Below are 57,671 nucleotides of genomic sequence, written 5' to 3' on the forward strand. Positions count from 1 at the left end.
TGACAATGGGGTCCACCTTATAATTTCATCATATTACAATCGACTGTTTATGGAATTATGAGTATTACTTGGCAAACAAGTTACGTCCACAAATTATTTCATCAGTTGAAGCCAAAGTTGCCTCATAGATCATTTTGTTACGCTTATTCATCAAGGACTTCCCCAATAACATCGGTTGAATACTCTAATTGTAACCCAAGGCTTCACTAATCGCTAAATCACTATCGTATCACCAGAGTGTAAAATTGGAAGTCTCCTAGCGCCACTAATTTAGATGACCTAAATTATAGGGATTTACCATGCCATTCATAACCTGTTTACTTTATGATAATATCTTCATTAAGCATCTGAAACACAGGAGGAATAATATGGATATACAACACATGGTCTATTTTGTTGAAGTTGTAAAACAAGGAAGTATGACTAAAGCATCGGAAAAACTATTTATCGCCCAACCTACTATCAGTAAAACGATTAAAAACTTAGAGGATGAATTGCAATTAATTTTATTTGATCGAAGCAAAAAAAGTTTAAAACTAACAGATGCAGGTAAAATCTTTTTTGAACAATGTAATGAAATTGTAAATTTATACAAAGACTTACCAGTTGTGATGGATAATTTACTTGGGGTTAAAACTGGACATCTCAAAATTGGTCTTTCTCCAATTATGAATGTTAAGAAACTCATAAAAATTTTAGCCGATTTTCATAATTGCTATCCCAATATCACTTATGAGCTTATCGAAAATGGTGGAAAAACAATAGAGCAAAGTATTCAAATTGATGAACTCGATGTTGGAATTACTGCTTTACCTGTTGATGATCGTCTTTTTCAATCCTTTCCATTTTACGAAGAAGAATTAAAACTTGTTGTAAATAAAAATCACCCTTTAGCAGATAAAGAAAAAGTGTCTTTAATACAACTAGAAAATGAAGGCTTTATATTATTTAACGAAAATTTTTATCTGAACGACATAATAACTGACTCTTGTAAACGCGCGGGCTTTATACCTCATATTGTTTCGAAAATTTCTCAGTGGAATTCTATTGAACAAATGATTATTGCACAAATTGGTATTGGTATCCTTCCTAAAAGTATTATTGAAATGCTAAGTGACGATGTTCGAAGCGTTAGTATCGAGTCGCCATCTATTGTATGGCAACTTGGTGTGATATGGAAAAACAATAAATACATGAATTTTGTCACTAAAGAATGGCTTCACTTTATGCAAAAACAGCTGGATTCAAAATAGAAGATATCGCTTACATAGATAAACGTAATATCTATTATGACAAACCACTATTTTTGTAATAACATGTTCCGTCTTATAATGAGTATGTAAACAAAACGAGGGAGGAAGAATTAAGGATTTTTTAGAAGCAAAAGACAATAAGGAATGAAGCCGAATGTTATTTAAGTTTTTTAGAATTCTGTCACAGATTTCCATAATATTTTTAATCACCGCGTTAGGTAATAAGATACAAAGTGTGTTACACATACCAATTGCCGGAAGTATTGTAGGGTTAGCGACTTTCTTTTTATTACTTCAATTCAAAGTGATACCTGAAAGATGGGTTCAAGAAGGGGCTAATATATTATTAGGTACAATGGTTCTCTTTTTCATTCCCTCTATAGTTGGAGGTATGAACATCATTGAACAAATCAACCTTAATTACTTAATATTTATCGCTTTAATCATATTAGGTACATGTATTGTTGCGTTAGCATCTGGTTATTTGGCCGAAAAAATGGTGCAAAAATGGACACCTAACGAAAAGCATGATTCACCATGATTTTAACGGGCTTTATGATGGTTATTTTAACAATATGTATGTATGTCATTGCACGCTATATCCAGAACAAATTCAACTATTCCATACTGAACCCGGCACTGATTGCATCACTGGCAATCATCTTCATTTTAATTATATGCGGCCTTGATTATAAAGATTATATGATTGGCGGCCAATGGATTTCCAAATTTTTAGACTGTACCGTTGTATGTCTAGCTTACCCATTATATAAATATCGACATATGATAATGCGTAATCTTAAAGTCATAATGACCAGTGTGGTATTTGGTATTTTACTTAATTTTATCATTATCTATTTCGTTATGAATTTATTTGGATTTTCAAAACAAATGATTGTTACATTGCTGCCGCGTTCCATTACGACAGCAGTTGGAATTCAAGTATCCCACCAAATGGGAGGATTAGAAACACTTAGCATTATCTTTATTATAGCAACCGGATTAATAGGGAGCATATTAGGTTCTTCTTTAATAAAGATAGGTAACTTCCAAAGCTCAATTGCCAAAGGATTAACTTATGGTAATGCATCCCACGCCTTTGGTACCGCAAAAGCACTTGAACTGGATTTAGAGTCTGGTGCTTTTAGTTCAATTGGTATGATACTCACTGCCGTTTTAAGCTCAATATTTTTGCCTTTTATCATCACATTATTCTATTAATTCCTTGTTGAAGTAATTTTAAATAACGGTAGTGCACGTTAATCCCTTGATGCATAATTGAATACGCAAATTGGCACACTAAATCAAGAAAAATAAAGGAGTAAATGTATGTATGCCTAAAAAAATCAAAGCAAATCACGCATTAATCTCAGCCTTGAAAGCATGGGATATTGATCATGTATACGGAATTCCAGGAGATTCCATTGATGCGGTCGTTGATGGATTAAAAGTTGTAGAAGATGAAATTGATTTTTATCATGTTAGACATGAAGAAGTAGCAAGTCTGGCCGCCTCCAGTTTCACAAAACTGACTGGTAAAATCGGTGTGGCATTAAGTATCGGGGGCCCTGGAGCTATCCACTTAATAAATGGAATGTATGATGCAAAACTGGACAACATCCCTCAATTAATATTAGCTGGTCAATCTGACAGTGATGTTCTCGGTACAAAAGCATTTCAAGAAACAAATCTTACGGAATTGTTCAAAGATGTTGCTGTCTATAATAAACAGATTAAGGAACCGGAAACTATCTTTGAAACAGTAAATGAAGCAATTCGTACTGCATATGCCAAAAAGGGTGTAGCTGTGCTTGTATTACCAAATGATTTATTAACTCAAAAAATTGACGACCATACAGATAAAAAAATAGATAAGGAGCCACCTGCACCAAAGAAACCATCAGTTGAGTCTATTCAAGATGCAGCAAAACTGATTGAAAATAGTAAAAAACCTGTTATGTTAATTGGTTTAGGTACCAAACATGCAAAAAAAGAATTACGCATATTTATTGAAAAAGCAAAAATCCCATCGATTATTACCTTGCCTTCGAAGGGAATTTTACCGGATGATCATCCTTATAATCTAGGAAACCTTGGTAAGATAGGCACAAAACCTTCCTATCAAGCCATGCAAGATGCTGACTTGCTCATTCTTGCAGGAACCAATTATCCGTACGTCTATTATCTACCTGAGAAGGATATTAACTGTATTCAAATTGATAACGACCCTGATCTTATTGGTCACCGTTTCAATGTTGACGTCGGTGTCATTGGTGATAGTAAATTAGCATTAACTGCTTTAAATGAAACGATCAAACCAATTGAGGAACGCCCATTTTTACAAGAAATGCTAAAAAATAAAGAAAAATGGGATGGATGGATGAAAAAAGACAGGGAAAGTAACGATAGTCCCATTCGTCCAGAACGGTTAATGGACGCGATTAATAAAACAACTAATGATAAAACAATATTCTCTATAGATGTAGGAACCTCAACAGTATGGTCGACACGTTATTTAAACATTGGAGTGGATAATAAATTCTTTTTATCCAGTTGGTTAGGAACCATGGGATGTGCATTACCTGGGGCTATCGCTGGGAAAATTGCTTATCCCAATCGTCAAGTTGTCGGAATCACTGGTGATGGTGCCTTTGAAATGGTCATGCAAGATTTCGCAACAGCTGTACAATATCAATTGCCTATAACCATATTCGTATTAAATAATCAACAGTTATCTTTTATTAAATATGAACAGCAAGCCGCCGGAGAATTAGAATATGGGATTGACTTTAGTGATATAGATCTCGCCAAATTCGCTGAGAGCTGTGGTGGTATAGGATATACATTAAAAGATCCTAAAGATATTGATACAGTCGTCCAAACTGCAATGCAACAAACGAAACCAACCGTCGTTAATGTATACGTTGATCCAAATGCTGCGCCATTACCAGGTAAAATCGTACCTGAAGAAGCGAAGAACTATGCTAAATGGGCTTATCGTTCGGTAACAGAGGATAAGAAATTAGACTTTGACGAAATACCCCCAATATCTACAGCGATTAAACGTTTCTTATAATAATAAAAAGCTAGTATCATTAAGATGGTATGTAATATTCTAATGCATTAAATGGCAGACTATATTTATCAGTTAATCATATAAGAAGGATGAGAACAATGAACAACAGACAAAATACAACAGAAGTAATCCTAGTTGGTGCTGGAATCATGAGTGCAACTTTGGGAACACTTCTGAAAAAATTAGAACCGGACTGGCATATTACAATGTTTGAGAAGCTCGACAAGGCAGGAAAAGAAAGTTCCAATGAATGGAATAATGCGGGTACAGGACACGCAGCCCTATGTGAACTGAACTATACGACCGAAAAACAGGATGGATCTATGGATATAAGCAAGGCGGTCGAAATTAATGAACAATTCCAGGTTTCAAAGCAATTTTGGTCTCATCTGGTGGATGGAAATGTAATTCGTAATCCACAGGAGTTTATTCAGCCATTGCCCCATATGAGTTTTGTCCATGGGGAAGATAATGTAAAACTTTTAGAGAAACGATTTGAAGCACTTTCCAACCATCCATTGTTTCAAGAGATGGAGTTTTCTGACGACCCAGAAAGAATAAAAGAATGGATTCCTTTGATAATGGAAGGCCGTGCACCAGAAGAGTATATAGCAGCAACAAAAGTCGCTTCTGGAACAGATGTTAATTTTGGAGCACTGACACGCAAATTGTTCGACAACTTAGAGAATCAAAATAATGTGGATATCCATTATAATCATTCAGTAGATGATATCAAACGTATGGAAAACGGGTCATGGGAAGTGAAAGTGCACAATTTCGAAGACGATATGCTTGAATACCATACTGCGAATTTCGTTTTTATCGGCGCTGGTGGAGGTGCCTTACCTTTACTGCAAAAAACGGAGATTCCCGAAAGCAAGCATATCGGCGGATTCCCGATAAGTGGTGAATTCTTGGTTTGTAGCAATCCGGAGGTTGTAGATCAACATCATGTAAAAGTATACGGCAAAGAACCTGTGGGCACTCCGCCTATGACTGTGCCGCATATTGATCGACGATACATCCAAGGCAAAAAAACATTACTATTCGGACCGTTTGCTGGTTTTTCGCCTAAATTTCTAAAGACCGGCTCATATATGGATTTATTGGGCTCTATTAAACCAAATAATGTCATCACCATGCTGGCAGCAGGCGCTAAGAATATTCCATTGACCAAATATCTCGTCCAACAGCTGATGTTGTCAAAAGAACAACGTATTGAAGCGTTGCGAGATTTTGTTCCGAATGCTAAAAGTGAAGACTGGGATCTCGTGGTAGCTGGACAACGCGTACAGGTGATTAAGGATACGGAGGCTGATGGCAAAGGTACAGTTCAATTTGGTACGGAAGTGATCCATTCAAAAGACGGTTCAATGGCTGCATTGTTGGGCGCTTCGCCAGGTGCATCGACTTCCGTTTCGATTATGTTGGATGCCATCAAAAAATGTTTCCCACAATATTTAAAAGAGTGGGAGCCGAAAATTAAAGAAATGATTCCTTCTTACGGTGAGTCACTGGCGGAGAATCCAGAACTACTTCATGCGGTTTATGCTTCAAGCTCACTAACACTTGGTTTAGTGGATAAGAAGAATGAAAAGTAACCACTGTATAATTGAAAAACTTGTATGTAAAAGAAAGCACAATTTGCCTTTTTGACAGATTTATGCTTTCTTACTTTTTCTGCTGGGAAAGTCCTGTTATTTCCCTGGATTCCTTTACTGTGCCAACGTAGCTTAGTTTATATGCACCTTTCATTCTAATTATGCGAGCATTTACCATTGTTCCTTAACTAGCTGAAAGAATCTATTCCACGAACTGGTTCGGATTTGGAACTGCCACACTACTACTTTGCCAACTTAATTATATCAGATATTTCATAAACCATCTGACCTCACTTTATTTATCAAACTTCGTTCCTTTTAATAAATCTGCAAATGGGTTATTAATTGGTTCAGCTTCTTTATCTTTTTGCTCTGTTTCAACAGATGCAACAACACCTTGCTCATGCCCTTGAATATTGTGTTTATCCAATATTTCTTGCACCGTTTCTTTTGAATCATCTTTGACGTTCGCTTTGCCTTTATAACTTCCCTTTTCGGATGAAAATGTCGCTTCAACCTCATAAAAAGGTTTAGAAACAAAGTTTTCAATCTCTTTTTGACGCTGATAAATTAGGTAAACTAAGGTGGACCCCATTGTCAAGACACATATTTTATAAAAATAAGGTGGGGGGTGAGTTATCATTGTTTTCCCTTTCCCATCTTACTAACTAGCTCTTTCTTGTGTCAGGTTCTGTCAAGGGCGTATTTTCCCTTGACAGGTTCTGGCACAGGAAAGATAATTGCCCAAGATGGAAAGGATAACGGTACGGGCTACCCGAAATAAATAGATGCCGGTGTTTGATAATCTAATGATTGATGAGGCCGTTCATGATTATAAAGGTTCATATAATCCCTTATATTGCTTCTTGCCGCTCTTGGTGACCCATAGTCCTTTAAATAGACTTCTTCGTACTTAAGGCTTCTCCAAAAGCGTTCAATCATGATATTATCCAATGCCCGCCCCCTTGAGTCCATACTAATTTGTACGGATGGATGCTCTTTTAAAAGATTAATGTATTTTGGGCTGGTAAAATGACTGCCTTGATCACTGTTAAATATTTCAGGTGTACCGTGCGTGAATGCGTGTTGTACGGCATCCAGGACAAAGTCAATTGCCAACGTCTGATCCAGTTCCCAACTGATAATGTAACGGGAATACCAGTCGATAATGGCCGTTAGATACATCCAGCTATTATGCAAGCGAATGTATGTAATATCAATGCTCCAAACCTGGTTGGGCCGAGTAATATTCACTCCTTTCAGCAGATATGGATAAATACGGTGCTGTAGATTGCGTTTACTCAAATTAGGACCCGGATAAATGGCTTGTATACCCATTTCACGCATGTGACGCCGCACTCTTTTACGGTTGATATTCACTCCTTTTTTCTTTAGTATTTCAGCAATCCTGCGTGAACCAAAATACGGATATTTGGTATAAATCTCATCAATCCAATGTTTCATGGCAACCTCTTCCGGTGACGGTTGAACAGGCTTATAGTAAAGGCTTGAACGATTGATTCCGAGTAGTTTAGCCTGCTGGGAGATAGGCAGTTCCGGATCTACCCAGTCCACCATCTCCATCCGTTCCCGTCTAGTCGTGGTATATGCCAGATTTTTTTTTGATCCACGACAATTGCGTGGTTAACTTTCCGACTTCTGCATAGAGATTTTCAAGCTTTTCTTCATAGTCGGCTTTCATTTTTTCCTGGTCCTCATTCTGCTTGTTAAAGAGCTTCGGCATTTCTTGCAGGAATTGTGTTTTCCACTTATGAAGTTGGTTCACATGGATTCCGTTTTCCGAAGCAATTTGGCTCATTGGTTTTTCTTCCTTCAAGATTTCCAACACGATTTGTGATTTGAATTCTGGTGTATATCTTTTGCGTTTCATATACCTACCTTAACATCTCCTTTTTTCGTGTCTAAAATCTTGGGTCCATTATAATGAATTTCTTAATTGAGGGCGATAACCTAGCTTCTTTAGAAATATTAAAAAAAACTCATCGTGAAAAAATAGACTTAATTTATATAGATCCACCATACAATACAGGTAATAAGGATTTTACTTATGATGATGATATAGTTGATAAAGATGATGGTTTTAAGCATAGTAAATGGATCTCATTTATGGAAAGACGACTAAAAATAGCTAATAACTTAATTTCGAAAGATGGCGTAATGGTTATAAGTATTGGATATCAAGAGGTACATAATTTAGTACTTTTGTGTGAAGAAGTTTTTAGAGATAAACAAGTAGTAAGTGTAACTGTTCAGACTTCTGGTGGGAAACCTTCAGGAGGGTTTAATTATCTTCAAGAGTATCTGATTTTTGTCACTCCAGTAGATTTTGAACCAAATCCCGTTAAATTTGCAGGAGGAAATGATAGGAGCCCTTTTGAAGGATTAACATTAAGCACTTTTGATAAAACCCAACGACCAAATCAAACATATCCCATATTTATAGATGAACAAACACATAACATAGTAGGAACCGGCCTTTCTCTTGCAGAAAGAGTGAAAAATGGTAGTTTTACTGAGGAATTAAAAGATTTTTCCTTCGATTACAGTGAAGCTCCTCCTGGAACAGTAGCTTTATGGCCGGTCAGTAGTAAAGGTGCGGAATGTGTATGGAGGCTAATTTCTGATCGCCTAATGGAAGATTGGCAAAAAGGATATATTAAAGTTAGTAAAAATAGAGTAAAAAAACATCCTAATAAATTCAGTGTTCAATATTTACCCGATGGTGTAATTAACAAAATTGAGAACGGTTCATTAGAAGTTATAGGAACTGAAAAAGAGGCACCTACATTGATATTCGGAGAAAATAAAACAGTTGGATCTGGTATTCCTACAATATGGTTAGAAAAAGACTTCTTTACTAACAGGGGAACAAATTACTTAAAAGAAATATTTGGAGACAAACGATTTACTTATCCAAAACCTCTAGAATTCATCATAGAAGTGTTAAGAGCAACCTCTAACCCAAACAGCACAATTTTAGATTTCTTTGCCGGCTCAGGTACTACTGGACAAGCAGTTATGGAATTAAATAAAACTGATGAAGGGGGAAGGAATTTTATTCTTTGTACAAATAACCAGAACAATATTTGTAAAGAGGTTACTTATGAAAGATTAAAGAAAGTGAATGAAATCAATAAATACAACATGAGTCTTAAATACTTTGAGGTAAATTTCCTCCCAGTCAGGAATAGGTTTTACTATGAATACGCGCATGAACTTCTTAATAGTATTCGCGAATTGGTAGAGTTAGAGAATGCTATAAATTTCAGTGATGATAAGGAAAATTCTATTATCTTAACAGATAAAGAATTAGATGAATTTATTAAGGAAAGTGAATTATTAAAATTAACTAAAACAATTTACCTTGGAAATGATGTTTTACCAGATCGTGAGCAAGAAGATATCTTAAAGCAAAATGATGTTGCGGTAAACATAATTCCAGACTATTATTATAAGGATAACTGGGGGTAAGAGAGAATGTTGGTTAGTTTTCAACTTAAGGCAGTTGGTGAATTGATGGAAAGTATAGAAGATGAAAGCAAAGAAGTTATTTTTAAGAGTCCGACTGGATCTGGCAAGACGATAATGCTTTCACACTTTATGAGCGAATTTGGAAAGGGTAATTTTGGAAATGTCTTTGTATGGCTAACTCCAGGTCGAGGCAATCTTGAAGAACAAAGTAAAGAGAAAATGGATAAGTATATTCCTAACAGTCAAACTAAGCTTTTGAGTGATGTAATGGCAGATGGATTTAAAGAGAATGATTCTTGCTTTATTAATTGGGAAAAATTAACCAAAACAGGTAATACAGCATTAAGAGAAGGTGAAAAAGCGAACTTTCAAGAACATATAAATCGAGCACATAGTGATGGCCTTGAATTTATAATAATTGTTGATGAGTCACATCAAAACAACACCGTAAAAGCTAATGATATTTTAGAACTGTTTAATCCTAAGAAGATTATCCGTACCTCTGCTACTCCAAATAAAACTACTAAATCAACGGTTGTTGAAGTTAGTGAAGAGGATGTAATTGCAGAAGGCTTAATAAAGAAAATGCTTATAATCAATGAAGGTTTTGGTCGTTCAGTTAACATAGATAGTCAAGTTAATTATCTTCTTGATAGGGCGTTAGACAAACAAAAAGAACTAAAATCTGCTCTTCAAGAAGAAGGGTCTATAGTTAATCCCCTGATCATTGTTCAACTTCCAAATAATAGCGAATGGATGCAGGGTGAAGTAGAACGATACTTATCAACAAAAGATATAACCTACGAAAATGGTTTGCTAGGTGTTTGGTTAAGTGAACGGAAACAAAATCTTGAAAACATCGAAAGGCTTGATGCTCAACCTATTATAGTAATTATTAAGCAAGCAATAGCAACTGGCTGGGACTGTCCTAGATCGCAGATATTAGTAAAGTTAAGAGAAAATACTAGTGAGACATTTGAAATACAAACTATAGGAAGAATAAGAAGAATGCCTGAATTAAAGCATTATGGTAGTGATATTTTAGATTCCTGTTACCTATATACTTTCGATGAAAAATTCACAGAAGGTGTTAAGTTCCATTTTGGAAAAGGTGCGTTAGATGCAGTTAGACTATTTTTGAAAAAGGATTATCGGAAAGTGAGTTTGACGAGTGAACAAAAGTCGGTTCTGGGAATTTCAACAGACCCTAAACAAGCTCTTGACACAATGGCTCTTTATTATCAAAAGGCATATGGAGCATCTACTAGAAAACAAGAAAACCAAACTCGATTACGGACACGGGGATACGCCTTTTCAAATAATATTGTTAAAAAAACGTATACCGGAGAAGTACATACTTTAACAGCAAAGGAATTTGAAAAATTGGATAGTGTGGATATGATTGAACAACTAAATACACACAAGCATGGGCGAGAGTATCATAATAGAGTAGGGTCTTTGGGGGTTAAATTGAGTTTACCTTACGAGCATATGAATACTATTATACGACGACTGTTCGATAAAAATGTGAATTATCAACATAAAATACTGAACTTAGATACTAGGGATGTTTACGCTTTTGTTATAAATAACTTTAACAAATTAAAAGAGGATTTTCGCATTGCTATGTCAAGTCCGGAATATCAAAACCACCTTTCTTTACCAACGATTGCTGAGAAAGAGTTTCGTCTACCAAGAGAAATTCTATTTACTTATGATGGGAGCAATAGGTTACAGCAAGAATATGAAAGTAATGTTTATAAAGGTTACTTATCTTCAGCTGAATTCCGATCAGATTCAGAAAAATCGTTCGAAAAGTACTGTGAGGATTCAAATAATGTTGACTGGATTTATAAAAATGGGGATAAAGGAAATGAGTATTTTTCCATTGTGTATTTAGATAACTCTGGAAACCAAAGGACGTTTTACCCTGATTATGTTATTTCATCAAACGGAGAAATGTGGGTAATAGAAACCAAAGGTGGATTTAATAGAAGTGGTGAATCGGAAGATATAGATCAGTTTTCTCCTAAAAAATTTGAAATTTTGAAGAGATATTTGAATAAACATGATTTAAAAGGTGGTTTTGTAAGAAAAGACAAAAGTAATAATGAGTTATTTATTTGTATGGACAGTTACCATGACGATATCTCAAGTGAAGAATGGATGTTGTTAGATGAAGCCTTGGAAAAACACTCTTGATACATTGGAAGATATGAAAAACGCTAATTAGCTAAAGATATACTTGAAAGTTAATCTTAAGTTCGTAAAATAGTTTTAACTGCTCTAAAGTGCATATTGATCGTTACACATTACACATTTCAAAACCAGCATCTGGAAGTACATATGTTCTAATTATAGAAGCGATTGCAGTATCACCCAGAAAAGGACAATGCTGATGATTACGGGGCTGGAAGTACATGAATGGCATGATGTAAGAGCTGTCATAAACCCATTATAGATAAAGGATTTGGCTCTTATATATGTCTGAATCCAAAAAGCCTCTAATTGGTTCACTAAAACTTATGGGAGTTTTATTCTGCCATAAACATTTTATAGTAAATACAAAAAGCTATTTTATTAACCTTTTAATGAAACTTTAATATTTATTAGTAAAAAGGAGCATTCATAATGAGATTAAAATCTGTGAGTATCCAAAATTATAGAACATTTGAGAATGTCACAATTAACTTTTCTGATTATGGTGTCATGGTTGGTGCCAATAATTCGGGTAAAACTAGTGTTTTTTCTCTACTAGATAAAATTTTAAATCCCTTTAAAAGTCTTTATTATAGTGATTTTGAAGTCAGTGACTTCAGGAATTTAGACGAATCATTAGTAGTAGATATGGTATTTGATTATTTAAGTGAGGCACATTTAAGCGAGTTTAAATTTTACCTTAAACGAATTGAACTTGAAGAATCTCAGCCAGAAGAGGAAGGTATACAAATTCATTTAAGGTATATGTGTAAATATGATACATCAACTGAGAGTTTTTCAAAAAAAATATTCATCATGGCAGAAGATGAAGAAATCCGTCTCAGCGAAAAACAAAGGAAACTATTTCCTTTTATATATAGGGGAGCCCAAAAAGACAATAGAACAGAATTAAAAATGGGAAGAAATACTTTTCTTAATCGTTTGGTAGGCACTATAGATATAGATAGTAAAGCCAAGGAATCAATTCAAAAATTAATTGAAAAAGCTTCAGATATACTTTCTGATGAATTAAAGGAGGTTTCTAAATTAATAGAAAAAAATTCAAAGCATGTTATAGATTATCCTGTGAACAATGAGGGAGAGGAAGAGGAAGAGGAAGAGGAAGAGGAAGAGCACAATATACGTTTTAATCTTTTGAATTTAGAATCAGATAAGCTTTTAAGTAATCTCGAAATATATATATTTGAAGCTTTTAAATCAGATTTCGAAGCTCTTACCAAACAGGGCTTAGGATATCAAAATGCCATTGTACTTGCAATTTTTAAGAGCTTTGCAACATCTGCAATAAAAGGGAATACGATTTTAGCATTAGAAGAACCAGAATTGTTTCTTCCACCTCATTCACAGCGAGCATTGGCTAGAGATTTTAAGCATTTATCTGTAGATAACCAGATACTTATAGCTACACATTCCCCTTCTTTCATGTTGAATACAAACCCTAGGGATATTATTATTTTGAGAAAGTCATTTAGTGGTAGTACAACAGTATCTCAATTTAATCAAGATGCTACACCAAAGGAGCTAGAATGGTTTAGCAAGAGAGTGAATGCTATAAATGGAGAGGCATTTTTTTCAAATGTAGTATGTTTGGTAGAGGGTGAAACTGAAGAAGGGGCTCTAAATGAGTTATCTTATAAATTGGATACAGAAAACTCTAGTTTTTCATTTGATAAATATGGGGTTACTGTTTTAAATTGTGGAGGAAAAACTAAAATAAAAGAATTTAATCGCCTTGTAAAATATTTTTCATTACCAACTGTAGCTTTGATAGATTTTGATGCTGATAAAAATAACTCCGAATTTGATAGGGATGAAGGCGAAATAGATACTTTAAAAGGAATGGTTGACGAATTAATTCAATTTCCCAGGGAACCAGAGTGGGGTGATTTTGAAGGGGTTCTAACTAAAAAAGCTCCTATTATAAATTTGTTAAGAATATTAGACGATCTAGAAATAAAAAAGCTTTTCTGTGGACAGCTGGTGAAATTAAACAAAGTCTTAAGTTTTGGAGAAGACACTAGTTTTATAAGACAGGTATCATCACAGGAAAACATTAATATATATGATCTTGTAGAAGTTAAAGAACATATTAAAGGTATAGACCCGTCTTATGTAATGACATGGTTTCGAGCTGCGATTAAAGAAACCTTGAAAAAGGAAAAATCAGCAATTACAGGTAAAGTAGTTGCCTCTAATTTAAGTGGAGCTGATATTCCAGATGATTTTGCTAGGGTAATAAGAACTTGTATTTATATATCTAAGAATCGCCTTAAGCAGGAACAGGAGAATATCAATGAATGACTTGAAAATTCAAGAAATCCTTGATTGGGAGTCTTCAGCAATGGTTTCAGCTGGTCCCGGAACAGGAAAAACTAAATTACTAATTAGAAAACTTGAAAAGTTTGAACAGGAAGGAAGACTTGACCCTTACGGTCAAAAAGTATTAGTTTTAACATTTAATAAAAAGGCTTCTTTAGAATTACAAACACGGATAGAGATGGCTGACATTGATGATCCAAGTTTTATTGAAGTTTTTACTTATCATGGGCTAGGACATAGGATTTTAAGTACTTATGGTCCTTTAATTGGTTTACCAAGTTCCTTAGTATTATTTCCACCTGATGAGAACAAAACAATAATCAAGGATTTAGAGACATATTATGAAGCCTATTCATTTAATTTATTCTATCAAAAATACGTTTCGATTTACGAAGAGGAAGAAAAAGAACGCTTTGTACAAAAACACGCACCTGGGTATGGAAAAGCTTTAGATATTTATTTACAACATAAAGTTGATAACGGTTACATAAATTATTCTGATTTAATATCAAAATGTATTGATTTATTGAAAAACAAAGAATGGTTAAGGAGAATTTTCCAAAACGCATATCCATTTATTTTAGTGGACGAATTTCAGGACACTGATCAAGTACAGTTCGAACTGCTTTCTTTAATTGGGAAAGGATCTAACGTACTTTCTGTAGCTGATGAAGATCAGGTTATTTATGAATTTAGAGGAGCGGAAGATCAAAATATTCAAAGGTTTATCGATGTATTTAATGCTAAAACATTTAATCTCTCTTATAACTATAGATCCACAAATAATATTGTCCAAGTTGCTAACTCATTAATAAGTTATAATGAGAATAGAAAGTCTAAAACCCCAATGCATACAAACAATAATGATGGCGAAAAAATTAAACTATACTTGAGTGAGGATGTTGATGAAGAAGTAAAAAAAATAAAAAGCTTGGTTTTACATTGGATTGAAGAAGGGGAAGGTAATTCTGCAGTTCTTCTAAGAGAAAGAGCCAACATGTGTAGTCAGATTATCTCTCGCGTTTCAAAATCCCTAGAGGAAGCTAATATTCAATATTATAGATTAAAACAAAATATGATAATTAATGATAAAGTTGTTAAGTGGGTTATTTCAGCATTATCTTTCAAAGAAGATCCTAGTCTATATTCGCTTGCAGGTTTTGTTATATATCTACCTGGTATAGGTGAAAAAAGTGTACAAAAAATATATGATTATATTGAAACTCACGGAGATAACTCATATAAGGATGTGGATATCTCAATATTTTTCACTAGGAAACAGTCGAATACTGTTAATAAAATATTAGATAAACTATTTGATTTAGAGGATATATTAGACGTATTTGATTATGATTGCGAAAAAGTTTATGAAGGTAAAGAAAGTGATTTCAAAAATAAAAAGAGCTTTTATAGAAATATACGTTCACTATTATGGAAAGAATCAAAGGGATCTTCTAAAGCATTGGTAAGAAATTATGAGTATATGCTTGATATCAGTAATTTATTAAAATTAGCCAAAAATGAAGTGTTTATTGGCACAATACACCAAGTTAAAGGATTACAATTTGATAACGTCATTATTGCGGGGGTAGCTGGTGGTTACTTTCCTAAAATAGGAAGAGGGTTAGAGAATTCAATTCAAGAAGAGCGACGTTTGTTTTATGTAGGCATTACTCGTGCACAAAAAAACTTATGTATTGCAGCGTCAAGGCAATGGTATAATCCTATTGAACAGAATGCTGAGAGGTTGAGTATATCTCCCTTTTTACGTGAACTTGACAAAGAACATGTAACTATCGAATAACATTTTGCTTAGATACTTCAATTAACATGTATTACTTTAATACAACATCCATGAATTATTCGACCACCACCTTAACAAAAGGAAGCACTGGAAGATCTTCTTATATTAAAAAGGTTTATGTGAGGTTTTAAAACCTCACATAAACCTCACAAATTTCAATGAAAACACGAAAATGAGCGAAGACAAGTTCGTGTTTTTGGGTTTCTAATAATACATAGGGATAAAAATAATGTATTAACGAAACGCTAAATAAACTTATCAAGTACGGGCGGCATGATGTAACCATGCTTTAGCGTCCATTAATGTAATGATTATTGCTGCTTTCACGGCTTGAAACTTAAATCTTTACAGAGTCTGCATAATATATGCATTGCAAATGAAAAAGAAAGCCAATCAGGTGGGGTGGATTGGCTTTCTTTCATGTAATTCATCTGTTCATGGAATCATTCATCGTTGGCAATTTAATAGTTTGATTCGGATATATTAAATTTGGGTTCTGAATCTGATCTCGGTTAGCTTGGTATATAGCTCGTACCTCCTCTGTAATCTGCTTATTGGTTTGTTCCCCGGAGTAATTTTCTTTTGAGATGGTCCATAGGTTGTCACCTGCTTTTACTGTATACGACGATTCTTTCGGTTTACCTCGGTTTTTCACCAGCTCAGTGGTAATTTCTAAAGCCTTGCCGGTGTCAATACTGCTATCGCCAAAAGTGTAGACTGTGGTGTATTCTGACGGAATAGTACCATCAGTAATCGCTTTAGCAAAATTACTAACTTCACCGTTATAGACCTTCTCGAAAACACCATCGTCTGTCGTAATGTTGGAATTTAATAGATACGTAGCCATATGTTTTTGGCTTCTGTTGGATAAATGGTATTCGTCATAAGTATAGAAATCATCAGGGTTCCAGCCCGCTGCTTTAGGGTTATAATATTTGCTGTTGGTTGAGTAATTGCCATAACCACCATAGATGTCTTCTGCATTGTTCGTAGGGAAAATATTGCTGTTGTCTTCAGAGACTAAGGCATAACCATAGGCTGGTACCCAGTCGGAAATCATATAAAAGCCCATGCTTTTATATCCGAATTTTTCAAAGCCCTGTTCTTCAATGTTGGCACGCAATCGCTGATTATGTCCGTAAATAACCTCTACATCGTTAGGAGTGGTATCCAAAGCAAGATAATCTTCAATCTTTTGAACAACCTGTTGGTTTCTTATGTCATTAAAACTTGTCAAATCAGTACGCTGATCTACAAAGCGATTCGGTAGCAATATATATTTGGCGCCAGCTTCTACAAGATTCTGGACCATTTTAAGGGCAAAGTCACTAGATAATTTTGCCGCACGTTCAGCCCCTAGTTCTTCAACGGCATAAGTATCGTTCCCGCCGACGCTAATAATATAGAGTGCTTCAGGATCTGCTTTTTCATTCATATCCTCTAGAAATCTTTCGGTTTGTTGTACGCCGCCCCATCCTTTTAGCCAAGAGGACCAATTGGAACGTTCATCCGCAGCACCTTTAGTACCGGTCATGACACCAGTAAAAGCTCCACCGACTGCATAATTTGTCAAATTATCATAATCACCAGCCAACTCATTCGCAATGTACTCAGAGAAGACCCGGCCGTTAGAATAGCGACCTTTCCAGTAGTGCTCAGTGTCAGCTTTTATATACATTTTATCAGCAGGATTAAAGCCTTCTGCTGGCTGTGCTGCCATTACTTCTGGGGGTATGGCCATAATAGAAAAAAGTGTAAAAATTAAGGTCAATAAAGACATTTTCTTCATTATTTTTCCTCCTATTTGTTATTTAAGATTAGTAATTAATAGCTTTGAATGTTTGTGCTTTGCTCCCATCTTATTCAATGTATTGTTATATGAATCTTTTCTATGCCCTTTTCAATCACATCCTTTCGACACCTAAACATCCAGAATATTAACATAACATACAAAGTAAAATGTCCAAAATCGAGTATTTTCAAGCATTATTGATATAGTTCTAGAGATTTTGAGTAAAATCAGTATAAACATTATACAATATATAATTTTGATATTGTATAATGTTTGTTATTCATGAGATGTTGTGACTTCTTGTTCTCCGCGCAGGTGATTAGGTCCGTTGTATTAACCCGTTATTGCTAGTCTCATAATGTTTTGCATAAACAGCCCCTACGCTAATTGGTGATAAATATACTCAAAACCTTTATTCCTACTCTGCCGGAAGAAACATTAATTCATAAGTGGTATAAAAGATGGGAGAGGAATGGGCGGCTTTTATTGGAATTGTTTTATCTCGTGTGGAATTAATGAAAGGAGTAACACAGTCATGCAATATGAAGAGGATGTCAAAAACCGTGTAAAACGTATTGAAGGACAAGTCAGAGGGCTTAACCGTATCAGTAGTATGACATGGCACTGCCACAATTAATTAAAATGGAGAAGAAACAGGACATCAATATAATTGCCTGCCTGTACGATGACGATGGATTTATTGGGATTCCAGAAGAAAGATGCTGCTGCTTGTGCTGAAAATACGAACACGGATGTTGATAGCTTCCTCGATGGCTATTATATTCATTTCATCGATTGGTTCAACTGCAGGTAAATCATGACTGAAAAGGTGCTGTTTGTTCCAGCCGTTATAGCCGTAAATGAATTCACAAGCACCGCCACTATTTTGTGGCGGTGCTTTGTACAGCATTTCTTTTATGGAATAGGCAGTTCAAACCAGAAGGTATTTATGTTTGCCTCTGTATTAAGTCCGATTTTACCATTGTGCTGTTCGATAATCTCCTTAGCAATAGCAAGTCCCAAGCCACTGCCGCCCGTTTCACGACTTCTTGAAGTATCGAGCCGATAAAAACGTTCGAAAATACCGTGTTGTTCCTCTTTGGGAATTTTTTCGCTTGGCCCGCTGACAGAAACACGATAGAAGCGATCTCCAAGTTTACCTTTCACGCTGATACTGCCTTCACCCTGATAATAATGAATGGCATTTTCAATCAGGTTGGTGATAACTTGCTGTATACCCTCAGGATGGAGGGAAAGAGTACAGGGATCAGTTTTGACGCTAATTTTAAGATGTTCTTGCTTTAGTTTCCATTGGAACATGGCAATACATTGTTCAATAAGATTTGCCATATCGGCTTCATCGTGGTCAGAGTATGGACGAGAAGACACATCACCCCACTCTTTTAGCAACTCAATCTGTTCGATTATATCCGTGAGACGTTTTGATTCTTTATGTAATGCGTGATACAAGTCTGTGTTGCCTTTGATGTCCCCGTTTTCCAATGCTTGTAAATACCCATTTAAGTTGGTCAGTGGTGTACGAAGCTCATGCGATATGTCCGATACCAGTTTCTGACGGCCTTCATCATTGGCCTTGAGCTGACTGATTAAACCATTAAAATGGGCGGTGAGCTCGCCTACTTCTCCTTGTGCTGTATTTTTGACAGGTTCAGGATATTCGCCTTTTTTTAATTGTTTGGCTGATTCGATCAGGTTTCGGATTGGTTTTGTTAGTTTCTTTGTCAGATAAAAATGAAGCAGACTGCCCGACACAATGGTTGTAACGGCAAAAATCAGTAAGTAATTAAATAGAATAGAGTTAAACTGTCTTTGCTGCTGATCATTCAAATATCCCATCGCATCTACAAGAAAGCATGCGGTATTATAAATGGCCAAACCGGACAATATGATAGCTGATGCAACAATAACTATATTCAGCGCAGATAACTGCCATAAGAAACCTTTAGGGAAGACTGATTTTATCCATTTATGAAGCGGCAAATTTATACCCCATTCCCCGGACTGTTTGAATACGCTCTGGTTTGGATGAGTCTGCTTCGATTTTTTCCCGCAGCTTTTTAATATGCGCATCGATTGTTCGATCGAGTACTTGATGTTCAGCATATGGATAAAGCTGGTCAATCAGCTGCTCACGGTCATGCACAACATTTGGATGCTGCATGAAATAATAGAGCAGATTAAACTCGTGTTTGGTCAAAGGTATAGACTTGTCATAAAGCTGCACTTCACCTTGTCGCGGTTTGATACATAAACCGTCATGGACAATCTTTTGACAATATTGACCCGTTCGGCGCAAAACAGCTTCCACATGGGCTATAAGTTCATCAGGTTCAAACGGTTTCGTGATATAATCGTCAGCCCCCATTTTTAAACCTGCAATCTTATCATCCACCCGGGATTTTGCTGACAGCATAATGACAGACACTTCATTCCGCTCCTGATTACGTACCCATTCACAAAATGCCTCCCCACTTAATTTGGGCAGCATCAAATCAAGAATAACCAGGCAGGGATGACTGTTTAAGAATACATCTTTTGCTGTCTGACCGTCACCAGCTTCCACCACATCATAATGATTCTTTTCAAGATTTATTCTGACTAGATGACGGATCATCTCATCATCTTCAACGACTAAAATGGTCTGTTTCATCCCGAACACCTCAATGTCATTCTATAACAAAAAGATTGCTTATTCCATTTTTGACAGCTCTTCCACCATAAGATCATAATTCATTGCCCCCATTGCAAAGAATTGTATACGGCCATTTGAATCAATCATATAAGAAGTCGGATATGCCTGAACCTGATAAGTCGTTGCAACGTCAGAGTTTGCGTCCATTGGCACCGGGAAGGTCATCTCAAATTCATTTACAAAGTTTCTGACCCCTTCTTCACCCTCTTCTGTTGCAGTTAAATTCACTGCTAAAATTTCAACATCTTTTTCATTATAAAGCTTTTGGAAATCCGGTATTTCCGCTCTGCATGGCGGACACCAGGTTGCCCAAAAGTTAACAATGACACGCTCCCCTCTATAGTCAGACAGTCGTACAGTTTCCCCCTCAAGTGTGGTCAGTTCAAAGTCAGGGGCTATTTGACCAACAGAAAGTCCGACTTCATTAGATTCCTCTGCTCCACCTTCGTCGTTATCGGGCGGTGGCGACGTAATCTTATTTCCGCCCGTATCTTCTTCAACAGACGTTTCATCGGATGAGCTAGTAAAGTCGTATACGGCCCAACCGAACATTACTGTTACCAACACAATAAGTATTGCCTTTTTCATTGATTATCCCTCCGTATTATCCCAATTTTGATAACCATGTATCTTGTACCAATTCAAGCAGAAATCCTGTGATGCGCGACATGAAACCGAAAAACAAGACTAATCCCATAATTATCATAATCGCCCCGCCTATTTTCATGATGACTTGGCTGTGCAATTGACTGAGTAAATGCTATTAAAATCATTCCGAAAGACCATACGGTTAACATGACAATAATCAGTAAACTTGTGGTTATCCGCTCATGTATGACGAGAAATAAGACTAGCAGAATACATGATAAAACTAAATAGCCAAAAGCGTATGTATTATCGTTCCAAACAAGTTGAATAAACTCATATATTAATGATGCTGTTAAAAATACTGACAAAAAAGATTCGGTGAATGCGGGCACATCTATTTGTCTCCGTGTAGACTTGTACAAAATTACTATGGCGCTAAATAATACTGCCAGGTAAAATGCATCCGAATTACTTGGATAGGCCAATATTGCTAAAGGATCTTGTATGAATACAGAGAAATTCAATATAATTTTTCCGAGCCAAATAAAGATAATGAAATTAATAAGCTGTGAAGTCAAATTCTCGACTTGTTTTTTCTTTTGCTGCTTCGGCAGATTACTCATTATATAGAAAGAAATAAATCCAATAGTTAGACTTAATACAATTATGCTAACTGAGAACAATTTGCTTGTTATCACCATTAAATGTTTCCTCCAACTTCAATGTTTCCTAACATATATAATACAGATTCAATGTGAAAATTTGATGAAAGGAACCTTATATTCTGTTATTGGGTATGTTTATCCAAAGGGGCTTTTTGTGTTTTTAGAAATGAAATGATTATTCAAGAATTGGCCAGATAACGGAATATAGGGGAGACGAAAATCGGGAAATGGTGCTTCCTACTTTTCAAATAGATGGAAAACGGATTATGATAAATACTTGTCATAATAAAAGTATCTTTTTTACAGAAAGAATGAGGTGGGTAGGAATGACATCACAAGTTTATAATAGAAATACAATTGTTGCCTTGTTACTGACCGGGGCATTTATTTCGATTTTAAATCAGACGACAATGATTACAGCAATCCCGCCGATTATGAACGAAATGCATGTCAGTGCCAATACTGCCCAGTGGCTAACAACCGTGTTTATGCTTGTCAATGGCGTGATGATTCCCGTTACAGCATTCTTAATTGAACGATTTACAACACGGCAGCTCTTTATTTCAGCAATGACTATTTTTGCCTTTGGAACATTGATTGCCGGGATTGCTCCGAACTTTAGCGTTCTTTTACTTGGCCGGGTTATTCAGTCGGCGGGTGCAGGGATTATGATGCCGTTGATGCAAACGGTCTTTCTGTTAATTTATCCGGTTCATAAGCGTGGTGCGGCGATGGGGCTGGTGGGCCTGGTTATCCAATTTGCTCCAGCTATCGGACCTACCTTGTCTGGTTGGTTGATCAATGCTTATTCCTGGCGTGTTATGTTCTTTGTCATTTTGCCTATTGCCCTTTTTCTTATTGCCATTGCTGCGCGTGCCATGCAAAATGTTACAGAACTGACCCGGCCGAAAGTGGATATTTTATCTATCATTCTATCTTCGTTTGGTTTTGGTGGATTGCTTTATGGTTTCACAAGTGCAGGAAATCTCGGCTGGGGACATATCACAACCGTTATCACCTTAGGCATTGGTGTGCTTGCTTTGTTTCTGTTTATAATAAGGCAACTGCGGATGGCCCATCCAATGCTTGAGTTTCGGGTATTTAAATATGCTATTTTCACATTGACGACCGGTATTGGAATGCTCGCATTTATGGGTCTCATTGGAATCGAAACATTGCTCCCGCTTTATATGCAAAATATGCGGGACTTTACAGCGATGGAGTCGGGACTAGCCATTTTACCCGGGGCGCTTATCATGGGGTTGATGTCACCGATCACTGGACGTATTTTTGATAAAATTGGCGCCAAGTGGTTGTCGATTACGGGATTAAGCATCATGGCTCTCACGACAGTGCCATTTGCAACCCTAACGGATTCTACTTCATTTGCATATCTCACTATCTATTATGCTATTCGGATGTTTGGATTGTCGATGGTGATGATGCCCGTGACAACGGCCGGATTGAATCAATTGCCGAAGCGGTTAATCGCACATGGGACAGCGATGAATAATACCATGCGCCAGGTTTCTGCTTCGATTGGAACGGCGATTCTTGTGACGGTTATGACCACGACAGGAGAAGGGGCAACGCAAGATCCAGCGATTGCAAATCCGATGATCCATGGTGTGAATGTCGCCTTTATAGTGATCACTGTGCTTTCCATTATTGGGGTCATTTTGGCATTTTTTATAAAGAAAACCTATCCACCGGAGGGAGCAAGCGAATCTGTGAGCGTAAAAAACCGGTAAAAAGTTAAATTTCACTCAATTTTTTCAAGGATGTATGCTTCACTGTGAATAGAAATAGTCAGTAAGGAATGGAGATGACGTAGTAAATTTTCATTGAACCAATACGATTCCTTGAGATCCTTTGCCAAATTAAAATATGCCTTTGGTCAGGGCTCTTTGTACCTTTTTTGTAAGGTAAGAAATATAGATTTCGGATGAGGTTTTCAATTCTAAAACCCGCCTTAAGACCGGCTATAAACAGTCTCCCTCACCCCTATAATCGAAACGAACTTTGAAAAAGTGGCATCTTTCGTCCAAAAAGATATTTTTGATTTTCATGCCCCCAATGCTATAAATGTTTCGATTATAGTTATGAAGAGGCGTCTATTAAACTTTGATTCAGATACGGTTTGAAACGGTTGCATTTTGCTCCGCTTTGGCCCTGATCTGTTTTCTGACTGCACACAGATGGCACTTCGGCGTAATGACCCGGACAGAAGGAAAATGATATAAATTGAATGCATCAAAAAGTGTTTTCATATGCAGGTTTAAGAGCCCCAGGCGATTTTTATGTTAATCAAAAACGGTGCTTCCTATTTTATTTTCTTTATGAACATCTTCTGTTCCTGCATCCAGTGCTATCTTGTAATAATTGCATTTATGCTCAATGAGATCCATTGTCTTTTGTAGTTCCGCCATTTGTTTTTCTACAGCAGCTTTTCGCTCGATGAACATGTCATAGCGTTGCTGTAAAGTCGAATCCCCCTCAGAAAGCCATTCAATGAAATCCCTGATATCCTTAATCGACATGCCACTCGATTTCAAACATTCAATGACATTTAACAATTCGACATCGGTTTCTTTAAATACTCTTTTTCCGCCAGCTGTGCGTTCCACAAAAGGCATCAGTCCTTCCTTGTCGTAGTAACGCAACGTATATACAGTAAGATTCAATTTACTTGCGACTTCGCTGATCGAATAAGTCATTTCCATTTCTCCCTTATCCTAAATATGTAGACCTTGAGTTAACTCTATAATTTTAAAAATTCTATCACAGCTTTTGTGAGGTGTCAAAGTCGATAAAATGATATGGTATTTTTCTAAAAAAATATAAATTAACGACTTGACCTCGAGTGAACTATAGGGGATAAGATGATTTGCAAGATAGAAATGAATGACAAGTAAACCTAAGTCATTCATGATATCTGGTGCAAGTACCTTATTTAAAAAATACCATTATGGGAGGCTTTATCTATGATAACAGCTAAAGCACGAGCAGTGGACGGTCCGGACAAATCGTTTCGAGCTGCTGAAATTGAAAGACGGGACCTTGATACACATGATGTGCTGATTGAAATTAAATATGCAGGCATTTGCCATTCGGACATCCATATTGCACATGGCGAATGGGGACCCGTGAACTATCCCCTTGTACCTGGACACGAAATTGCAGGTATAGTAACAGATGTTGGATCCGAGGTAACAAAGTTTAAAGTTGGTGACCGGGCAGGGGTCGGCTGTATGGTTGATTCCTGTGGCGAATGTGAGAACTGCCGTAAAGGAGAAGAGCAATACTGCCTAAATGGAAAAGTTGACACCTATGCAGCCGTTGACAAGTATGGCGAATATACGCAAGGCGGCTATTCTACCCATATTGTCGTAACGGAAGATTTCGTACTGAAAATACCTGACAACATTGAACTTGCCGCTGCAGCACCATTACTTTGTGCAGGAATTACAACCTATTCGCCACTAAATCATTGGGGAGCCGCTCCCGGAAAGAAAATAGCGGTTGTTGGCATGGGCGGCCTTGGCCATATGGCTGTTAAGATTGCACACGCCATGGGTGCAGAAGTTACCGTTCTGTCACAAACATTGAATAAAAAGGAAGACGGCTTGGCGTTCGGTGCAAAAGACTACTATGCAACCAGCGATCCAGAAACATTTGGAAAACTTGGCGGATCCTTTGACTTAATTATTAACACGGTAAGTGCAAAGATCGACATGGATGCTTATCTTTCCCTGTTAACGCTGGATGGTACGATAGTAAATGTTGGTGCGCCCGCAGAACCATTGTCATTAAGTGTGTTCTCACTCAGCGGTCTCAGGCGCTCATTCGCAGCTTCGATGATTGGCGGCATCCGTGAGACGCAGGAAATGCTGGATTTCTGTGCAGAACATGACATTGCACCTAGAATTGAAGTGATTTCGGCCGATCAAATTGACGAAGCATATGAACGGGTTTTAAATTCAGATGTAAAATATCGATTCGTGATCGATGTTAGTACCTTGTGAGTTGATTAATAAATTACCATTGGCTGTTTCGAGGATGTACCAAAAAGCAACTTTTGGGCATCCTTTCCATTATCTGCTTTAAGAACTAGCCGTATTTAGGTTATTTATCAGGAGTGATGGTTGGTGAAAAAATTTTGATGGGTCCCTGCCTGCTGGGCATTCTTTTCCTTGTCGGGTGTTCTGCAAATGATCAGCAAAATTCTTCCAATGAGCAGGAGAATACACAGCAGGAAAAGTTATCATTGCCTGTTGAAAGTATTGAAGTTATTGCGGAAAATCTTGAGGTGCCATGGTCCATCGAAAAACTTAATAACACATTCTATTTGACAGAAAGATCTGGCTCAATCGCAGAAATTGAAAATGGGGAAGTGGAACGGCAAACTGTAGAGCTTGAGCAAGAGGTATCCACAGGTTCGGAAGCAGGTCTACTCGGATTTGTTCTTGCTCCCGACTTTTCCGAATCAAACCTAGCTTACGCCTATTATACGTATGAAGACGGCGACGACCAATTTAATCGCATCATCACACTCCGTTTGGAAGATAATGTGTGGAGAGAAGAGAGTCTGCTACTCGATCAAATCCCCAGTGGCGCTTACCATCATGGAGGCAGAATTAAAATAGGTCCGGATGGATATCTTTATGCAACAGCCGGAGATGCTTCTGACAGTGAGATAGCACAGGATCCTGATTCGTTAGGCGGAAAAATTCTAAGAATGAATCTGGACGGATCGATACCAAGTGATAACCCATTTCCGGATTCCTATGTCTATAGCTATGGGCATCGAAATCCTCAAGGTCTTACCTGGACGTCTGATGGAACGCTATATGCCAGTGAACATGGCAACGATGCAAATGATGAAATTAATCGAATTGAAGCCGGCCAAAATTACGGCTGGCCGGTTATTGAAGGCAATGAAGAACAAGAAGGGATGGTTACGCCGCGATTCACCTCTGGAGATGATTCAACTTGGGCACCATCCGGCATGGATTATGATGATGATAAATTGTACGTTGCAGCATTAAGAGGCTCTGCTGTTATAGAATTTGATCTCGAAACAGGTGAACATCGCGAAGTCATCACCGGTCTTGGAAGAATCCGGGATGTGCTGGTTGACGATAGCTATCTTTATTTTATAAGTAATAATAGAGATGGACGTGGTACGCCAGAGGAAAGTGATGACAGGCTGTACAGAATATCACTTTCTGAATTGGATTAACTAGAAGGGTAAGCTGTCATATCGAATATGATAAAAACGGTAGAAAGAATAATTGTGACGCTTGGACACGGGGTTTTTGAAAAGCTAATGTATTTCGAAAAAACATCAACCCTTATCTCTAAAAGAAGTTTAATATGGGTTGATGTTTTTTCGCTATTGTTCACCATTATTTATATAATCTGCGCAATTCCTGACGGGAAGCCTCTGAAAGTGACCCGCCAATATCCATTAATTCAACAATGTCTTTAAAGGCTCTTTCGGGAATTGCTAAATCGGCTAGTTCTTCTGGAGAAAAACTTAAGTTAATCTCATCTTCCAAACCTTCTTTTAATTTGGTAACAAAGTCAGGTTCGGTAACGAAAGGTGTAGACGCACCGATCATATCAGAGAATTGGAAGGCTTCCAGTGCTTTTTCTGGTGAGTTGATACCGCCAGTGGCCATAACTGGAATACGACCAGCAATATGTTCGTAAACAACTTGATTCATGAATTCATCTTTAAATTTACCTTGACGAATCGTTTGTTGATAAATATTCTTGCCCCAACTTGCAGTAGCTAAATATTGGATCTTTGACACTTCCATGATTCTATCCATGAAATAAAGGAATTCTTCTATACTGTATCCAATCTTATTGCCACGTGTTTCTTCTGGCGTACCGCGAAAACCGAGAATAAAGTCAGCGGGTGCTTCTTCATCAATAACATTCTGAACGGCCCTCATCACTTCAATCCCAAAACGTGCACGGTTTTCAATCGTTTGAGCACCGTATTCATCATCACGCTTATTTGAAAAAGTGGATAAGAACGTCTGAATGAGTAAGCGCTGAGCACTTGAAATTTCAACGCCATCAAAACCGGCTTTAATGGCACGACGGGTTGCATCAGCGTATTGGGCAATGACATGTCCGATTTTGCGTTTGGTCATCGGTAAGACGGTATGTTCAACAGGCGTTTTCAAGTTCATTCTACTTGGACCGTAAACAACACCAAAGTCCTTAAGCGATATTTTGGAGAAACGGCCGGCATGCGTTAATTGAACAATTGCCTTAGCGCCGTCTTTTTTCATTGCCTGGGCAAGTTGCTTAAGTCCTTGGATGCTGCGATCATCGTCGATACTAAAGCCATATTCAAATAATTGCCCATATTCCTCGATGTACGCCGCACCTGTAATTTGCAGAGGGGCTGAATAAGCACGCCTTTTCGCATAAGCCAAATCTTCTTGCGTTACATACCCTTCAATGGTTGAAGAATTGGTGATCATCGGGGATAGGACAAAGCGATTATCTAATTCAATACCATTTGGCAAGGTGATCGTTTCAAATAAAGGTCTGTATCGTTCTGTTGTTTTAATATCCAATTCCCTCCATCATGCTGTATTTGCTGTTCATTTAACGCTACCACCAATGCCAGATGGTGTCAATTTAACAAAAATTTTCTTTAAGTGGATTTGATAAAGATAAATGCATCACATAATATCAAAATTTTGGCAAACCAAGCGGTTCCGTTGGAGGTATTACGTATTCATGATAAACTGACATATATTAGAAAATTATTAAAGAGAGAGGGTTTATAATGACAAAACGAGCAAATTTCTTATTTATAGAAAAAAATGATGACGTTTATACGATAAGTATGACACCGGAATTACAAGATGATATTGGAACAATTGGATTTGTAGAATACACAAATGGGGATACGCTTAACGTAGATGATGCCATTTTAAATCTAGAAGCTTCTAAGACTGTTTTTGAAATGGCGTCTCCATTAGCTGGCAAAGTGGTTGAGCGCAATGAAGCAGCGATTAGTGAACCTACCCTTTTAAACTCAGCCAAAACGGAAGAAAATTGGGTAGTGAAATTAAAAGAGGTGGACGAAGAAGCATTTAACCAATTAGAAGAAGCTTAATGAATAAATGCTTGACAGACCTATTCCACTTTTAATCAGATAGCTGGTTAACCGTTGTAATAGGTCTATTTTTATAAGGGGAGGAGCAGGATATGGATCAAGATGCTAGATTGAATTATCTGAATGATTATTTAGGGAGTGAGAATCCAAACGCTGCCGAACAATTGATTCGAGATAAAGCGGATACTGCTGAAGATAAAATAGCGTTGTTTCGGGGATTGTGTAATATCCGACAACCTGAATCAGTGTCAGAACAATTTCTTCAGGTTCAAGATGCTTTCTTAACTCAGTGGAATAACGAACGAAATGTAACCTCATTGCCTGATCTAGAAGCTGTTCAGCCGCAACTTTATTTATGGCAAGGTGATATGACGCGTCTGGCAGTTGATGCAATTGTGAATGCAGCCAATAGTGAATTGCTCGGTTGCACGCAAGCCAACCATCATTGTATCGACAATATCATACATACCCGAGCGGGCGTGCAATTGCGGTTAGCTTGTGATGAGCTGATAAAGGCACAAGGCCGCAAAGAACCGATGGGGAAAGCGAAAATGACGAAAGCTTACAACCTGCCTTCAAATTATGTTATACATACTGTTGGACCATTTATCGATGAACGTGGTGTCTCCCCGTTAAAAGAACACTTACTGGCTTCGTCTTATTATTCGTGTTTAGCATTAGCGGATGCGTATCAATTAAACAGCATGGCATTTTGCTGCATTTCAACAGGTGAATTTAATTTCCCAAATCAGCGCGCGGCTGAAATTGCGATTCAGACGGTGAAACAATATATAAGAAACACTGGGACAAAGCTTCAAGTTATTTTTAATGTGTTTAAAGATGAGGATTTACAAATCTATCAGTCATTATTAGCGCGGAAAGAATAGGTGATTGTGATGCAGCAGCTTGATGGACCTTGGCAGACATTAACGATGAAGTCATCTTTGTCACAAGCCGACTTATTACATCAATTAATAGATGAAGCCGAGGCAATTGTCATTGGGGTCGGTGCAGGATTATCTGCAGCGGCTGGGTTTACCTATGCAGGAAGGCGATTTACGGATGCCTTTCCTGATTTTATAGCGAAGTATCGCTTCTTAGATATGTTACAGGCCAGTCTTTTTAATTTTGAAGATGAACAGGAATATTGGGCGTTCCAAAGTCGCTTCAGTTTGTTGAATTTTTTTGACCAGCCTGTAGGACAGGCCTATATTGATTTACGGAACTTAATGTCGGGGAAAAACTACCATATTATTACAACGAATGCTGATAATGCGTTTTACGCAGCGAAGTTCGATATGGACAACGTATTTCGCATTCAAGGAGAATACGGATTGTGGCAGTGTTCAGAACATTGTCACCAAGAAACGTATCACGATGAAGCCTTAATCCGCCAAATGGTTAGGGAACAATCGAATATGAAGATACCCGAAAGTCTCGTTCCGCATTGTCCGAAATGTGGTGCCGGTTTAGAAATTAACAAACGCAATGAGGAAAAAGGCATGGTCGAAGATGCTCATTTCCATGAACAGAAAGAACGCTATGAACAATTCTTAAAAGAAAATGAGGATAAGAAAGTACTCTTTTTGGAAATTGGTGTGGGACATACAACGCCGCAATTTATTAAACATCCTTTTCAGCAAATGACACAGGAAAATACGAAAGCGCTGTTTGTGACCATGAATCAAAGAGATTATTTCATACCACGAGCGATTCGTCCGCAAACAGTGCGGATTGATGAAGATATTGCTGACGTGTTACATACCATGGCAGATGAATAGGGAGGGCAGCAAATGTATTTAATTGAATCGAAGCGTAATGGGGAATGGATCTATGACCCGGGAATGGTAATGGCTTTGCAGGAATATGTGAAAGATCATGTTTTCCTGGATGGGGATGTTCTGTTTCCATATTTGATGGATCCGGCCGTTCAAATTGGCAAATTTCAGAATGCATATGAAGAAGTCAACCAGCCTTACATGGATGAACATGATATTAAAATCATCCGTCGGGAATCAGGAGGCGGCGCCGTTTACCTTGATGATCGCAATATGAGTTTTTGCTTCTTATTTGATGGCAATAGCGATATTTATGGGAATTATGCACGTTTGTATGAACCGGCCGTTAAAGCACTTGAAAAGTTGGGTGTAGATAATCTGGAATATCAAGGCCGCAATGATTTGGTTTTAGATGGGAAGAAAGTTTCCGGTGCGGCGATGACCCTGCAGCAAGGCCGTGTTTACGCCGGGTATTCGTTACTGTTGGATCCTGATTATGAAGCAATGGCGACTGTCTTGAATCCAAACCACAAGAAGATTCAATCACACGGCATTCAGTCCGTCCGCAGCCGGGTGGGGGCAATCCGTCCCCATTTAGCCCCTGAATATCATGATATGACAGTTTGGGATTTTACGGATTATATGATATGCCAATTACTTGAAGTCAATGATATAAGTGAAGCCAAGCGGTATGAATTAACGCCGGAAGATTGGGCCGGTGTTGATAAGATTGCTGCTGAGAAATATCATAATTGGGACTGGAACTATGGCCGCTTTAATCAGTTCGAATATCGTTTAACAGAACGTTTTTCAATTGGAACGATTAGCGTTGGCTTAACGATTGAGCATGCTAAAATCGCTGCCATCCAGATTACAGGTGACTTCTTTGGGACAAAAGATATAAAAGACATTGAAGGAGCTATAGTCAGGGTACGGTTAAGAAAAGAGGACTTATTAAACGCGTTGGAACCTTTTGATTTAGCTGATTATTTCGGAAATGTAACAAAAGAAGAATTTGTTAGCTTTATCTTAAGTGAAAATGCATAAGCGTTATGAACATAGAGAAAAGGATGGAATTGAAAAATATCTATAGAAATAGGAGAACCTCGCAACTGTTCATGCATGAATAGCTGTGAGGCTTTTTATCAAACGGAGCTTTTAAATCTATTGTTTTGGATTTTATAGAGGTGAGTAATGGTATGTTTAGTGGTGATGAACGAATTATATTAGCAGTCATTGTCTTTGTTTACTTTATTTTTCTGTTTGCTTTGGCTTTGTATATGAACCGGAAAACGAAAACGTATGAAGATTATAATGTTGCCGGCAGATCTGTGACGCTTTTTCCTATAATTTTAACATTTATTGGAACTGGCGTTGGCGGATCAACATTATTAGGTTATATGGAGAATGGTTACAGATTAGGAATGGGAGAGCAGTGGATTAATATTACGATGCTCTTTTCCGTCATTATTTTTGCATTATTTTTGCTCAAGCGGATCAGACGCCTGGGGGAAAATCATAACATGGTCACGGTGGGTGACTATACTTCCTTGCGTTATGGTAAACAGGCGCGTATTCCGACTGTCATTAGTATTTTATTTTCATACTGTGCCATGACCGGTATGCAGTTTGTTGCGATTGCCACGATACTGAATTTGACGATCGGGTTAAATGTGACTCTAGGAATTTTTATCGGGTGGGCATTGTTAACATTAAAAACTTATTTTGGTGGACTGAAGGCTGTTATTTGGCAAGATGTTATTCACGGGACAATTCAAACATTGGGCATCATCCTCATGTTTTTAATAGTGCTGATAGCCGCTGGAAACTGGGGTGACATTTCTGGATATGCCAGCTCTGTTAACCAGGAAAATATGATGAGCATTATGAATATTAAACCAAGTGAGATATTCATATATCTTTTGACGTTGGGCGTTTATCAATTTATTAGACAAGATCTTTGGCAGCGTGTTTGGGCAGCTAAAAATGTCAAGACAGCGAAAAATGGCTATTGGATTTCCATGATCATTGCTATTTTAACAGCTGCGTTTGTTGTTGCAATCGGTGTATTCAGCCGATACGGTTTAAGATTGGAAAATATTGATCCGGCACTCATTTATTATGGTGTTATTGAAGATGTCTTCCCATTCTCTATCGTTGTTGTGATGATTGTTGTGCTATTGGCAACCGTTATATCAAGTGCAGACTCCTTCTTTATAGCAGGTTCATCCTCTATAGTAAACGATATCATCAGACCGAACTTTAAACAGTTTGATAATCAAAAAATGCTGTTTTATAGTAAGATTTCCGTTTTGGCCGTATCTATTGTTGCGCTTGTGGCAGCCCTGACAATTCCGGAATTGGTTAATTTGATGGTTACTGGAACTGCGATGTCTGTCTCAGGTCTACTAGCACCAGTAATGTTTGGCTTATTTTGGAAAAAGGTGACGAATGTCGCTGGTGTTGCTTCAATGTGGGGCGGTTTGATCACAGCCGTCATTTGGCAGATTTCAGGTCATCCTTTTGGGATACATCCTATTTTTATCGGTTTACCATTATCGATAGCAATACTACTGTTTGTAACACTTTTAACAAAACAAAATAATCAAAACGAAGTGTTAAATATGAAAATGAAAGTAAAATAAGATAAATAGTCGACAACAGGAACGACCCCAAAAAGTGCGTTAATGATATTTGATCGGCATCCAGAATATAAGAAAATGGGAAATAGACACTGGGCAAGAGGGTATTATGTGGATACAATTTGCTTAAACGACCACCTGCTTTAGCAGATGGTCGTTTAAAGCTACACGTGTCATTTTTACCGGATTTTTTTGAACAACCACTATTAGACTTAAGTTCAATGTGAAATAATGCTTACTCACCATAAAGCAAGAGGCTTTTTCTTGGTAGGTTGGGTTAATGAGCTGCTTTCACATTATTGACCACATGAATAGAATTACTGGATTGTGGTATAGCAATCGTTTGCCCATTTCTACATCAAATCCCAGTAATGGTATGGTTACTTTAATCGTATCCATTTTGCATTTGTCCTCTATCTATAACTAGTTAAAGCGACAGTATTTGTTATAATTATTTTATTTTATCCTCTAAATTTGCTATAAATCTTGCGGGATTACCGCCGACAATGGTATTGGGTTCGACATCTTTGGTTACGACGGATCCAGCTGCAACAACTGAATTTTCGCCAACTGTAACACCCGGAAGAATGGTTGTATTAGAGCCGATCCAGGTTCTCTCCTTCAATACAATTGGTTTAAGATGCATGGTTCCTCTATTTAATGGATGATAATCATGATTGATCGTTGCCAAAACCACATTATGACCGATTAAACTTTGATCCCCGATGATGATTTGACCTTGATCTTGAAATCGGCATCCAGAATTAATGAATACGTTTTTCCCTATTTTAATGTTTTTCCCGAAATCTGTGGTAAATGGTAAAAACAACGAAAAATCTTCATCGAATTCCTGACCGACAATTTGCGAAACCTGCTGCCTGATTTGCTCATTTGTGTAAACGCCAGTATTCAATTGAGCACATAAGCGTCTCGCTTCCTCTGATACTGCAGTCATTGCTTCATTGACTTCTGAACCACCATGAATCACACCATCCGTTGCCATTTTGGATAAAAGTTTTTCTAATTCCATTTTATACGTTCCCTTCCAGGCAGTAGTTTTTCACTTAAATGAGTGCTCGCCACTCTCTGATGGGAATGTCGCCGAATCGACGATAATTCCCCTCTATTTATTCACTTAATCGCCAATTATGCTTCGAGCGGTGTGACTTTCACTGTCACATTTTCTTGATTACCAAGGTTGTGTTGTTGGCCCAATCGTAAACTCGTTTACATTGGTATCCCCTGGCTGATCGATCGCAAATGCGACAACATTGGCAACCGGTCTGGCCCGATTTGATATTGGTTGTACATCGCATTTGCCCCCTCTGCGGTTTCTTTATCCGTGATTGTTTCCAGTAATTCCGTTTTGATGGCAGCTGGATAACTGGTTATCTTCAACCTTTGTAACCTTTTTAAAACTTTTCAATAACATTATAAGATGATAGTATGAAAAATAACAAATACCTATATTAAATAATTAGTTATGCCTGTTTGTTATATCTGTTATTAGGAGGCTACCATGGAAATCCGGGTTTTACGTTATTTTATGACGGTAGCAAATCAAGAAAGTATCTCGGCAGCGGCAAGCTATTTACATCTATCGCAACCTACGTTATCAAGACAATTAAATGATCTTGAAAAGGAACTGGGAACGACTTTATTTATAAGAGGAAGCCGAAAAATCTCGTTGACAGATGAAGGCGTATTCCTATTAGAAAAGGCAAAAGAAATTGTTGAATTAGTTGATAAAACCGAAGCAAATTTTAATCAGCCTGCAGACATTATTAGTGGGGAAATATATATTGGCGGCGGAGAAACGGAAGGTATGCAAATTATTGCCAAAACATTAAACGAAGTTCTCACTGATCATCCCAGTATTAAATTTCATGTATATAGCGGTAACGCAGATGATGTTACTGCTAAGATAGACAGCGGATTATTAGACTTTGGGGTTGTTATCGAACCATTGGATAAACAAAAATATGACTACATAAAATTACCGGCTACAGACATATGGGGTGTACTCATGCTAAGAACAAGCCCGCTGGCAGATAAGCCTTTCATTCAGCCGGAAGATTTAATCGATAAACCGCTTATTACGTCACGCCAAACTGCAGTCAGTAATGAATTAGCGGGATGGTTTGGTCAAGAGATGGAAAACCTGACGATTACAGGCAGTTATAACTTACTTTATAATGCGTCATTAATGGTGAAAGAAGACATTGGATATGCCCTATGTATTGATAGAATTATTAATACATCAGGAGATAGTGACCTTTGCTTTCGCCGCCTGAGCCCTAAACTCGAAGCTGGATTAAATATTATATGGAAAAAACATCAAGTATTTTCAAGTGCAGCAAACAAGTTTTTAAGTCAACTTCGAAATAATTTATAATGACGTTTTTTAGATTAAAAACCACCCTTCCCCAAGGTCGGAATGGTGTTGACTTATGGTATTTAGCCTGAGGACTCATTGACTTAGTGTTCATGTCAACAAGTGAAATGTCCAAACGTTATGTTTCGTTTATGTCGATAAAGGTGACAATGGAGAGCTGTTACATAATTATTGTTTTATTGAACCATGATAACATGAAGCTTATTCTTTAAAGATTTACATATAAGCAGTGTTTTGTAATGATAACAGAAGGAGTGTGTGTATGCCGAATTTAAACAATCATGTCATTCTTGTTACTGGGGCTAATCGAGGACAGGGAAAAGCAATTGCTCAGCACCTTGCCACCTTGGGAGCTATAGTAGGGGTTGGTGCTCGTAACTATGATGAGGCTGAAGAAGTGGCTAAGATGGTTGGTGAAGAGCATGCCTTCCCGGTTCAGTTAGATGTCACAAAAGAGTTAGAATGGAAATCAGCAGTTGATAAGATTATAAATAAATTTGATAAGCTTGACGTGTTAGTGAATAATGCTGGAGCTTTTAAACGCAAACCATTTAGAGAGACAACGCTTGAAGATTATCAAGCGTTGATTAATGTCAATCAACTTGGCGTTTTTATGGGGATGCAAGCAGTTGTTCCGCAAATGGAGAAGCAACAAAAAGGCTCCATTATAAACAATGTATCGATTTCTGCATTTGCTCCAATTAGCAAATCCTCTGCTTATGCCGCGACAAAATCATCTGTGGTTGCAATGTCCAAAGCTGCAGCTATAGAATTAGGGCCAACAGGAATTCGAGTGAATATGGTCCATCCAGGTGGAATCAACACTGAAATGGTCACTCAAAGTAAGGGTGTTCCCGCTTATTACGATTCAGTGCCATTGGGACGTATTGGACAACCAATTGAAATTGCTAGGGTTGTAGCATTTCTTGCCTCTGATGAAAGCCCTTACTGCACGGGAACAGAAATTGTTGTTGATGGTGGAATGACACTTGGCACTGCGGATGAGTAAATAAAATTCCTAGTAGTCAGATTAGAAGTGCATTATTGGAGGTCAAAAAGGATGAGATTATGGCATGAATCATTGATTCCAGCATTGCCACGTTACCAATTACTCGGGCAGCACCGGGAGTGTTGTGCGCTTAGGGGGAATGGTTGGGGAAAGAATCATGCTACTGTTCAGTATGTGTTTCGATATAGCCCGGAGCGGCTTTTTTTATACCATGAGAAGGTTATGGTTGAAATGAGGTCAAGGGGTTATCGAGTTAACCCTTTGTGGGAGGATCCATTTTATCGAGGTAAACAATGTTCTCGGCATAATCATCAAAGTTTTTACGGAAACACCACTTTTGTAAAAGAGTCAGGGGAGACAATTTACCCCGAACATGATGAAGCTTATTTGCAAGAGTGCATTGAAAATTTACGCGATAAAGGATTTCCATTGTCCGTGGAAGATATACGCTGCGAACAAAATGATTTGTAAAATAATTGTATAATATCAGGCAGTCATTTTAATAATAAGATGGAAAGCTCTTCGCTGATAATGTTATTGGCAATTTTTAAAGATGCAAAGAACGACTAAAGTTTGGAGGTGTCATCATGAGAACCATTCAACGTATTGCCTTGGTCTTAGTCATCATCGGTGCACTTAATTGGGGTTTAATTGGATTGTTTCAATGGGATTTAGTAGCAACACTTTTTGGTGGACAGGAAGCTGCTTTGTCTAGAGTTGTATATACACTTGTCGGAGTCGGGGCTTTGTTTTGCCTGCCATTATTATTTGACCCGGTAGATGAAGGCGAGCATGGTAATGAAGGCGTTAGGGAATCCGGAAATATGAATTACGCGACGGAATTTAGTGAAGAGAACGAGCCGTTTCGTGATAAGTAATGACATGTCAATATCACATTTAAATGAACATGGGACTGTTGCTAACGACAGCAACAGTCTCATTTTTTTTATGTTGAAGTGGCTGTTTAAGATGCTAATTGATACGAAATTAGGTAAAATGTTTGGTAATGAAAGGTTTATAAAGGAGTAAGCTTTATGAAAAAATCACGAACGGAAAAAGAGGATTTAGAATGGACGAGAGATCGGATTTTGAAAGTAGCACAGCAGCTATTCATGGAAAAAGGTTTTCGGGCGGTGACGACCAGAGAGATTGCTGCAAAATGCAAAATCACCCAACCTGCTCTTTATTACCATTTTCCAGACAAGCAATCACTGTATATTGCAATGCTTGAGTCATTCGTGATGAACATACAGTCAAAAATAGAAGCGATATCTGCAGAGACGATATCTGAGCGCCTGGAAGCCATGCTGGAAGTGTTATCGAGGGAACACCCTGCAAGCATTATGACGATGGTTCATGATATTTTCGTTGAATTCAAAGAAGAAAATCGTCGTCACATTTATTTATTATGGAAGGAAACGTATCTAGATCCGTTTATTAAGATTTTTGAAGAGATGAAAGAGGATGGTTTATTAAGGGACACGATTTCACCGGAAGAAGCAGCCCGCTTTTGCTTGTTGACAATGGGACAAACGATGTCTACATTGAAATATCAATCTGAATCGTTAGCGGGTCAGTACACATTACTTGTGGACCTGATTTTGCATGGGACGAAAAAGTCTTGATTTCGAGAGGATGGATTTGTTTGCTTGTAACCACTTCTTTTGCATGTAATTTATCAATTGATAAATTAGATGGAAATGTGATATAAATAAGTTATTCTAGCCAATGATTTATATATATATTTATTATAAAAGATTTATGCAATTAACTTATCAAGTGATAAGTTAATTTAAAATATAAGGTGTTACTCATGAGGAGGAATGCAATGTTTTTAGCATGGAAGGAAATCAAATATAATAAACTGCGCTATACACTGATAACAGGAGTGCTTGTTCTTGTCTCATATCTTGTGTTTTTCTTGTCTGGATTAGCTAATGGATTGGAACAATTAAATCGGGAAGCAGTTGATAAGTGGAATGCGGATGGTATCATCCTGACAGAAGAATCTGACATAAACCTACCCCGTTCCAATATGAAGGTAGACGATTTTAATGGTAATGGGGTAGAAGCTTATGCGGCATTAGGCCAATTAAATGCAATTGCCAGTGTCGGAGAACGCCAGTCCAATGTATCAATCTTTGGAATCAAAGCAGATGAATTTATTATGCCTGACGTGATTGAGGGCGAACCATTTTCAGAAGAAGGAGAAGTCATTGCGGATGATACCTTGAAGGAAGAAGGATTTGAAATTGGGGATGAACTTGAGATATCGTCTTCGGATGTGACTTTAACGATTGTAGGTTTCACAGACAATGCCCAGTTCAATGCTGCTCCTGTTTTATATACGAACCTGGGTACATTACAGCAAGTCCGCTTCGGTGAGGAAGCAGAAAATAATGAAGGTATGGTTAACGGTTTTGTTGTTCGCGGAGGTAATTTAGCAGATGTCTCTGTTGATAACGGATTACAGGTAGTTGAGACATCAACATTTATCGAAAATCTCCCCGGCTATACAGCCCAGAATCTGACACTAACCTTTATGATTTATTTCTTGTTTATTATTTCAGCTGTTATCCTGGCCATTTTCCTTTATGTGTTAACCATTCAAAAAGTAAGTATGTTCGGAGTTATGAAGGCACAGGGAATCTCCAGCAAGTACTTGGCAAATTCTGTTGTTGCCCAAACTTTTCAATTGGCTGTTGCCGGTGTTGCAATAGGCTTTCTGTTGACAATTCTGACCGGATTCTTTCTGCCAACTGCCGTTCCAGTTGCATTTGATTATTTGGTAATGCTGTTGTATGGGCTAGTGTTGATTGCGGTGTCTGTATTAGGCGCATTAATTTCAGTCAGGACGATAGTAAAAATAGATCCGTTAAAAGCGATAGGAGGCTAAATCATGCCAGCACTTGAAATGCAAGACGTCCATAAAGTGTTTGGAGCAGGGCATACAATGGTGGCAGCTCTAAAAAAGACCAATTTCACTGCAGAAAGTGGTGAATTGATTGTTGTGGTTGGGCCATCAGGATCCGGTAAGAGTACATTCTTGACGATTGCCGGAGGCCTTCAATCGCCCAGTCGTGGGGAAGTAACGATAAACGGGAATAATATAACACAGATGAAGGAAAAGAAACGATCCAACATTCGTTTGCATGAGATTGGATTTATTCTTCAGGCATCCAATCTGGTTCCATTTCTGACAGTGGATGAGCAAATGGAACTACTGGATAAAGTAAAAACAAATAATCTCTCCAAAGACGAATTGCAGGATTTATATCAGTCATTGGGTATTGGGCAATTGAGAGATAAGTATCCATCTGAGCTTTCCGGCGGTGAGCAGCAACGTGTTGCAATTGCGAAAGGATTATACAGCGATCCCAGTTTCCTCTTGGCAGATGAACCGACTGCATCACTGGATACTGATCGGGCATTTGAAGTCATGAAGATGCTTAAAGATTTAACCAAAAAGAGAAACAAGACAACAATTGTGGTGACACATGACACACGGTTGCTTGACTATTGTGATAAGGTGTATGCCATCACTGACGGTGAAATTCGCTTGCAACAGCAAGGTGCAGGGAATCTCTAATAATGAATTACATTTATAGTCATAGAATTAATTAAACCGCTCGCCCTTACCTTATAGGGTCTCGAGCGGTTTTGTTTGTGGCGATGGTTTTATAATGTTCTCCTTATTAATGAATCAGGTGTAAAACAATATATAACAATGGAATCGTAAGGACACCTAGCAAACTGGAAATCATCACACCTAAAGAGGCAAAATGTGTGTCAGCTCCAAATTTTTGCGCATAAAGTGACATTGTTGGAGCGGAAGGCATGCCTGCTGTAAGAACGGCTATCATGAGTAAAGAGAATGGTACTGAAAAAGCTGCAAAAGGAATCAGCAGCAGTGGAATGATAAGAAGCTTGAGCATTATTGCTTTCCATACATAAACGTTTTTCAACAGAAAGGCAAAGTCTTTGTAGCTTATATTTGCGATTAAACTGCCGATCAAAATCATTGAAAGCGGAACAGTCATCTTTCCGACACTTTCAAATGTATCTGTAAATAAACCCGGCCAGCTGATTGGAAGGAACAAAACCACCATTCCTGTCAATGTTGAAAGCACGCCAGGGTTTAAAAATATTTTTGTCCACTCTATCTGAGATTTGTCTTTTGTGAATAAGTAAATACCATATGTCCATATGAGAATGAAATAAATCAAGTTAAACATGGTTAAATAAACAATACCCTGCTCTCCAAAAACAGCAAAAATGACTGCGAAGCCAATATACCCCTGATTGCCAAAGATAATAAGTCCTTCATAAACACTTCTCTGCCTATCTAAAAGTTTTGAGCGCCTCCGCATCCATCCAGCAAGAAAAATGGACAGCAATAGGATATAAGCAGACATTCCCAAGAGCAAAAGGAATTCTTTAACCAAGGAAAATGAAAAGGGAATATCTAATGAAAATATAATGAGGGCAGGAAGTGTGATATATAAAATGAGCTGTGTCAGTACATAATCAGTGTTTTGATTTAAAATGCCTTTTTTCCGTACCATAAATCCAATTAGCGCAATCATATAAAGATGAACCATCTCCTGCAGAAACGCCCATGCTGAATCCATAGTGATCACTCCTGCTGTACTATATGAGCATATACCTTAATTGGTTTATACGAAGGAACGTTTCTTCTGACTTCATTGTTAAATAAATTAATCATAATTTTTTTGTATTGCTTTATTTTACAGGTTAATAATACGGATAAATACTTAATCATCACGATGCTTACTTTTGTAAATAACTTACTATTGAATAGAAGGAGTGCATCAATTGAGCCAGCAGGAAAGAAAAACGACTATTGAAAAAATTATAGATGACAACGCTGTTGGTACGATGGCGACTGTTAAACAGAATAAACCACATTCAAGATATATGACCTTTATCCGAAAAGGTTTAAAGCTTTATACAGCAACAAGCATAGAAACGCATAAATCAGAAGAAATAAAAGCAAACCCATACACTCATATTTTATTAGGCTATGAAGGGAAAGGGTTTGGTGATGAATATGTGGAGTATGAAGGGAAAGTCGCTATAAACAGTAGTGTTGAACTAAAACATGAATTGTGGAACTCATACATGGAGTACTGGTTTAATGGACCGGATGATTCAAACTATATTGTGCTGGAGATTACACCAGTTACGATAAGAATCATGAACAAAAAGGGTGCTGAGCCGAAAACGGTAGAGTTTTAGCAAGGGAGGCCAAATATTTGGATTAGTATTCAAACAGATGTTTTTAGTATAGATTTCGAGGTATTTTATGCCGTCATTTGGTTAAACTTAATCATGATATCTTATTCGAGGAGTGAAGATACATGCTAAAACTGGAGACAGAAATTGAAGGAAGAAAAGCCTATTTTGGTGATGTGTACAGAAAGTTCCGGTCTAATGGATACACTCTTTGTGGGAACTGGGAATATGACCGTGGGAAATTCGATATGGTTCTGTGTCGGGAAGGCGGTGAGACAATCTATGTCAGAGTTCCGTTTGACGTCATTGAAGGGGAACTTGACAGTGCTAATGCCTATTTGGAATTCCGGACGCCATATGTCATCAAGCATGTCGTAAACACGGGATTGGATTGGGATGAAAACTCATTGCTCACCACAACAGGCTTCAATCAGTTCCAAAAGCCTGTTGACAAGGATGGGAACATAACTGATAAAAGCCGTTGGGAAGAAGCTGGTGAAAAGGAAATAGATAGAGTGATCAATACGATTGACGTTCTGAAAAAAACATCGTAATGTTGTGTATCAGGAACGGCTAGCTGAGAGGTCGGGACAAAAGTATCTTTTTCAAACAAGAACCCGAACAACTAGAATAAATGGTTAGTGCAAATAATCCGCTTCGGAAATATACTCCGCTTAATCGTGATATTGTTCGTCTTTAAGTTGATAAATTTAGTTATGACCTCCTCAATATTTATCACAGTAATAATTGGTTGTAAAAGCCTGATTTCTCGCTTATAACATTGAGAAATTAGGCTTTGTTATATTTTGAGTTCTTTAAGGTTTTTGCAAAATATTGGCGAGACCTTGTAGATACCCCAGTTTTATTCCTCATTTTCCACTGGGATGGGCGAAAAAAGACATAATGATCATGTGTTGATTCGTCTTTAGAAATATCGTCATTGTTAATCGTGACCTACTCTTGCGATGGCACATAGTAAAGTATTTAATTGTTCTCCCATTGTTTCAGCCGAATCTGACATGCCATTTTCTATCCAATAATTGATGCTGCCCAAATGGGCATAAACCATAGAATGAATCAAAAAGGCCTTATCAACCTTTAACCAATCATCATGAATCCTTAGCTTTTTAATCTCCTGACAGAAGTGGTTTTTAAATATGTCGATAAACCGGTTGTAAAAATAAGTATCACCTTGATATTTAAACATGGCTTCATAAAAGCAAGCATGTTCTTGGAAATGTTTAAAAAATTCAACATAAGGTTGTCTTTCTCTCATTTTCTGTTTGTTGAGTGTTTCTTTTTCTTGATTCGATATTTCAATCGTTGCAATAAGCTCATTTAATAATTCATCGACATATTTTTCAAAAAGATCGAATTTGTCTTGGTAATGTAAATAGAAAGTTCCGCGGTTAATATCTGCCTTGTCAGCAATATCATAAACACTAATACCCCTAAATCCTTTCTCGTGCATAAGGTCAATAAATGCCTCTTTTATCAATTGTCTGGATTTTCTTATACGGCGATCCTCTTTTTTGGCCATGTAAAAACTCCTTTTTATGTATCAACATTTTCTTAGTTTTGTTCAATAATCAACAAAAGTAAGAAAACTGATTATTGAACCATTTAATAGCCGTTACTATAATTATAATATACAAAGTGTTGATTAATAAACAACTAGTTCATAATTATTAGTTCTTAAGTCATACGATGGCAAATGCCATAGGAAGGGAGGTCTATAAACAGGAGGCTTAGGCATTGATTATGAAAATCTAATTTTTGAGGAGATGGTCTTATGACAAAGCCGGTTTTCATTATTTCAACGGGAAGAAGTGGCTCAACAGCCATTTCAAATTGTATTAACTTACATCCAAATATACTTAGTCTTTCGGAATTCTTCTTGTCCATTCACATTAACGATTCTGGTTCTAGTGTGGAAAAAAATCATTGGCCGGGATTATCCCTGGAAATATGGGATGGAAAACAATTTTGGGACTTTCTTTCCAAAAAGGAACCCATACATTTAGGCCCTTATATCAATAAAGGGATGCAAGTTAAAGAAATGTTGTATCAAGTTTCTGATACATCACAATTTAATATGGAAACAGGGATACCAGGGATGCTTCTAATGACACTTCCCCATCTAACGGAATATCCAGACCAATTGTTTGAAGAACTGGAATCTGTGGTGACTCAATTTCCGGAAGACCGGCTTGATCGTCAATATCGTCGGTTATTCAATTGGTTACTTAACCGATTCGAGCGGGATGTTTGTGTTGAGCGATCTGGGTTATCGGTCAACTTCACGGATCGTTTAGTTCAAATGTTTCCGGATGCAAAATTCATATTTTTATATCGAGATGTACGAGAAACCGCAATGGCATTCAACCGCTTTCAGCCTGTTAAGTTAGATAAGGCATTAAAAAAGGCTAGGGAAATCACTGGAGAGGATCCAGCGAATCCGAATAGCGATATATCCCGTTTGGGCGAGTTCAAATGGTTACACCCGGATTACTTTGAAGTGGAGAAATTGAAACAATTTGAAATGCCGTATGATGTTTTGGGTGAAAACTTATCTTCCTCCTTGGTTTCAGCTGCCGAGAATCTTGCGAAACTACCTTCAGAGCAAGTGCTTTATCTTTGTTATGAGACGCTCATGGAAACACCGCAAGATCAATTAAGGCGTGTCATTCAATTTATACAGCCGGCATCATCTAATCCAGAGGAAAATGAAAGGTGGGTCGAACGAAGTGCTTCTATGATTCGACCGAAACCAGATACTTGGACCGAATTACCACCGGAAAAGCGAAAGCAGCTTGAAAAGGCGAGTGAGCCGGCATTGAAATTACTGGAGTATGTCTGATTACTTTGAACTGAATCTAGTGAATCTATTACAAGCTTACTATTAATGGAGGTTTAAATGATGACATCACTAATGCATAAAGGACAAACAACCATAACACCGCACGGCGGTGAATTGATTCAACGCGAATTAACAGGAGCGGAACGCGAATCCTACTTAAACAAATTAGAAAATATCCCAGCTCTAACGATTTCAAAATGGAGCATTTCCGACGTCGAATTGATCGCGATTGGCGGCTTTAGCCCGTTAACCGGATTTATGGGTGAAAAGGACTATGATAATGTCGTCGAAAATCTTCATTTGGCGAGTGGCGAGGTTTGGAGTATCCCTATCACTTTACCAGTCACTTCCGACATGGCGAATGGTTTGCAAATCGGACAAGAAGTAGCCCTTCAAGGTGAAGATGGTGTCACTTACGGTATATTACAACTAGAAGAAAAATATCAGCCTAATAAAGAAAAAGAAGCGAAAAACGTTTATGGAACGACGGAAGAGAAACATCCGGGTGTCAAACGTTTGTATGACAACGGTGACGTGTATTTGGCTGGGCCAATTTATATGATCAATCGGCCGAACCATAAGCCATTTGAAAGTTTTTATTATAAACCGACGGAAACTCGGGCCTTATTTGCTGATTTAGGCTGGAACACGGTTGTCGGTTTCCAAACGCGGAATCCAGTACACCGAGCCCATGAGTATATTCAAAAACTCGCCTTGGAGAGTGTTGACGGCTTACTACTCAATCCATTAGTCGGTGAAACGAAAAGCGATGACATTCCGGCTGATGTCCGAATGGAGAGTTACCAAGTCCTGCTAGAAAACTATTATCCTAAGGATCGCGTGCGCTTGGCCATTTACCCGGCCGCGATGCGCTATGGCGGCCCTCGAGAAGCCATTCTTCACGCGCTTGTACGGAAAAACTATGGTTGCACCCACTTTGTCGTTGGCCGTGATCATGCGGGTGTTGGCGATTACTATGGTACGTATGAAGCGCAAGAGTTAATTAGTCAGTACGAAGAAGAAATGGGGATGCACATCTTTAAGTTTGAGCAGAGCTTCTATTGCCAGAAATGTGACCAAATGGCCTCCATGAAGACGTGTCCGCATGACAATGAAGATCGTTTTATTTTAAGTGGCACTAAAGTGCGCGGCTTATTGCGTAATGGTGAATTTCCGCCACCACAGTTCACACGTCCGGAAGTCGCTGAAGTCTTGGTTAGGGGTATGAAAGAAAACTGAGTAGGTTAATGCATGTTGCAAATAAGGCGTGATAGATTGTGACGTGGGAAATTGGGTTTGTATTAGTCGTTGTTGTATTAATGCTAGTCGGGCTAATGCTTGAAGTTGCCCGGCCTGATATGATTCTTGTTAGTGTTTTGATAGTGTTCTTACTAACGGGGATTTTGTCGCCAGAGGAAGCCCTTCAAGGCTTCTCTAATGAAGGTATGTTGACGATTGCCCTGCTGTTTATTGTCGCCGGAGCAATTCGAAAAAGCGGTTTTTTTGATAAGTTGATGACACGTGTGCTCAATCCAGATCGGAAGCCGAAGTGGAATTTATTCACTATGATGTTTCCTCTTTCTGGATTATCGGCATTTGTGAATAATACACCCATTGTGGCCACTTTTACCCCGATTATCCGAAAGTGGTGTGAGGATCATCACCTGTCCCCTTCAAAGTTCTTGATTCCACTGTCTTATTGTACAATTCTAGGCGGTATGATCACTTTAATGGGGACCTCAACCAATTTAGTTATACATGGTTGGCTGACGGATAGCGATTATCAAGGTTTTTCGTTTTTCCAATTGGCGACTGTTGGAATCCCCGCAGCGATTGTTGGTTTGATCTATATTGCGACTATGGGTTACAAACTGTTACCCAATTACAAATCGTTATCAAGGACCTTTGATGATGCTGCTCGGGAATACTTAGCAGAAATGGCTGTTGAGCCTCATTTCGCCTTTATTAATCAATCTATCGAGCGTGCCGGTTTGCGCAATTTACAGGGGCTGTTTTTGATTGAAATCATCCGGGGGGATGAACGCATCAGTCCAGTTAAATCAACAACAAAAATCCAAGCCGGTGACCGTCTGATTTTCACAGGCATCGTTTCAACGCTTGCTGAATTACAAAAGATTCAAGGACTGCGCTTGGAGTCAGATTCCGATTTGTCTTTAGATGCATTAGAGAGTAAACATTCAGAGCTCGTTGAAGCGGTTGTGTCACATCAGTCGTCACTGCTTTACAGTAAGTTAAAGGATACGCAGTTTCGTAGCAAATATGATGCCGCTGTGATTGCCGTTCATCGTAACAATGAGCGCATCAAAAGTAAAATTGGTGATATTACGTTGAAACCAGGTGACACCCTGCTGCTATTGGCGGGCGCTGATTTTAGGAAGCGGCACAGTCAAAACAATGGTTTTTATATCGTTACGCCTTTGGACACAACACTGGTTTCCGAACAAGAGGCTAAAAGCGAGAAGAAAAAAGGTTGGATCGCTGTTAGCACGCTGTTAGTGATGATTCTTTTAGTCGTTTTTCAAGTGCTATCTATGTTTAAAGCGATGAGTCTCGCAGTGATTATTTTGCTCGTTACCAAGGTGATTACACCTGAAGAGGCGAAAAAGAACGTACAATTTAATATTTTGCTACTTATAGCGAGTGCCCTCGGAATTGGGGCAGCGCTCGATGAAACGGGTGCAGCGAGGTGGGTCGCATCAGGACTTGTCCAAATTGGTCAACCCCTTGGGACCTTTGCGCTTTTAGTGTTCATCTATCTGATAACGAATGTTTTTACAGAAACCATCACTAATAACGCGGCAGCTGCGATGATGATCCCGATTGCGGTGTCCACCGCCGAGCAAGTGGGTAAAGATCCTACAGCATTTGCTATCGTCGTGGCCATTGCAGCTTCAGCAGCCTTCATTACACCTATAGGGTATCAAACCAATTTAATTGTCTATGGACCAGGTGGATATAAATTCAAGGATTATATCAAAGTAGGAGCCCCCTTAAGTGTCATCGTAATGATGATTGCCGTTACGATTGTCTACTATGGGTGGTTTTAGGAGGAATAGAATGAGTGAATCTAAAAATATTGTATGGCATGATTCAATAGTAACTAAGCAAGATCGACAAGAGATTAAAAAACACAAGAGTGCTGTTTTATGGTTTACTGGACTATCGGGATCAGGGAAATCGACGATATCTGTTTCCTTAGAAAAAGAACTCCATGAATTAGGTGTACACACGTATCGCTTAGATGGCGATAATGTCCGTCACGGTTTAAACAAGAATTTGGGTTTCAGCCCTGAGGATCGCACAGAGAATATCCGTCGTATTGGGGAAGTAGCGAATCTTATGGTTGATGCTGGATTGGTAACCCTCACAGCATTTATCTCACCTTACCGTGAGGACCGGGATCGTGTAAGAGCGTTGCTTGAGGATAACGAATTCATTGAAGTCTATGTGAAATGCAGTATAGAAGCTTGTGAAGAGCGTGACCCTAAAGGATTGTACCAAAAAGCACGTGCTGGTGGCATCCAAGGCTTTACTGGGATTGATGCACCGTATGAAGAACCAGTTAAGCCGGAAGTAACGGTAGAAACGGATAAGCAATCCTTAGAGGAGTCGGTCCAAGTCATCATCAAGTATTTGAGGGAGAAAGGGTATGTGTCGTAATGAAAGCAGTTGATTTAACCAAATTATTAGAAACCTCATTAAAAGCCGGTCGTGAGATTTTAGACATCTATGTGCAAGACTTTGAAGTGGAAACGAAGGATGATCATTCCCCCTTAACTATCGCAGATGAACTTGCGCATCAGGCTATTATGGAGAATCTTAAATCAGAGTATCGGCAAATCCCAGTTTTAAGTGAAGAAGGTGCAGATGTATCGTTTGAAGAACGCAAAGATTGGGATACATTCTGGTTAGTAGATCCTCTAGATGGTACCAAGGAATTTATTAAAGGCAATGGTGAATTCACTGTAAATATTGCACTGGTTGAAGGTCAATACCCTGTCATAGGCGCCATCTATGCTCCCGTGTCAGATACATTTTATTATGGAAAAAAGGATTTGGGGGCCTACAAATTAGAACAAGCATCAGAGAAATCTATAAGCAGTGAACATGATTTAGTCAATAAAAGTATACGCCTTCCAGAAGCGAACGGTTCCGGGACGGTGAAAGTCGTTGCTAGCCGATCGCATATGTCTGACGATACACAAGCCTTTATTGATCGTTTGAAAGCTGACCATAACCATGTTGACGTTGTCTCGGCTGGAAGCTCGTTGAAGTTTTGTCTCGTAGCAGAGGGACAAGCGGTTTACTATCCACGTTTTGCACCGACAATGGAATGGGATACCGGAGCAGGTCAAGCCATTGTTGAGGCAGCAGGTGGTAAAGTATTAAGGCATGAAGACAGGGAACGTTTCTACTACAATCGTGAGAATTTGAGGAACGGTTGGTTTGTAGTGGAGGGCAGACAAGATTAATAAAGGATGTGTAACTGCATAGGCAAGTTGCAACAGTATTATGTTGCTCCACCGATAAAGTGAGCGATATTAGTTGAGATAAGAATTTAGAGAGGTGTCCATTGAGTTACTGTACTTTTTGGAGACCTCTTTTTTAATTCAACCTTTTCATAATAATCATATAACCCTACAAGCTTCCCCCAATATAAGCACATCTATTCGACTGTAATCGACACTTTTCAACAAAAATCGCTTCATACCCGTTGACAAAATAGTCCCCCAAGTATACAATTATTCCAACATTAATGTAACTTCAAAATTTTATAACTTATGCTTATCTAGAGTGACTAAGGGACAGGCCCGATGACGTCCGGCAACCTCCTTATTAGAAGGAAAGGTGCCAATTCCTGCAGAATAACAGGTTTTTTATTCTGGGAGATAAGACGAATAGATATTTAGTCTCTTGCCCATTGAAAGAGGCTATTTTTTTATCCATAGAGTCTGCTAAACAATAAGGGGGATAACATCACACACAGAAAAAATCAAAACAAAGACTTCGAAAAATTTCAGAAATACCAGTAATACTCGGGTGCAAAGGATGAATGAATATGTATAATGATAAGAAAAATAAAAAATTGTTGGATCGCATTCCGCATCCACTGGCATTATTATTTTATATTGTTGTTGCCGCAGCTATTTTGACGTATATTATTCCAGCCGGATCTTATGAAAGGGAAACCATTGACGGCACAAATCGAACCATTCCTGGGTCATTTGAATATGTAGAGAACAATCCAGTTGGTATTATGGACTTATTCACTGCGATTCCTGAAGGGTTCCGGGAAATGGCTGATATCGTTTTTATCACATTTGCTGCAGCAATGATGTTTGGACTGCTGGAAAAAACAGGGATGCTTGAGAATACGGTTGGCACATTGATTCGTAAAATTGGTATGAAAAGACGTTTCCTTATTGTTGTGATTATGACATTTGTTTATGGATTTTTTGGGATCTTTGTTGGGCTCGAAAATAATATTGCTCTTATTCCAATTGCTGTGTTATTAAGTGTTTCCATAGGCGGGGATGCAATGCTCGGCGCAGGTATTGGAATAGGCGGAGTACTTGTAGGATTTGGTCTTTCGCCGTTCAATCCTTATACGGTAGGTGTAGGGCATAAGATAGCGGAAATGCCACTTTTTTCGGGATGGTTCTTCAGAAGTATCTTAGTAATTCTCGTTTTGTCTGTATTGGCTTATTATAATGTCAGGTATTTTAAAAAGATTTTAAGGGATCAGAAGAATAGCCTGGCCCATGGCATTAATACCCAGGACATGCAACTTAGTAAACCACTTGACTCGTATCAAATGAGAAAAAAGGATATTGTGATGTTACTTGTGGTTATTCTAGGGTTTAGTACTATGTTAGCCGGCATTTTTACACAGGGTTGGTATATTAATGAAGTTGCTGCGATATTTCTCATGATTGGAATTGTCTGCGGGATTATTGCAGGAATGAATTCCAGTCAAATCGCTAATGCCTTTTCAAAAGCACTTGAACCCAGTGCACTGGCAGCCATTCTGATTGGTGTAGCAATGGCGGTGCAAGTGGTAATGAACCAGGGAAATATCAGTGATACGATTGCTCATGGTCTTGTCTCGGTACTGGAGCATTTGCCAACCACGCTGGCTGCTGTATTCATGACGATGTCACAGTCGATTATTAATATTCTCATTCCAAGTGGCAGTGGCCAGGCATTAGTTACGTTACCAATTATGATCCCGGTTAGTGATATGCTAGACATTACACGGCAAACGACAATCCTGGCGTTTCAAATTGGGGATGGTATTACAAATCTATTTTCACCTACATTAGGTGGGCTAATGGCAATGCTTGGATTATGTAAGGTACCTTATGGAAAATGGCTTCGGTATATATTTCCGTTTGTCATTATAGCACTCGCTATATCTTGGGCTGCTTTAGTCATTAGTGTCTTGATTAATTGGGGGATTTAACACTTCAATTGAACTTTTATAAGCTCAATTCATACTTTGTGGAAGATCCGAGATACATTAAACTTTTATATAAAATTAAATGAAGGTATAAACTTGTCAAATTTAAAGCGTGGATCCTGTCCTTCGACTTCTTCTCTTGACTTTTGTTTTAGGAACACGTTATAGTATGGACTGTAATTAAATACTTGTATTTTCCTTATCCAGAGAGGCGGAGGGACTGGCCCATTGAAACCTCAGCAACAGACATCTGTACTGTGCTAATTCCAGAGGCGTATGCTGAAGATAAGAAGAGTGAAACTTACGGCATCAAGCCCTCTTCTTATTGATTTTAAGAAGAGGGCTTTTTTCATGCCAGGTAAACAAACAAGGGAGGTAAATTATTATCAAACAACAATCACTTCAAGGCAATAGACCGCCATTTCGTGCTGATCAAGTCGGGAGCTTATTAAGACCTGACAAAATAAAACAGGCTCGTCTGCAAAAAGTGAATGGCGATATCAACGCGGAACAATTACGTGACATCGAAAATCAGGAAATCAAACGCATCGTCGAAAAACAAAAGGAGTTGGGACTCAATGCTGTAACAGATGGCGAACTACGGCGATCTTGGTGGCATTTTGACTTTCTTGAAAACCTGGACGGTGTTGAAAGGTTTGAAGCTAATTCAGGCTTACAGTTTCAAAATCAGGAAACGAAAGCCCGCGGCATCAAGGTGACAGGCAAACTTGATTTTAGTGATCACCCGATGATTGAAGACTTTAAGTTTCTGAAAAGCATCGCAGGGGAACACTGTGCCAAAATGACGATCCCGAGTCCAAGTATGCTTCGGCTTCGAGGGGATATCCAGCAGGGTATTTATAACGATCCGGAGGAATTCATGCATGATTTGGCTAATGCCTATAAAAAGGCAATTCGAGCTTTCTATGATGCCGGTTGTCACTATTTGCAGCTGGATGATACGGCATGGGCTTTTTTGTCCTCTGAAGAAGAAAGAGAAAGGATGCGATCTCAGGGGACGGATCCGGATGAACTGATTGCTTTGTACGCAGACACTATCAACAAAGCCGTAGAAGACCGCCCAGATAACTTAACCATTACCATGCATATTTGCCGTGGTAATTTTCGTTCCACATGGATGTACTCCGGTGGTTATGAACCCGTCGCAGAGACTTTGTTTGACGGGATTAACGTTGACGGTTTCTTTTTAGAATACGACAGTGACCGGGCTGGCGATTTTAATCCGCTTCGATTCGTCAAACGGAAAGATCTGCAGATTGTGCTCGGTCTGGTGACCTCTAAACATTCGGATTTGGAAAATCCGGAAGAAGTGAAGCAGCGTATTAATGAAGCGGCACATTTTGTAGACTTGAACCAATTATGTCTGAGTCCACAATGCGGGTTTGCATCGACAGAAGAAGGTAACATACTGACGGAAGAACAACAGTGGGCAAAGTTACGACACGTAGTTGAAATTGCACAGGATGTTTGGAAATAATTAGTCAAGTGCCAAACCTGATTTAAACGCGAACATCCGAAATGCATGTACTGTTGCAAGATACATAATGTGGGGTATCCTCTGAAAAAAAGACAGCATAAATGTTGTTACAATGATCAGACTTAAGAAAAGATCGTACTGCGAAGAAAAGTGATACGGAAAAGATCAGATACAGGTGATATTCTGTTTAAACAGCGGGGTATAAAGCGGACAGTGCGGGCTATTAGGGTGCAAGGGCGCCTTCTCAATAGCCCCAGGATTCCCCAAGAATTATTTACACATATACATACAAGTGTTTATCCCAGTTTGACAAATTACCCGCCGGGGTATATACTAAGTGTAGTCCTTTTAAAGAAAAGAAATGATGATAGCAAACTTTCATAACCTTATTTGTACAGACTTTTCTATCGCAAAATTGACCCTGTGTTTGGAACACTGTAAATGAGTTTAAATTCGATATCATATTGAAGCAATGACTTTGTTTGTCAATGTCTAGCGATATATTTGTGAATGCCGTCCAATGATATTTAGATTGCGTATATTGTTTCCTCAGATGTGGATATTATGAAAGGAGTGACAATCGAATGCAATACGAAGGAGACGTTAAAAACCGTGTTAAACGTATAGAAGGACAAGTCAGAGGGCTAGCGAAAATGATGGAAGAAGAGAAAAATTGCCGTGATGTTGTGACTCAGATGACGGCTGTCCGAAATGCACTGGATCGCACGGTTGCGGTAATAGTAAGTCAGAATCTTGAGCAGTGTATCCGTGAAGAGAAACAAAATGGTGAAAACTCTGAGGATCTAGTTAAAGAGGCAGTTAATTTACTTGTCAAAAGCAGATAAAATAGCTGACAATTTGATTGCAACTTCTTCTAAACTAAAAAATAGGTTAAGTCACATAAATCGTACTAACCTTTTTTTATTGCTTGTTTATATACCCATACAGGTATATGTATATTAGAAACTTTTGAAAAAGAAAGGGGGTCAAAAAACAACCATTGTTTTATTAGAGCAGCAATTAGATAAAGATAGCAGCTTATATCATTCCGCACGTTATAACCGCTATGACTTGAAGTCACCATTTTCCATTCAAACCTATTTTTTTAATTTATATATACCCCTACTGGTAAGTGTAGAAGGTCATAGTTTGTATACGGTAGGGAACAGGGCATGTCTGAATGGGACTGTCCAACTGAAAAATCAAACGACTAATTTTGGAGGAATACACAATGGAAAACAACACACGTGTAGCAATTATTGCAGCTAATGGAGGTATGTTTGATGCGTATAAAGTATTTAACATTGCGACCGCAGCTGCAGCATCCGATAAAGAAGTGGGCATATTCTTCACATTTGAAGGGCTTAACCTGATTCATAAAGAAGCGTACAAGAATCTGCCGCTGCCGGAAGGAAAGGAACATTTTCAGGAAGGTTTTGAAAAAGCCAATGTCCCTTCAATCAGTGAACTGCTGGGCATGGCACAGGAAATGGGCGTTAAAATGATTGGGTGTCAAATGACGATGGATGTCATGAATCTTGAAAAAGATAATTTTGTTGATGGCATTGAGGTTGGCGGAGCGGCATCATTTATTGAATTCGCCAAAGATGCTGATATATCACTAACATTTTAAAACAAAAGGAGGCTATCAGTAATGTCACAAAGTATAACAACAAAGGAACTGGCTCGTCGCGTGGTAAACCGGGAATACGCGTTGATTCTCGATGTCCGGAATACGGATGAATTCGATGACTGGAAAATTGAAGGCGACAGTGTTGAGGTTATGAATGAGCCGTATTTTAACCTGCTTGATGGCGTTGGTCCTGTTGCTGAAAAGCTGAATAAGGATCAGGAAATCATTGTTGTCTGTGCTAAAGGCAATTCATCTAAAATGATAGCTGAATTGATGGAAGAAGAAGGCTTTACTAATGTTTACGATTTGGAAGGCGGTATGAAAGCATGGAGTGAACATCTTGAACCAGTTAAACTAGCTGGCTTGGATGGTGGTGGCAGTCTGTATCAGTTTGTCCGTCTTGGTAAAGGGTGCCTATCCTATATGGTTGTTTCAGGAAATGAAGCTGTAGTTATCGACGCCAACCGGATGACAGACATTTATGAACGGTTTGCTGAAGAGAAAGGCGTCACAATTAAGCATACAATCGACACCCATCTTCATGCTGACCATATTTCAGGTGGCCGTCAGCTTGCTGAAAACACTGTTGGAACGTATCATTTGCCACCGAAAGATGCTGGTGAAGTGACGTTTGATTATGCGCCATTGGAAGAAGGCAGTGATATAACTGTTGGCAACACAACCATAAAGGTGCAGCCGATCTATTCACCGGGACACACCATAGGAAGCACGTCCCTGATTATTGATGATCAATACCTGCTGACCGGTGATATTCTGTTCGTCAAATCCATCGGCCGTCCGGATTTAGCCGGAAAGGCGGACGATTGGGTGGGCGATCTCCGCGATACACTTTACAACCGTTATAAAGAACTATCTGACGACCTCGTTGTGCTGCCCGCACACTATTCATTCGTTGAAGAATTGACTGATGACGGCAGTGTCAAAGCACGTCTGGGGGATCTATATCAGCGTAACTCAGGCCTACAGGTGGATGATGAACATGAATTCCGGAAAATGGTTACCGAGAACTTACCGCCACAGCCGAATGAATATGAAAATATCCGGCAGACCAATATGGGTAAAATGAATCCGGAAGACGAAAAACAACGCGAAATGGAAATTGGACCAAATCGCTGTGCAGTGCACGGATAATATTCTAAGGCAGGCGCAACCCCTCGGAAAAACGAAGTATATGATCAACTGTGAGAATAATAAAGTGATAAATTAATAAGGAGGAACTTATGATGGAAGCAGCAAAAGTATTAGATGCAAAAGGTATGGCATGTCCAATGCCTGTTGTCAAAACGAAAAAAGCAATTGATGAGATAGAATCAGGTGACATTCTGGAAGTTCATGCAACAGATAAAGGAGCCAAAAGCGACTTGGCAGCATGGGCGAAATCCGGTGGTCATGAACTAATGGAAGAGGCAGAAGAAGACGACGTCCTGAAATTCTGGATTAAAAAGGCTTAATGGAGACCCCAGCTACTGGGGCCCCCTTCTTTTAGGAGGGAAAGGTTCATATGGAATATAGTTTCGTTTTTATCGTTGTTCTATTCCTCATTGGATTTGCCGGTTCATTTATTTCCGGTATGGTTGGAATTGGCGGATCTATCGTTAAATATCCGGTGCTCTTATACATTCCACCCCTATTAGGGTTATCAGCGTTTACAGCCCACGAAGTTTCTGGCATTAGCGCCGTTCAAGTGCTGTTTGCGACGATCGGCGGTGTTTGGGCATACAGAAAAGGCGGTTACTTAAACAAAACATTAATTCTTTACATGGGGATTAGCATTCTTGTCGGGAGTTTTATCGGCGGATTTGGGTCCCGTTTCATGACAAATGGCGGTGTCAATTTTGTTTATGGTGTGTTGGCTACCATCGCCGCCGTTATGATGTTTGTTCCTAAGAAGCAAATTGATGATATACCGCTTGATCAGGTTACATTTAATAAGTGGCTTGCCGCAATGCTGGCATTTGTGACAGGGATTGGTGCCGGTATCGTTGGGGCAGCTGGCGCATTTATATTGGTTCCGATTATGCTGCTTGTCCTGAGAATACCGACACGGATGACGATTGCATCATCACTTGCCATTACGTTTATATCTTCCATTGGATCAACTGCTGGCAAGCTCATGACGGGACAGGTACTCTTTGTTCCGGCTGTTATTATGATTATCGCAAGTCTGATTGCATCCCCACTGGGCGCTAATGCCGGAAAGCGCGTCAACACGAAGGTACTGCAAGCTATTTTGGCCGTTCTAATTCTGGGAACTGCGATTAAAATTTGGATGGATTTCTTCTAAACAACAATGGCTCAGCATCGTAAAAAGCTCTTACCGAGAAAAACGTGACGCAAACCAAACGACGTCCCCCTTGTTCGTCCGACTTGACGTTTGCTTTAGGCTGATATATTCTATGCAATAGTAATTAAATACTTGTATATTTCTTATCCAGAGAGGTGGAGGGACTGGCCCGTTGAAACCTCAGCAACAGACTTTTTTGTACTGTGCTAATTCCAGAGGCGTATGCTGAAGATAAGAAGAGCGATACTTACGATATCAAGCCCTCTTCTTATTGATTAAAGAAGAGGGTTTTTTCATCTGGGTAAACAATATAAGGGGGGGCAGGATGAATCGAAGTTTTAAAGAGAGAATAATAGGCTTTGCATTAATATCCCCCGTACAGTATGGTGGTAAGATATTTGACCCAAATAATTTATTTAAGAAAGGATTCGACGTTTTATGAGTGAAATGAAACAAACAATAGATCAGCAAGAAACATCAAAACACTTCAATAAAGTATGGATGGTGCTTATATTAGGAGCGTTAACTGCATTTGGTCCATTATCAATGAATATGTATTTACCAGGATTGCCGGCTGTGACCGATGGTTTCCAAACAACAGCATCACTTGCCCAGTTAAGCATAACCGCAACGTTAATCGGATTATATTTGCTATTAATGGAATAGGCATCATTATAGCAGCACAGCTTACAGGTAAATTGTCTTCAAAAATAGAGGAAGCACATTTATTACAATGGGGGGTTACGATCTCCTTTGCCGGCAGTTTGCTGCTGATTGCAACTGTCTTGTTTTCCTTGCCAATGTGGGTGTTGCTCCCGGCACTGTTTCTTGTTGTCGCAAGTGTAGGGATGGTGAACACAACAAGTTTTTCTTTAGGAATGCAACGTCAAGGTAAAATGGCAGGAAGTGCGTCTGCTTTTCTTGGCATCCTTCCGTTTGCTGGAGGCAGTCTTGTTTCGCCACTTGTTGGGATTGCTGGCGGTCATACAGCCGTTCCGATGGCTATTATCATCTTCATTAGCAGCATGATGGCGTTCACAATTTATCATGTTCTCGTCAAACGAAACAGCAGTGAATTGGATTAGCTTCTTTCATTCTATCCCGTTTCCGGTGTCGTATGAAATTTTTACATTTGCCTTTTGGG

Annotated in this window: 52 protein-coding genes, 4 pseudogenes and 3 riboswitches; of the genes and pseudogenes, 43 read left to right on the forward strand and 13 right to left on the reverse strand. The window is 38.5% G+C overall.

Going from position 1 to position 57,671, the window contains the following annotated elements:
• Positions 1-368: 368 nt before the first annotated feature.
• From cidR to ON01_RS02795, 5 genes are all read left to right on the forward strand, one after another.
• The gene (gene cidR / locus ON01_RS02775) at positions 369-1,253 is read left to right on the forward strand and encodes a cidABC operon transcriptional activator CidR (RefSeq protein ID WP_010529476.1); all 885 of its coding nucleotides are present in this window, start codon (positions 369-371) and stop codon (positions 1,251-1,253) included.
• Between the two features lie 154 nt (positions 1,254-1,407).
• A complete protein-coding gene (locus ON01_RS02780) occupies positions 1,408-1,794 on the forward strand; it encodes a CidA/LrgA family protein (protein ID WP_010529477.1) in 387 nt (128 codons plus the stop codon).
• Positions 1,791-2,474 (forward strand): LrgB family protein, encoded by a 684-nt coding sequence (locus ON01_RS02785; RefSeq protein WP_008592735.1) that lies wholly within the window; start codon positions 1,791-1,793, stop codon positions 2,472-2,474. The genes ON01_RS02780 and ON01_RS02785 overlap by 4 nt, the downstream gene beginning before the upstream one ends.
• A 112-nt stretch (positions 2,475-2,586) precedes the next feature.
• On the forward strand, positions 2,587-4,329 hold the full coding sequence (locus ON01_RS02790) for a pyruvate oxidase (protein WP_010529478.1): 1,743 nt from the start codon (positions 2,587-2,589) through the stop codon (positions 4,327-4,329).
• Positions 4,330-4,427: 98 nt separating this feature from the next.
• Complete coding sequence (locus ON01_RS02795; RefSeq protein WP_010529479.1) at positions 4,428-5,930, forward strand: malate:quinone oxidoreductase; 1,503 nt, start codon at positions 4,428-4,430, stop codon at positions 5,928-5,930.
• 295 nt (positions 5,931-6,225) lie between these two features.
• Here ON01_RS02795 and ON01_RS02800 read toward each other — a convergent pair whose 3' ends face one another.
• Together ON01_RS02800 and ON01_RS02805 are read right to left on the reverse strand one after the other, a co-directional pair.
• Positions 6,226-6,573, reverse strand: coding sequence for a DNA topoisomerase (locus tag ON01_RS02800; RefSeq protein WP_083838334.1), 348 nt, complete (start codon positions 6,571-6,573; stop codon positions 6,226-6,228).
• A 128-nt stretch (positions 6,574-6,701) separates the two neighbouring features.
• Positions 6,702-7,821 (reverse strand): IS3 family transposase gene (locus ON01_RS02805; protein WP_138919703.1). Its coding sequence is split into 2 segments (ribosomal slippage): positions 6,702-7,554 and positions 7,553-7,821, totalling 1,122 coding nucleotides; the frame shifts between segments, so codons are not numbered across the junction.
• Between the two features lie 53 nt (positions 7,822-7,874).
• Here ON01_RS02805 and ON01_RS02815 point away from each other — a divergent pair.
• The 4 genes from ON01_RS02815 (at position 7,875) to ON01_RS02830 (ending at position 15,765) form a co-directional block, all read left to right on the forward strand.
• Positions 7,875-9,422: a site-specific DNA-methyltransferase gene (locus ON01_RS02815; protein ID WP_010529481.1), complete on the forward strand. Its 1,548-nt coding sequence runs from the start codon at positions 7,875-7,877 to the stop codon at positions 9,420-9,422.
• Between the two features lie 6 nt (positions 9,423-9,428).
• Entirely contained in the window at positions 9,429-11,624 is a 2,196-nt protein-coding gene (locus ON01_RS02820; protein ID WP_010529482.1) for a DEAD/DEAH box helicase family protein, read from the forward strand.
• Between the two features lie 429 nt (positions 11,625-12,053).
• Positions 12,054-13,943: an ATP-dependent nuclease gene (locus ON01_RS02825; protein ID WP_010529483.1), complete on the forward strand. Its 1,890-nt coding sequence runs from the start codon at positions 12,054-12,056 to the stop codon at positions 13,941-13,943.
• Entirely contained in the window at positions 13,936-15,765 is a 1,830-nt protein-coding gene (locus ON01_RS02830) for an ATP-dependent helicase (protein WP_010529484.1), read from the forward strand. Before ON01_RS02825 ends, ON01_RS02830 begins: the two co-directional genes overlap by 8 nt.
• Before the next feature lie 427 nt (positions 15,766-16,192).
• On the opposite strand, the gene ON01_RS19135 is transcribed toward ON01_RS02830, so the two are convergent.
• Entirely contained in the window at positions 16,193-17,554 is a 1,362-nt protein-coding gene (locus tag ON01_RS19135) for a LysM peptidoglycan-binding domain-containing protein (RefSeq protein ID WP_010529485.1), read from the reverse strand.
• Positions 17,555-18,092: 538 nt separating this feature from the next.
• Between ON01_RS19135 and ON01_RS19140 the strand changes: the two genes are divergently transcribed.
• Both ON01_RS19140 and ON01_RS19795 read left to right on the forward strand, forming a co-directional pair.
• Complete coding sequence (locus tag ON01_RS19140) at positions 18,093-18,194, forward strand: metal-sensing transcriptional repressor (protein ID WP_010529486.1); 102 nt, start codon at positions 18,093-18,095, stop codon at positions 18,192-18,194.
• Between the two features lie 82 nt (positions 18,195-18,276).
• Positions 18,277-18,416, forward strand: a pseudogene (locus ON01_RS19795) (sulfite exporter TauE/SafE family protein); the annotation flags it as partial.
• A gap of 56 nt (positions 18,417-18,472) precedes the next feature.
• Here the strand turns inward: ON01_RS19795 and ON01_RS02845 are convergent.
• The 4 genes and pseudogenes from ON01_RS02845 to ON01_RS19800 all read right to left on the reverse strand — a co-directional run.
• On the reverse strand, positions 18,473-19,558 hold the full coding sequence (locus ON01_RS02845) for a sensor histidine kinase (protein ID WP_010529488.1): 1,086 nt from the start codon (positions 19,556-19,558) through the stop codon (positions 18,473-18,475).
• A complete protein-coding gene (locus ON01_RS02850; RefSeq protein ID WP_010529489.1) occupies positions 19,545-20,228 on the reverse strand; it encodes a response regulator transcription factor in 684 nt (227 codons plus the stop codon). The genes ON01_RS02845 and ON01_RS02850 overlap by 14 nt, the downstream gene beginning before the upstream one ends.
• A gap of 39 nt (positions 20,229-20,267) precedes the next feature.
• Complete coding sequence (locus ON01_RS02855) at positions 20,268-20,858, reverse strand: TlpA family protein disulfide reductase (protein WP_010529490.1); 591 nt, start codon at positions 20,856-20,858, stop codon at positions 20,268-20,270.
• 16 nt (positions 20,859-20,874) lie between these two features.
• Positions 20,875-21,009: pseudogene (locus tag ON01_RS19800) on the reverse strand (cytochrome c biogenesis protein CcdA); the annotation flags it as partial.
• 840 nt (positions 21,010-21,849) lie between these two features.
• Here ON01_RS19800 and ON01_RS02865 point away from each other — a divergent pair.
• Positions 21,850-23,274: an MDR family MFS transporter gene (locus ON01_RS02865; protein ID WP_010529492.1), complete on the forward strand. Its 1,425-nt coding sequence runs from the start codon at positions 21,850-21,852 to the stop codon at positions 23,272-23,274.
• A 552-nt stretch (positions 23,275-23,826) separates the two neighbouring features.
• Here ON01_RS02865 and ON01_RS02870 read toward each other — a convergent pair.
• A complete protein-coding gene (locus ON01_RS02870) occupies positions 23,827-24,240 on the reverse strand; it encodes a MerR family transcriptional regulator (RefSeq protein ID WP_010529493.1) in 414 nt (137 codons plus the stop codon).
• A gap of 267 nt (positions 24,241-24,507) precedes the next feature.
• Between ON01_RS02870 and ON01_RS02875 the strand changes: the two genes are divergently transcribed.
• Together ON01_RS02875 and ON01_RS02880 are read left to right on the forward strand one after the other, a co-directional pair.
• Entirely contained in the window at positions 24,508-25,548 is a 1,041-nt protein-coding gene (locus tag ON01_RS02875) for an NAD(P)-dependent alcohol dehydrogenase (protein ID WP_010529494.1), read from the forward strand.
• Between the two features lie 116 nt (positions 25,549-25,664).
• Positions 25,665-26,765, forward strand: coding sequence for a PQQ-dependent sugar dehydrogenase (locus ON01_RS02880; protein WP_010529495.1), 1,101 nt, complete (start codon positions 25,665-25,667; stop codon positions 26,763-26,765).
• 166 nt (positions 26,766-26,931) lie between these two features.
• Here the strand turns inward: ON01_RS02880 and ON01_RS02885 are convergent, their stop codons facing one another.
• On the reverse strand, positions 26,932-28,122 hold the full coding sequence (locus tag ON01_RS02885; RefSeq protein WP_010529496.1) for an NADH-dependent flavin oxidoreductase: 1,191 nt from the start codon (positions 28,120-28,122) through the stop codon (positions 26,932-26,934).
• 215 nt (positions 28,123-28,337) lie between these two features.
• On the opposite strand from ON01_RS02885, the gene ON01_RS02890 reads away from it, so the two are divergent.
• The 6 genes and pseudogenes from ON01_RS02890 to ON01_RS19150 all read left to right on the forward strand — a co-directional run.
• On the forward strand, positions 28,338-28,670 hold the full coding sequence (locus ON01_RS02890) for a glycine cleavage system H family protein (protein WP_010529497.1): 333 nt from the start codon (positions 28,338-28,340) through the stop codon (positions 28,668-28,670).
• Positions 28,671-28,762: 92 nt separating this feature from the next.
• Positions 28,763-29,557, forward strand: coding sequence for a protein-ADP-ribose hydrolase (locus ON01_RS02895; protein ID WP_010529498.1), 795 nt, complete (start codon positions 28,763-28,765; stop codon positions 29,555-29,557).
• A gap of 9 nt (positions 29,558-29,566) precedes the next feature.
• Positions 29,567-30,451 carry an SIR2 family NAD-dependent protein deacylase gene (locus ON01_RS02900; protein WP_083838335.1) on the forward strand — a complete coding sequence of 295 codons (885 nt, stop codon included), beginning with the start codon at positions 29,567-29,569 and terminating at the stop codon, positions 30,449-30,451.
• 12 nt (positions 30,452-30,463) lie between these two features.
• A complete protein-coding gene (lplA, locus tag ON01_RS02905) occupies positions 30,464-31,495 on the forward strand; it encodes a lipoate--protein ligase (protein ID WP_010529500.1) in 1,032 nt (343 codons plus the stop codon).
• A 152-nt stretch (positions 31,496-31,647) separates the two neighbouring features.
• Positions 31,648-33,093, forward strand: coding sequence for a sodium:solute symporter family protein (locus tag ON01_RS02910; protein WP_010529501.1), 1,446 nt, complete (start codon positions 31,648-31,650; stop codon positions 33,091-33,093).
• 30 nt (positions 33,094-33,123) lie between these two features.
• Positions 33,124-33,225: pseudogene (locus tag ON01_RS19150) on the forward strand (IS200/IS605 family transposase); the annotation flags it as partial.
• Positions 33,226-33,541: 316 nt separating this feature from the next.
• Here the strand turns inward: ON01_RS19150 and ON01_RS02915 are convergent.
• Entirely contained in the window at positions 33,542-34,120 is a 579-nt protein-coding gene (locus ON01_RS02915; RefSeq protein WP_010529502.1) for a DapH/DapD/GlmU-related protein, read from the reverse strand.
• 159 nt (positions 34,121-34,279) lie between these two features.
• A pseudogene (locus ON01_RS19435) lies at positions 34,280-34,479 on the reverse strand (oxidoreductase); the annotation flags it as partial.
• A 130-nt stretch (positions 34,480-34,609) separates the two neighbouring features.
• Between ON01_RS19435 and ON01_RS02920 the strand changes: the two are divergent.
• The 7 genes from ON01_RS02920 (at position 34,610) to ON01_RS02950 (ending at position 40,083) form a co-directional block, all read left to right on the forward strand.
• Positions 34,610-35,485 (forward strand): LysR family transcriptional regulator, encoded by an 876-nt coding sequence (locus ON01_RS02920; protein ID WP_010529504.1) that lies wholly within the window; start codon positions 34,610-34,612, stop codon positions 35,483-35,485.
• Between the two features lie 262 nt (positions 35,486-35,747).
• Positions 35,748-36,494: an SDR family NAD(P)-dependent oxidoreductase gene (locus ON01_RS02925; RefSeq protein WP_010529505.1), complete on the forward strand. Its 747-nt coding sequence runs from the start codon at positions 35,748-35,750 to the stop codon at positions 36,492-36,494.
• 51 nt (positions 36,495-36,545) lie between these two features.
• Positions 36,546-36,965, forward strand: coding sequence for a TIGR02328 family protein (locus ON01_RS02930; RefSeq protein WP_010529506.1), 420 nt, complete (start codon positions 36,546-36,548; stop codon positions 36,963-36,965).
• Between the two features lie 116 nt (positions 36,966-37,081).
• Positions 37,082-37,372, forward strand: a complete 291-nt coding sequence (locus tag ON01_RS02935) for a DUF378 domain-containing protein (RefSeq protein WP_010529507.1) — start codon at positions 37,082-37,084, stop codon at positions 37,370-37,372.
• A gap of 156 nt (positions 37,373-37,528) precedes the next feature.
• Complete coding sequence (locus tag ON01_RS02940; protein ID WP_010529508.1) at positions 37,529-38,119, forward strand: TetR/AcrR family transcriptional regulator; 591 nt, start codon at positions 37,529-37,531, stop codon at positions 38,117-38,119.
• A gap of 203 nt (positions 38,120-38,322) precedes the next feature.
• Positions 38,323-39,390 (forward strand): ABC transporter permease, encoded by a 1,068-nt coding sequence (locus tag ON01_RS02945; RefSeq protein WP_010529509.1) that lies wholly within the window; start codon positions 38,323-38,325, stop codon positions 39,388-39,390.
• Between the two features lie 3 nt (positions 39,391-39,393).
• The gene (locus ON01_RS02950) at positions 39,394-40,083 is read left to right on the forward strand and encodes an ABC transporter ATP-binding protein (RefSeq protein WP_010529510.1); all 690 of its coding nucleotides are present in this window, start codon (positions 39,394-39,396) and stop codon (positions 40,081-40,083) included.
• Positions 40,084-40,189: 106 nt separating this feature from the next.
• On the opposite strand, the gene ON01_RS02955 is transcribed toward ON01_RS02950, so the two are convergent.
• Positions 40,190-41,125, reverse strand: coding sequence for an AEC family transporter (locus tag ON01_RS02955; protein ID WP_010529511.1), 936 nt, complete (start codon positions 41,123-41,125; stop codon positions 40,190-40,192).
• Between the two features lie 205 nt (positions 41,126-41,330).
• Between ON01_RS02955 and ON01_RS02960 the strand changes: the two genes are divergently transcribed.
• Complete coding sequence (locus tag ON01_RS02960; protein ID WP_010529512.1) at positions 41,331-41,753, forward strand: pyridoxamine 5'-phosphate oxidase family protein; 423 nt, start codon at positions 41,331-41,333, stop codon at positions 41,751-41,753.
• 122 nt (positions 41,754-41,875) lie between these two features.
• The gene (locus ON01_RS02965; protein WP_010529513.1) at positions 41,876-42,304 is read left to right on the forward strand and encodes a YugN family protein; all 429 of its coding nucleotides are present in this window, start codon (positions 41,876-41,878) and stop codon (positions 42,302-42,304) included.
• 389 nt (positions 42,305-42,693) lie between these two features.
• On the opposite strand, the gene ON01_RS02970 is transcribed toward ON01_RS02965, so the two are convergent.
• Positions 42,694-43,290: a TetR/AcrR family transcriptional regulator gene (locus tag ON01_RS02970; RefSeq protein WP_010529514.1), complete on the reverse strand. Its 597-nt coding sequence runs from the start codon at positions 43,288-43,290 to the stop codon at positions 42,694-42,696.
• Positions 43,291-43,542: 252 nt separating this feature from the next.
• Between ON01_RS02970 and ON01_RS02975 the strand changes: the two genes are divergently transcribed.
• The 14 genes from ON01_RS02975 to ON01_RS03035 all read left to right on the forward strand — a co-directional run bounded on the left by ON01_RS02975 (position 43,543) and on the right by ON01_RS03035 (position 57,612).
• Entirely contained in the window at positions 43,543-44,610 is a 1,068-nt protein-coding gene (locus tag ON01_RS02975; RefSeq protein ID WP_010529515.1) for a sulfotransferase, read from the forward strand.
• 60 nt (positions 44,611-44,670) lie between these two features.
• Positions 44,671-45,849 carry a sulfate adenylyltransferase gene (gene sat / locus ON01_RS02980; protein WP_010529516.1) on the forward strand — a complete coding sequence of 393 codons (1,179 nt, stop codon included), beginning with the start codon at positions 44,671-44,673 and terminating at the stop codon, positions 45,847-45,849.
• Between the two features lie 38 nt (positions 45,850-45,887).
• Positions 45,888-47,678, forward strand: coding sequence for an SLC13 family permease (locus tag ON01_RS02985; protein WP_010529517.1), 1,791 nt, complete (start codon positions 45,888-45,890; stop codon positions 47,676-47,678).
• Positions 47,679-47,688: 10 nt separating this feature from the next.
• Complete coding sequence (gene cysC / locus ON01_RS02990; RefSeq protein ID WP_010529518.1) at positions 47,689-48,291, forward strand: adenylyl-sulfate kinase; 603 nt, start codon at positions 47,689-47,691, stop codon at positions 48,289-48,291.
• On the forward strand, positions 48,291-49,103 hold the full coding sequence (gene cysQ, locus ON01_RS02995) for a 3'(2'),5'-bisphosphate nucleotidase CysQ (protein ID WP_010529519.1): 813 nt from the start codon (positions 48,291-48,293) through the stop codon (positions 49,101-49,103). Before cysC ends, cysQ begins: the two co-directional genes overlap by 1 nt.
• Positions 49,104-49,413: 310 nt before the next feature.
• A riboswitch (SAM riboswitch) is annotated at positions 49,414-49,527 on the forward strand.
• Positions 49,528-49,690: 163 nt separating this feature from the next.
• Positions 49,691-51,094, forward strand: coding sequence for a YfcC family protein (locus tag ON01_RS03000; RefSeq protein ID WP_010529520.1), 1,404 nt, complete (start codon positions 49,691-49,693; stop codon positions 51,092-51,094).
• A 193-nt stretch (positions 51,095-51,287) separates the two neighbouring features.
• A riboswitch (SAM riboswitch) is annotated at positions 51,288-51,383 on the forward strand.
• Positions 51,384-51,470: 87 nt separating this feature from the next.
• Complete coding sequence (locus tag ON01_RS03005; protein WP_425357497.1) at positions 51,471-52,589, forward strand: 5-methyltetrahydropteroyltriglutamate--homocysteine S-methyltransferase; 1,119 nt, start codon at positions 51,471-51,473, stop codon at positions 52,587-52,589.
• A 584-nt stretch (positions 52,590-53,173) separates the two neighbouring features.
• Positions 53,174-53,434 carry a metal-sensitive transcriptional regulator gene (locus ON01_RS03010; RefSeq protein WP_010529522.1) on the forward strand — a complete coding sequence of 87 codons (261 nt, stop codon included), beginning with the start codon at positions 53,174-53,176 and terminating at the stop codon, positions 53,432-53,434.
• A 386-nt stretch (positions 53,435-53,820) separates the two neighbouring features.
• Positions 53,821-54,222, forward strand: a complete 402-nt coding sequence (locus ON01_RS03015; protein ID WP_010529523.1) for a DsrE/DsrF/DrsH-like family protein — start codon at positions 53,821-53,823, stop codon at positions 54,220-54,222.
• 21 nt (positions 54,223-54,243) lie between these two features.
• A complete protein-coding gene (locus ON01_RS03020; RefSeq protein WP_010529524.1) occupies positions 54,244-55,374 on the forward strand; it encodes an MBL fold metallo-hydrolase in 1,131 nt (376 codons plus the stop codon).
• A 92-nt stretch (positions 55,375-55,466) separates the two neighbouring features.
• A complete protein-coding gene (locus ON01_RS03025) occupies positions 55,467-55,694 on the forward strand; it encodes a sulfurtransferase TusA family protein (RefSeq protein WP_010529525.1) in 228 nt (75 codons plus the stop codon).
• Between the two features lie 50 nt (positions 55,695-55,744).
• Positions 55,745-56,527 (forward strand): sulfite exporter TauE/SafE family protein, encoded by a 783-nt coding sequence (locus ON01_RS03030; RefSeq protein WP_010529526.1) that lies wholly within the window; start codon positions 55,745-55,747, stop codon positions 56,525-56,527.
• A 140-nt stretch (positions 56,528-56,667) separates the two neighbouring features.
• Positions 56,668-56,765: riboswitch (SAM riboswitch) on the forward strand.
• Positions 56,766-56,965: 200 nt separating this feature from the next.
• Positions 56,966-57,193 (forward strand): Bcr/CflA subfamily drug resistance transporter, encoded by a 228-nt coding sequence (locus ON01_RS18485; RefSeq protein ID WP_010529527.1) that lies wholly within the window; start codon positions 56,966-56,968, stop codon positions 57,191-57,193.
• Between the two features lie 32 nt (positions 57,194-57,225).
• Positions 57,226-57,612, forward strand: coding sequence for an MFS transporter (locus tag ON01_RS03035; RefSeq protein ID WP_010529528.1), 387 nt, complete (start codon positions 57,226-57,228; stop codon positions 57,610-57,612).
• Positions 57,613-57,671: the final 59 nt, after the last annotated feature.

This window comes from Lentibacillus jeotgali (assembly GCF_000224785.1).
Lineage (GTDB): Bacteria > Bacillota > Bacilli > Bacillales > Amphibacillaceae > Lentibacillus > Lentibacillus jeotgali.

Coding starts and splice junctions, on each gene's coding strand:
- cidR (WP_010529476.1), top strand. CDS start 369: ATGGATATACAACACATGGTCTATTTTGTTGAAGTTGTAAAACAAGGA.
- ON01_RS02780 (WP_010529477.1), top strand. CDS start 1,408: ATGTTATTTAAGTTTTTTAGAATTCTGTCACAGATTTCCATAATATTT.
- ON01_RS02785 (WP_008592735.1), top strand. CDS start 1,791: ATGATTTTAACGGGCTTTATGATGGTTATTTTAACAATATGTATGTAT.
- ON01_RS02790 (WP_010529478.1), top strand. CDS start 2,587: ATGCCTAAAAAAATCAAAGCAAATCACGCATTAATCTCAGCCTTGAAA.
- ON01_RS02795 (WP_010529479.1), top strand. CDS start 4,428: ATGAACAACAGACAAAATACAACAGAAGTAATCCTAGTTGGTGCTGGA.
- ON01_RS02800 (WP_083838334.1), bottom strand. CDS start 6,573: ATGATAACTCACCCCCCACCTTATTTTTATAAAATATGTGTCTTGACA.
- ON01_RS02815 (WP_010529481.1), top strand. CDS start 7,875: ATGAATTTCTTAATTGAGGGCGATAACCTAGCTTCTTTAGAAATATTA.
- ON01_RS02820 (WP_010529482.1), top strand. CDS start 9,429: ATGTTGGTTAGTTTTCAACTTAAGGCAGTTGGTGAATTGATGGAAAGT.
- ON01_RS02825 (WP_010529483.1), top strand. CDS start 12,054: ATGAGATTAAAATCTGTGAGTATCCAAAATTATAGAACATTTGAGAAT.
- ON01_RS02830 (WP_010529484.1), top strand. CDS start 13,936: ATGAATGACTTGAAAATTCAAGAAATCCTTGATTGGGAGTCTTCAGCA.
- ON01_RS19135 (WP_010529485.1), bottom strand. CDS start 17,554: ATGAAGAAAATGTCTTTATTGACCTTAATTTTTACACTTTTTTCTATT.
- ON01_RS19140 (WP_010529486.1), top strand. CDS start 18,093: ATGCAATATGAAGAGGATGTCAAAAACCGTGTAAAACGTATTGAAGGA.
- ON01_RS02850 (WP_010529489.1), bottom strand. CDS start 20,228: ATGAAACAGACCATTTTAGTCGTTGAAGATGATGAGATGATCCGTCAT.
- ON01_RS02855 (WP_010529490.1), bottom strand. CDS start 20,858: ATGAAAAAGGCAATACTTATTGTGTTGGTAACAGTAATGTTCGGTTGG.
- ON01_RS02865 (WP_010529492.1), top strand. CDS start 21,850: ATGACATCACAAGTTTATAATAGAAATACAATTGTTGCCTTGTTACTG.
- ON01_RS02870 (WP_010529493.1), bottom strand. CDS start 24,240: ATGACTTATTCGATCAGCGAAGTCGCAAGTAAATTGAATCTTACTGTA.
- ON01_RS02875 (WP_010529494.1), top strand. CDS start 24,508: ATGATAACAGCTAAAGCACGAGCAGTGGACGGTCCGGACAAATCGTTT.
- ON01_RS02880 (WP_010529495.1), top strand. CDS start 25,665: ATGGTTGGTGAAAAAATTTTGATGGGTCCCTGCCTGCTGGGCATTCTT.
- ON01_RS02890 (WP_010529497.1), top strand. CDS start 28,338: ATGACAAAACGAGCAAATTTCTTATTTATAGAAAAAAATGATGACGTT.
- ON01_RS02895 (WP_010529498.1), top strand. CDS start 28,763: ATGGATCAAGATGCTAGATTGAATTATCTGAATGATTATTTAGGGAGT.
- ON01_RS02900 (WP_083838335.1), top strand. CDS start 29,567: ATGCAGCAGCTTGATGGACCTTGGCAGACATTAACGATGAAGTCATCT.
- lplA (WP_010529500.1), top strand. CDS start 30,464: ATGTATTTAATTGAATCGAAGCGTAATGGGGAATGGATCTATGACCCG.
- ON01_RS02910 (WP_010529501.1), top strand. CDS start 31,648: ATGTTTAGTGGTGATGAACGAATTATATTAGCAGTCATTGTCTTTGTT.
- ON01_RS02915 (WP_010529502.1), bottom strand. CDS start 34,120: ATGGAATTAGAAAAACTTTTATCCAAAATGGCAACGGATGGTGTGATT.
- ON01_RS02920 (WP_010529504.1), top strand. CDS start 34,610: ATGGAAATCCGGGTTTTACGTTATTTTATGACGGTAGCAAATCAAGAA.
- ON01_RS02925 (WP_010529505.1), top strand. CDS start 35,748: ATGCCGAATTTAAACAATCATGTCATTCTTGTTACTGGGGCTAATCGA.
- ON01_RS02930 (WP_010529506.1), top strand. CDS start 36,546: ATGAGATTATGGCATGAATCATTGATTCCAGCATTGCCACGTTACCAA.
- ON01_RS02935 (WP_010529507.1), top strand. CDS start 37,082: ATGAGAACCATTCAACGTATTGCCTTGGTCTTAGTCATCATCGGTGCA.
- ON01_RS02940 (WP_010529508.1), top strand. CDS start 37,529: ATGAAAAAATCACGAACGGAAAAAGAGGATTTAGAATGGACGAGAGAT.
- ON01_RS02945 (WP_010529509.1), top strand. CDS start 38,323: ATGTTTTTAGCATGGAAGGAAATCAAATATAATAAACTGCGCTATACA.
- ON01_RS02950 (WP_010529510.1), top strand. CDS start 39,394: ATGCCAGCACTTGAAATGCAAGACGTCCATAAAGTGTTTGGAGCAGGG.
- ON01_RS02955 (WP_010529511.1), bottom strand. CDS start 41,125: ATGGATTCAGCATGGGCGTTTCTGCAGGAGATGGTTCATCTTTATATG.
- ON01_RS02965 (WP_010529513.1), top strand. CDS start 41,876: ATGCTAAAACTGGAGACAGAAATTGAAGGAAGAAAAGCCTATTTTGGT.
- ON01_RS02970 (WP_010529514.1), bottom strand. CDS start 43,290: ATGGCCAAAAAAGAGGATCGCCGTATAAGAAAATCCAGACAATTGATA.
- ON01_RS02975 (WP_010529515.1), top strand. CDS start 43,543: ATGACAAAGCCGGTTTTCATTATTTCAACGGGAAGAAGTGGCTCAACA.
- sat (WP_010529516.1), top strand. CDS start 44,671: ATGACATCACTAATGCATAAAGGACAAACAACCATAACACCGCACGGC.
- cysC (WP_010529518.1), top strand. CDS start 47,689: ATGAGTGAATCTAAAAATATTGTATGGCATGATTCAATAGTAACTAAG.
- cysQ (WP_010529519.1), top strand. CDS start 48,291: ATGAAAGCAGTTGATTTAACCAAATTATTAGAAACCTCATTAAAAGCC.
- ON01_RS03000 (WP_010529520.1), top strand. CDS start 49,691: ATGTATAATGATAAGAAAAATAAAAAATTGTTGGATCGCATTCCGCAT.
- ON01_RS03010 (WP_010529522.1), top strand. CDS start 53,174: ATGCAATACGAAGGAGACGTTAAAAACCGTGTTAAACGTATAGAAGGA.
- ON01_RS03015 (WP_010529523.1), top strand. CDS start 53,821: ATGGAAAACAACACACGTGTAGCAATTATTGCAGCTAATGGAGGTATG.
- ON01_RS03020 (WP_010529524.1), top strand. CDS start 54,244: ATGTCACAAAGTATAACAACAAAGGAACTGGCTCGTCGCGTGGTAAAC.
- ON01_RS03025 (WP_010529525.1), top strand. CDS start 55,467: ATGGAAGCAGCAAAAGTATTAGATGCAAAAGGTATGGCATGTCCAATG.
- ON01_RS03030 (WP_010529526.1), top strand. CDS start 55,745: ATGGAATATAGTTTCGTTTTTATCGTTGTTCTATTCCTCATTGGATTT.
- ON01_RS18485 (WP_010529527.1), top strand. CDS start 56,966: ATGAGTGAAATGAAACAAACAATAGATCAGCAAGAAACATCAAAACAC.